The organism is Fontibacillus forbon, from assembly GCF_046559655.1.
In the GTDB taxonomy this organism is placed as follows: Bacteria; Bacillota; Bacilli; order Paenibacillales; family Paenibacillaceae; genus Fontibacillus.
Map to the genome: position 1 here is coordinate 171,656 of NZ_JBKGFV010000003.1, position 57,671 is coordinate 229,326.

Annotated in this window: 53 protein-coding genes, 3 pseudogenes and 1 riboswitch (2 of these 57 running past the window's edge); of the genes and pseudogenes, 35 read left to right on the top strand and 21 right to left on the bottom strand. The window is 48.2% G+C overall.

Annotated features, from left to right (window positions below):
* A protein-coding gene (locus tag ACLB09_RS12890; protein WP_410770243.1) for a peptide MFS transporter crosses the window boundary here: on the bottom strand, positions 1-1,108 show its 5' portion. 386 nt of this gene lie to the left of the window's left edge; the window shows 1,108 of its 1,494 coding nt (coding positions 1-1,108); the start codon lies at positions 1,106-1,108; its stop codon lies beyond the left edge, outside the window.
* Between the two features lie 261 nt (positions 1,109-1,369).
* On the opposite strand from ACLB09_RS12890, the gene ACLB09_RS12895 reads away from it, so the two are divergent.
* The gene (locus tag ACLB09_RS12895; RefSeq protein WP_410770244.1) at positions 1,370-2,758 is read left to right on the top strand and encodes an MATE family efflux transporter; all 1,389 of its coding nucleotides are present in this window, start codon (positions 1,370-1,372) and stop codon (positions 2,756-2,758) included.
* Between the two features lie 67 nt (positions 2,759-2,825).
* Here ACLB09_RS12895 and ACLB09_RS12900 read toward each other — a convergent pair whose 3' ends face one another.
* Positions 2,826-4,322: a DHA2 family efflux MFS transporter permease subunit gene (locus tag ACLB09_RS12900; protein ID WP_410770245.1), complete on the bottom strand. Its 1,497-nt coding sequence runs from the start codon at positions 4,320-4,322 to the stop codon at positions 2,826-2,828.
* 125 nt (positions 4,323-4,447) lie between these two features.
* On the opposite strand from ACLB09_RS12900, the gene ACLB09_RS12905 reads away from it, so the two are divergent.
* Positions 4,448-5,002 (top strand): TetR/AcrR family transcriptional regulator, encoded by a 555-nt coding sequence (locus ACLB09_RS12905; RefSeq protein ID WP_410770246.1) that lies wholly within the window; start codon positions 4,448-4,450, stop codon positions 5,000-5,002.
* Between the two features lie 100 nt (positions 5,003-5,102).
* Positions 5,103-6,185: a helix-turn-helix transcriptional regulator gene (locus tag ACLB09_RS12910; RefSeq protein WP_410770247.1), complete on the top strand. Its 1,083-nt coding sequence runs from the start codon at positions 5,103-5,105 to the stop codon at positions 6,183-6,185.
* A gap of 16 nt (positions 6,186-6,201) precedes the next feature.
* Here ACLB09_RS12910 and ACLB09_RS12915 read toward each other — a convergent pair.
* Positions 6,202-6,426: pseudogene (locus ACLB09_RS12915) on the bottom strand (winged helix-turn-helix transcriptional regulator); the annotation flags it as partial.
* A gap of 92 nt (positions 6,427-6,518) precedes the next feature.
* Between ACLB09_RS12915 and ACLB09_RS12920 the strand changes: the two are divergent.
* The 7 genes from ACLB09_RS12920 to ACLB09_RS12950 all read left to right on the top strand — a co-directional run bounded on the left by ACLB09_RS12920 (position 6,519) and on the right by ACLB09_RS12950 (position 11,708).
* Positions 6,519-6,953: a DMT family transporter gene (locus ACLB09_RS12920; protein WP_410770248.1), complete on the top strand. Its 435-nt coding sequence runs from the start codon at positions 6,519-6,521 to the stop codon at positions 6,951-6,953.
* A gap of 106 nt (positions 6,954-7,059) precedes the next feature.
* Positions 7,060-8,031 carry a helix-turn-helix transcriptional regulator gene (locus ACLB09_RS12925; protein ID WP_410770249.1) on the top strand — a complete coding sequence of 324 codons (972 nt, stop codon included), beginning with the start codon at positions 7,060-7,062 and terminating at the stop codon, positions 8,029-8,031.
* Between the two features lie 100 nt (positions 8,032-8,131).
* Positions 8,132-8,650, top strand: a complete 519-nt coding sequence (locus ACLB09_RS12930) for a DinB family protein (RefSeq protein ID WP_410770250.1) — start codon at positions 8,132-8,134, stop codon at positions 8,648-8,650.
* A 223-nt stretch (positions 8,651-8,873) separates the two neighbouring features.
* Positions 8,874-10,013, top strand: coding sequence for a 5-methyltetrahydropteroyltriglutamate--homocysteine S-methyltransferase (locus ACLB09_RS12935; RefSeq protein WP_410770251.1), 1,140 nt, complete (start codon positions 8,874-8,876; stop codon positions 10,011-10,013).
* A gap of 314 nt (positions 10,014-10,327) precedes the next feature.
* Positions 10,328-10,675, top strand: coding sequence for a MarR family winged helix-turn-helix transcriptional regulator (locus ACLB09_RS12940; protein ID WP_410770763.1), 348 nt, complete (start codon positions 10,328-10,330; stop codon positions 10,673-10,675).
* 5 nt (positions 10,676-10,680) lie between these two features.
* Entirely contained in the window at positions 10,681-11,121 is a 441-nt protein-coding gene (locus tag ACLB09_RS12945; protein ID WP_410770252.1) for a pyridoxamine 5'-phosphate oxidase family protein, read from the top strand.
* Positions 11,118-11,708, top strand: coding sequence for a YdeI/OmpD-associated family protein (locus tag ACLB09_RS12950; protein ID WP_410770253.1), 591 nt, complete (start codon positions 11,118-11,120; stop codon positions 11,706-11,708). The genes ACLB09_RS12945 and ACLB09_RS12950 overlap by 4 nt, the downstream gene beginning before the upstream one ends.
* An 83-nt stretch (positions 11,709-11,791) precedes the next feature.
* Here the strand turns inward: ACLB09_RS12950 and ACLB09_RS12955 are convergent, their stop codons facing one another.
* On the bottom strand, positions 11,792-12,271 hold the full coding sequence (locus tag ACLB09_RS12955) for a hypothetical protein (protein ID WP_410770254.1): 480 nt from the start codon (positions 12,269-12,271) through the stop codon (positions 11,792-11,794).
* Between the two features lie 306 nt (positions 12,272-12,577).
* Between ACLB09_RS12955 and ACLB09_RS12960 the strand changes: the two genes are divergently transcribed.
* Positions 12,578-14,623 carry a methyl-accepting chemotaxis protein gene (locus tag ACLB09_RS12960; protein ID WP_410770255.1) on the top strand — a complete coding sequence of 682 codons (2,046 nt, stop codon included), beginning with the start codon at positions 12,578-12,580 and terminating at the stop codon, positions 14,621-14,623.
* Positions 14,624-14,720: 97 nt separating this feature from the next.
* Here the strand turns inward: ACLB09_RS12960 and ACLB09_RS12965 are convergent, their stop codons facing one another.
* Entirely contained in the window at positions 14,721-15,638 is a 918-nt protein-coding gene (locus tag ACLB09_RS12965; RefSeq protein WP_410770256.1) for a phosphotransferase family protein, read from the bottom strand.
* Between the two features lie 189 nt (positions 15,639-15,827).
* Between ACLB09_RS12965 and ACLB09_RS12970 the strand changes: the two genes are divergently transcribed.
* Positions 15,828-16,217: a hypothetical protein gene (locus ACLB09_RS12970; protein ID WP_410770257.1), complete on the top strand. Its 390-nt coding sequence runs from the start codon at positions 15,828-15,830 to the stop codon at positions 16,215-16,217.
* A 38-nt stretch (positions 16,218-16,255) separates the two neighbouring features.
* Here ACLB09_RS12970 and ACLB09_RS12975 read toward each other — a convergent pair whose 3' ends face one another.
* Positions 16,256-17,329, bottom strand: a complete 1,074-nt coding sequence (locus ACLB09_RS12975) for a hypothetical protein (protein WP_410770258.1) — start codon at positions 17,327-17,329, stop codon at positions 16,256-16,258.
* A gap of 260 nt (positions 17,330-17,589) precedes the next feature.
* Positions 17,590-17,670, top strand: a riboswitch (glycine riboswitch).
* A gap of 143 nt (positions 17,671-17,813) precedes the next feature.
* Here ACLB09_RS12975 and ACLB09_RS12980 point away from each other — a divergent pair.
* From ACLB09_RS12980 to ACLB09_RS13000, 5 genes are all read left to right on the top strand, one after another.
* A complete protein-coding gene (locus ACLB09_RS12980) occupies positions 17,814-19,193 on the top strand; it encodes an amino acid permease (RefSeq protein WP_410770259.1) in 1,380 nt (459 codons plus the stop codon).
* Positions 19,194-19,384: 191 nt separating this feature from the next.
* Positions 19,385-20,617 (top strand): FprA family A-type flavoprotein, encoded by a 1,233-nt coding sequence (locus ACLB09_RS12985; RefSeq protein WP_410770260.1) that lies wholly within the window; start codon positions 19,385-19,387, stop codon positions 20,615-20,617.
* A 26-nt stretch (positions 20,618-20,643) separates the two neighbouring features.
* Positions 20,644-21,879 (top strand): NAD(P)/FAD-dependent oxidoreductase, encoded by a 1,236-nt coding sequence (locus ACLB09_RS12990; protein ID WP_410770261.1) that lies wholly within the window; start codon positions 20,644-20,646, stop codon positions 21,877-21,879.
* Between the two features lie 32 nt (positions 21,880-21,911).
* Positions 21,912-22,079, top strand: a complete 168-nt coding sequence (gene rd / locus ACLB09_RS12995; RefSeq protein WP_410770764.1) for a rubredoxin — start codon at positions 21,912-21,914, stop codon at positions 22,077-22,079.
* 200 nt (positions 22,080-22,279) lie between these two features.
* The gene (locus ACLB09_RS13000) at positions 22,280-22,999 is read left to right on the top strand and encodes a Crp/Fnr family transcriptional regulator (RefSeq protein WP_410770262.1); all 720 of its coding nucleotides are present in this window, start codon (positions 22,280-22,282) and stop codon (positions 22,997-22,999) included.
* Between the two features lie 66 nt (positions 23,000-23,065).
* Here the strand turns inward: ACLB09_RS13000 and ACLB09_RS13005 are convergent, their stop codons facing one another.
* The 7 genes from ACLB09_RS13005 to ACLB09_RS13035 are packed head-to-tail and all read right to left on the bottom strand — an operon-like array spanning position 23,066 to position 31,727.
* Positions 23,066-24,799 carry a family 10 glycosylhydrolase gene (locus tag ACLB09_RS13005; protein WP_410770263.1) on the bottom strand — a complete coding sequence of 578 codons (1,734 nt, stop codon included), beginning with the start codon at positions 24,797-24,799 and terminating at the stop codon, positions 23,066-23,068.
* Positions 24,800-24,843: 44 nt separating this feature from the next.
* Positions 24,844-26,490: an extracellular solute-binding protein gene (locus tag ACLB09_RS13010; protein ID WP_410770264.1), complete on the bottom strand. Its 1,647-nt coding sequence runs from the start codon at positions 26,488-26,490 to the stop codon at positions 24,844-24,846.
* 33 nt (positions 26,491-26,523) lie between these two features.
* The gene (locus tag ACLB09_RS13015) at positions 26,524-27,414 is read right to left on the bottom strand and encodes a carbohydrate ABC transporter permease (protein WP_410770265.1); all 891 of its coding nucleotides are present in this window, start codon (positions 27,412-27,414) and stop codon (positions 26,524-26,526) included.
* Between the two features lie 28 nt (positions 27,415-27,442).
* On the bottom strand, positions 27,443-28,369 hold the full coding sequence (locus ACLB09_RS13020; RefSeq protein WP_410770266.1) for an ABC transporter permease: 927 nt from the start codon (positions 28,367-28,369) through the stop codon (positions 27,443-27,445).
* A gap of 24 nt (positions 28,370-28,393) precedes the next feature.
* Positions 28,394-29,692, bottom strand: a complete 1,299-nt coding sequence (locus tag ACLB09_RS13025; protein WP_410770267.1) for a 6-phospho-beta-glucosidase — start codon at positions 29,690-29,692, stop codon at positions 28,394-28,396.
* A gap of 41 nt (positions 29,693-29,733) precedes the next feature.
* On the bottom strand, positions 29,734-30,717 hold the full coding sequence (locus tag ACLB09_RS13030) for an N-acetylglucosamine kinase (RefSeq protein WP_410770268.1): 984 nt from the start codon (positions 30,715-30,717) through the stop codon (positions 29,734-29,736).
* Between the two features lie 20 nt (positions 30,718-30,737).
* Positions 30,738-31,727 carry a LacI family DNA-binding transcriptional regulator gene (locus ACLB09_RS13035; protein WP_410770269.1) on the bottom strand — a complete coding sequence of 330 codons (990 nt, stop codon included), beginning with the start codon at positions 31,725-31,727 and terminating at the stop codon, positions 30,738-30,740.
* Between the two features lie 477 nt (positions 31,728-32,204).
* Between ACLB09_RS13035 and ACLB09_RS13040 the strand changes: the two genes are divergently transcribed.
* Positions 32,205-33,767 (top strand): malate:quinone oxidoreductase, encoded by a 1,563-nt coding sequence (locus tag ACLB09_RS13040; RefSeq protein WP_410770765.1) that lies wholly within the window; start codon positions 32,205-32,207, stop codon positions 33,765-33,767.
* Between the two features lie 78 nt (positions 33,768-33,845).
* On the opposite strand, the pseudogene ACLB09_RS13045 reads toward ACLB09_RS13040, so the two are convergent.
* Positions 33,846-34,061, bottom strand: a pseudogene (locus ACLB09_RS13045) (TetR-like C-terminal domain-containing protein); the annotation flags it as partial.
* Between ACLB09_RS13045 and ACLB09_RS13050 the strand changes: the two are divergent.
* The 3 genes and pseudogenes from ACLB09_RS13050 to hprK form a co-directional block, all read left to right on the top strand.
* Positions 34,055-34,144: pseudogene (locus ACLB09_RS13050) on the top strand (SDR family oxidoreductase); the annotation flags it as partial. The pseudogenes ACLB09_RS13045 and ACLB09_RS13050 sit on opposite strands and share 7 nt — an antisense overlap.
* Before the next feature lie 67 nt (positions 34,145-34,211).
* Complete coding sequence (locus ACLB09_RS13055; RefSeq protein ID WP_410770270.1) at positions 34,212-34,985, top strand: SDR family NAD(P)-dependent oxidoreductase; 774 nt, start codon at positions 34,212-34,214, stop codon at positions 34,983-34,985.
* A gap of 197 nt (positions 34,986-35,182) precedes the next feature.
* Positions 35,183-36,097 (top strand): HPr(Ser) kinase/phosphatase, encoded by a 915-nt coding sequence (gene hprK, locus ACLB09_RS13060; RefSeq protein ID WP_410770271.1) that lies wholly within the window; start codon positions 35,183-35,185, stop codon positions 36,095-36,097.
* A 60-nt stretch (positions 36,098-36,157) separates the two neighbouring features.
* On the opposite strand, the gene ACLB09_RS13065 is transcribed toward hprK, so the two are convergent.
* The gene (locus tag ACLB09_RS13065; RefSeq protein WP_410770272.1) at positions 36,158-37,102 is read right to left on the bottom strand and encodes a copper amine oxidase N-terminal domain-containing protein; all 945 of its coding nucleotides are present in this window, start codon (positions 37,100-37,102) and stop codon (positions 36,158-36,160) included.
* A gap of 134 nt (positions 37,103-37,236) precedes the next feature.
* Between ACLB09_RS13065 and ACLB09_RS13070 the strand changes: the two genes are divergently transcribed.
* From ACLB09_RS13070 to ACLB09_RS13100, 7 genes are all read left to right on the top strand, one after another.
* Positions 37,237-37,983 carry a spermidine synthase gene (locus tag ACLB09_RS13070; RefSeq protein ID WP_410770273.1) on the top strand — a complete coding sequence of 249 codons (747 nt, stop codon included), beginning with the start codon at positions 37,237-37,239 and terminating at the stop codon, positions 37,981-37,983.
* A gap of 80 nt (positions 37,984-38,063) precedes the next feature.
* A complete protein-coding gene (locus ACLB09_RS13075; protein WP_410770274.1) occupies positions 38,064-38,723 on the top strand; it encodes a deoxynucleoside kinase in 660 nt (219 codons plus the stop codon).
* Between the two features lie 202 nt (positions 38,724-38,925).
* Positions 38,926-39,603, top strand: coding sequence for a nicotinamide riboside transporter PnuC (gene pnuC, locus ACLB09_RS13080; RefSeq protein ID WP_410770275.1), 678 nt, complete (start codon positions 38,926-38,928; stop codon positions 39,601-39,603).
* Positions 39,600-40,619, top strand: a complete 1,020-nt coding sequence (locus ACLB09_RS13085) for an AAA family ATPase (protein ID WP_410770276.1) — start codon at positions 39,600-39,602, stop codon at positions 40,617-40,619. Before pnuC ends, ACLB09_RS13085 begins: the two co-directional genes overlap by 4 nt.
* Before the next feature lie 177 nt (positions 40,620-40,796).
* Positions 40,797-41,684: an NUDIX hydrolase gene (locus ACLB09_RS13090; protein WP_410770277.1), complete on the top strand. Its 888-nt coding sequence runs from the start codon at positions 40,797-40,799 to the stop codon at positions 41,682-41,684.
* 2 nt (positions 41,685-41,686) lie between these two features.
* Positions 41,687-42,238 carry an NADAR family protein gene (locus ACLB09_RS13095; RefSeq protein ID WP_410770278.1) on the top strand — a complete coding sequence of 184 codons (552 nt, stop codon included), beginning with the start codon at positions 41,687-41,689 and terminating at the stop codon, positions 42,236-42,238.
* 40 nt (positions 42,239-42,278) lie between these two features.
* Entirely contained in the window at positions 42,279-43,100 is an 822-nt protein-coding gene (locus ACLB09_RS13100; RefSeq protein ID WP_410770279.1) for a TIGR02452 family protein, read from the top strand.
* Here the strand turns inward: ACLB09_RS13100 and ACLB09_RS13105 are convergent.
* Positions 43,097-44,092, bottom strand: coding sequence for a phosphotransferase (locus tag ACLB09_RS13105; protein ID WP_410770280.1), 996 nt, complete (start codon positions 44,090-44,092; stop codon positions 43,097-43,099). The two genes, ACLB09_RS13100 and ACLB09_RS13105, sit on opposite strands and share 4 nt — an antisense overlap.
* A gap of 185 nt (positions 44,093-44,277) precedes the next feature.
* Here ACLB09_RS13105 and ACLB09_RS13110 point away from each other — a divergent pair, with 185 nt between their 5' ends.
* A complete protein-coding gene (locus ACLB09_RS13110; protein ID WP_410770281.1) occupies positions 44,278-45,153 on the top strand; it encodes a MerR family transcriptional regulator in 876 nt (291 codons plus the stop codon).
* A gap of 22 nt (positions 45,154-45,175) precedes the next feature.
* Positions 45,176-45,727, top strand: a complete 552-nt coding sequence (locus ACLB09_RS13115) for a GNAT family N-acetyltransferase (RefSeq protein WP_410770282.1) — start codon at positions 45,176-45,178, stop codon at positions 45,725-45,727.
* A gap of 87 nt (positions 45,728-45,814) precedes the next feature.
* Here the strand turns inward: ACLB09_RS13115 and ACLB09_RS13120 are convergent, their stop codons facing one another.
* Positions 45,815-46,672, bottom strand: coding sequence for a hypothetical protein (locus tag ACLB09_RS13120; protein WP_410770283.1), 858 nt, complete (start codon positions 46,670-46,672; stop codon positions 45,815-45,817).
* Positions 46,673-46,866: 194 nt separating this feature from the next.
* Here ACLB09_RS13120 and ACLB09_RS13125 point away from each other — a divergent pair, with 194 nt between their 5' ends.
* From ACLB09_RS13125 to ACLB09_RS13135, 3 genes are all read left to right on the top strand, one after another.
* On the top strand, positions 46,867-47,910 hold the full coding sequence (locus ACLB09_RS13125; protein ID WP_410770284.1) for a LytTR family transcriptional regulator DNA-binding domain-containing protein: 1,044 nt from the start codon (positions 46,867-46,869) through the stop codon (positions 47,908-47,910).
* Positions 47,911-48,049: 139 nt separating this feature from the next.
* Positions 48,050-48,895 carry an ABC transporter ATP-binding protein gene (locus ACLB09_RS13130; RefSeq protein ID WP_410770285.1) on the top strand — a complete coding sequence of 282 codons (846 nt, stop codon included), beginning with the start codon at positions 48,050-48,052 and terminating at the stop codon, positions 48,893-48,895.
* Positions 48,892-49,608 (top strand): ABC transporter permease, encoded by a 717-nt coding sequence (locus ACLB09_RS13135; RefSeq protein ID WP_410770286.1) that lies wholly within the window; start codon positions 48,892-48,894, stop codon positions 49,606-49,608. The genes ACLB09_RS13130 and ACLB09_RS13135 overlap by 4 nt, the downstream gene beginning before the upstream one ends.
* Before the next feature lie 294 nt (positions 49,609-49,902).
* Here ACLB09_RS13135 and ACLB09_RS13140 read toward each other — a convergent pair whose 3' ends face one another.
* On the bottom strand, positions 49,903-50,826 hold the full coding sequence (locus ACLB09_RS13140; RefSeq protein ID WP_410770287.1) for a DMT family transporter: 924 nt from the start codon (positions 50,824-50,826) through the stop codon (positions 49,903-49,905).
* A gap of 190 nt (positions 50,827-51,016) precedes the next feature.
* Here ACLB09_RS13140 and ACLB09_RS13145 point away from each other — a divergent pair, with 190 nt between their 5' ends.
* Positions 51,017-52,357, top strand: a complete 1,341-nt coding sequence (locus ACLB09_RS13145; RefSeq protein ID WP_410770288.1) for an aminotransferase-like domain-containing protein — start codon at positions 51,017-51,019, stop codon at positions 52,355-52,357.
* 160 nt (positions 52,358-52,517) lie between these two features.
* Positions 52,518-55,424, top strand: coding sequence for a glycoside hydrolase family 3 C-terminal domain-containing protein (locus ACLB09_RS13150; RefSeq protein WP_410770289.1), 2,907 nt, complete (start codon positions 52,518-52,520; stop codon positions 55,422-55,424).
* Positions 55,425-55,743: 319 nt separating this feature from the next.
* Here ACLB09_RS13150 and ACLB09_RS13155 read toward each other — a convergent pair whose 3' ends face one another.
* From ACLB09_RS13155 to nspC, 3 genes are all read right to left on the bottom strand, one after another.
* On the bottom strand, positions 55,744-56,181 hold the full coding sequence (locus tag ACLB09_RS13155; protein ID WP_410770290.1) for a hypothetical protein: 438 nt from the start codon (positions 56,179-56,181) through the stop codon (positions 55,744-55,746).
* Positions 56,182-56,315: 134 nt separating this feature from the next.
* On the bottom strand, positions 56,316-56,540 hold the full coding sequence (locus ACLB09_RS13160) for a hypothetical protein (RefSeq protein ID WP_410770291.1): 225 nt from the start codon (positions 56,538-56,540) through the stop codon (positions 56,316-56,318).
* Between the two features lie 226 nt (positions 56,541-56,766).
* On the bottom strand, positions 56,767-57,671 hold the 3' portion of the coding sequence (gene nspC / locus ACLB09_RS13165; RefSeq protein WP_410770292.1) for a carboxynorspermidine decarboxylase. Its footprint extends 223 nt past the window's final position; 905 of the gene's 1,128 nt are visible here — the last part of the coding sequence; the start codon falls outside the window, past its right edge — the gene reads right to left on this strand; the stop codon is at positions 56,767-56,769.

A 57,671-nucleotide genomic window follows, 5' to 3' on the forward strand; every position in this document is an offset into this window, starting at 1 on the left:
TCTTCGGAATCGTTGGCTGCCGCTTGCCAAGCTTCATCCATAACCAAGCGAATACGGGAGCTAAAGTGATAATAAATAAAGGATTTAGAGATTGAAACCAAGCCGGCGAAATATGAATTCCGGCAAAATCCAATTGCGTCCGTTTATCCGCATAATTGGCAAGGATGGTTGACCCTTGTTCCTGAATAGCCCAGAACATGATCGCTGCAACAAACAGCGGAATATAAGCGATGAGTCTAGAACGTTCAACGCTTGTGGTTCGCGGACTGCGGTACATGACAATGAAATAAAGGCATGGAATCAGAATTCCTAGAATGCCTACGATTACGACAAAGGAATCAAATGTTAACAGACCCAACGGAACGGTAATCGCAATGATCGCTGCGAGAAGTAAGACGCCAATTCCGACGACTAGAAATACTTTTTTTCGTTCCGCCGGCGATAACGGACTTGGTACGAAGGTGCCCGCAAGGCCGAGGTTTTTTTTCTTGGTATAGATAAACATGATCAATCCCAGAAACATACCGACGGCTGCGATGCCGAAGCCCAGGTGGAAATTGTAATCCAATCCGACCTTTCCTACAATGAGCGGAGCGATGAATCCCCCCAGGTTGATGCCCATGTAGAATATACTGAATCCTGCATCCCGGCGCTGGTCATGTTCGCTGTAAAGTTCTCCTACCACACTGGATACATTGGGCTTCAGTAAGCCCGTACCCAGCACGATCAGAACCATGGAAACAAAAAATAAGGCCATGCTTCCCGGAATGGCCAAGGCGATATGCCCCAGCATGATTAATATTCCGCCATAAAATACGGCTTTGGACGCTCCGAATATCCGATCCGCTAACCAACCGCCAATAATCCCGGACATATAAACGAGTGAACCATAGATGGACATTATGGCGAGAGCGGTGCTCTCCTCCATGCCGAGTCCGCCCTGGCTCAATTCGTAATACATATAATAAACCAGAATCGCTTTCATTCCATAGTAAGAAAAGCGCTCCCAAAACTCTGTGAAGAACAGAGTAAACAACCCTTTAGGATGTCCAAAAAATCCCCGTTGCGGAACACTCTCCACTATTTTTTGCTTGTTTAAATCAGCCATACTGCGACTTCCTCCCTTGGTGGTAACAAAACCTTCTGCTAAAAGTATCATCTCTTAGTAAGAATACCCATTATGGGTCGTTTTCAACTTTCCAAGCCCATATGGGCTTATAGCGGATGCAAAAAAAAAGTATAACACAATGGTGAAAGGTTGGGTGTGACAGAACTCTAAGATAAATAAATATTAAACATAGACGTTTTTTCTTGCCGGAGATACACTAGGGAAAGCAATAAGAATAGACATAGTAGGAGCTTGTAAAACGTGACTCTGACAGATCGTATTCCATCCTGGAAAAAACTTAGTCTTTTTGCCGTGACTTGGCCCATCTTCATTGATTCCGTACTTCGGATGATGCTGGGTACGGTGGACGTGTTTATGTTAAGCCGCATATCCGACAAGGCGACAGGTGCGGTAGGTTTAGCCAACGAAATTATTTATTTCTGTATTCTGATGTTCGGCTTTGTGGGAATTGGCACCAGCGTTGCGGTCTCCCAGTATATCGGTGCCGGGCGGGAGAAAGAGGCGGGCCGCATCTCGGCGCTGGCCATTACGATGAACCTGATTTTCGGGATTCTTGTCAGTATTGTCCTCGTTCTTTGCAGCGAGCCTCTCCTGCGGCTGTTGAACCTGGATCCCGAACAGATCGGCATCGCAAGCCATTACTTAAAGATCATCGGCGGCTTTATATGGATTGAGGCGCTCTCTTACGCGGTTTCGTCGGTAATCCGTGCAAGCGGACACACGAAAAGCGTCATGTTTGTGACTCTGGGCGTCAATATCATCCACGTGACGGGAAATTATTTGCTCATTTTCGGCAACATGGGCTTTCCGGAATGGGGCGTTACGGGAGCGGCGGTATCCACGGTCGTCAGCCGTTTGCTAGGCATCGTGGTTCTTTTCTTGATTTTATACCGTCGGGCTCCCTCACGGATTCGCGGAAGGGATTTCGTGACCTGGAACGGCTCTTATGCCAAACAGATTATGAGTGTGGGCTTGCCTGCGGCAGGCGAGCATCTCTCCTGGCAATCGCAGTACCTCATGATCATGAGTTTCGTCAATATGATTAGCATCACGGCGCTAAACACCCATGTATACGTCATGAATGTATCGAACTATTTTATGGCGCTTGCCATGGCGGTCGGGGCCGGTACGGAAATCATCGTCGGACAAATGGTCGGTGCGGGGGAAATGAAAGCGGCGTATCAAAGACTCATGAAGAGCGTGAGGATCAGCTTCGTGCTGACGTTAGCCATAGTCGGTACGGCCGTGATATTCCGGCATGAGTTGATCGGCATGTTCACGAAGGACCCCAATATTATTACACTCGGAGCGAGTATTTTCTTGCTTTCCATTGTGCTTGAGCCCGGCCGGACCTTCAATATCGTCATTATCAATTCGCTGCGCGCTGCCGGAGATGCACGCTTTCCCGTCATGATGGGCGTCATCTCGATGTGGGGAGTCTCGGTGCCGCTCGCTTATGTTCTTGGCGTTCATTTCGGAATCGGATTGTTTGGCATATGGATTGCTTTTACGGTAGATGAATGGCTGCGCGGGCTCATCATGCTGCTTCGCTGGAGAAGCCGGGCCTGGGAGAAGAAAGCGCTCGTGAAGCCGGCTGCCGCCCCGGAAAATAGTATGGGGGTTTCCTAAAGGCCCCCCGATCCGTGCTTGGCAGCTAACGTGTGCCTAGAAAATCCCTAAGAAAAAAAGCCACTCCTTAACGGGAATGGCTCTTTTTTTCGTCCGTGAGCTTGTTTTTCATGGGCATAAATAGGGTTATAACAAACGCGACAGCGGCTAGAATCATCATGAAATAATAGGCGTCGCTTGCCCCTAAAATGGATGTAAGGGATTTAAGGAGCTCATCCGAAGTGGAAGGATCGTTCTGCATCACTGTAGCTGCATGGCTCTTTGCCTGCACTGTATAAATCGTAATTACGACAGCAGTACCGATGGCCCCGGCAATTTGGCGAACGGTATTATTCACTGCCGTACCATGCGTACCGAGTTGTCTAGGAAGCGCATTTAGCCCGGCCGTATTGAGCGGCATGGTGATAAAGCTTAATCCGATCCGCAGGCAAATGGTACGAATCATTAGATACATATAGGTTGTTGATTGAGATAAATCGGTTACCGCCCACATGGATGGAATAATAAACAGCAAACCAATGAGGAACAGCGGCTTCGCGCCATAACGGTCGTATAATCTACCGGTGACAGGTGACATAAATGCATTTACAAGCGCACCCGGCAATAAGAGCAGCCCTGCATCAAACGCCGTAAAACCACGGCCATTCTGCAGATAAATAGGCAATAAGATCATATCTGCGTACATCATCATTGTGACTAATACGTTAATGAGAGACGTTAACGTAAAGATTTTATTTTTGAAGACAGACAGGTTTAACAGCGGATCATCGGACCGGACTTGCCGAATACAGAATAGGGCCGTTACAACGATCCCGATTCCTAAGCACAGGATGACCAATACATCGTCCCAGCCTTTGCTTCCGGCAATACTGAAGCCGTATAAAATCAAGCCGAACCCGACGGTGGATAAAAGAACGCTAACAACATCCAGCTTCGATTTAGACGTTTCGGAGACATTAACTAAATACTTGAATGCCAAAGCTATGACAATGACGACAAGCGGGATGAGACCGATAAATAACCAGCGCCAAGAGTGGTATTCGACGATAAACCCCGAGAGAGTCGGCCCGATGGCAGGAGCGAAAATCATGGCCAGTCCAAGCAAGCCCATAGCGCTGCCGCGTTTTTCTACGGGGAAGATGGCGAGCACGACACTCATCATGAGCGGCATTACAATTCCTGCACCGGCAGCCTGGATCATCCGTCCCAATAAGAGCACCATAAAGCTTGGCGCCGCCGCGCAAATGATCGAACCGATTAATAAAAACGACATGGCACTTATAAATAACTGACGCGTCGTAAAGCGTTTCATTAAATAGGCCGTAATCGGAATCAATATCCCGTTGATCAGCATAAATCCCGTTGAAATCCATTGTACGGTCGTTGCCGTAACCTCAAATACATCCATCAGATTACTCAAGGCGACATTCAATAGCGTCTGATTGAGTGTGGATAGGAAACAACCGAGGATTAAGATGGTTAGTAAAATCCCTTTATTGATTTTCTTTAAGTCTTCTTGCATTGCTGCTGTCCTCTCCTCGTTGCTTTTTCGACATGGTGTCAATAAAATATATCTTAACAGTATTTAAGAACGATTCCTATTTACAATTCCGCCGAAAATGTCGACTAATCGACAGAATGGACGGATCGGTTGATGAAGTGACGAATAAACGATAATCGAGGGATGAAATGTCTGAACATAAAAGAATTGATCCGCGAGCCCTTCGCTCCAAAAAAATGCTGAAAAATGCCGTTTTTTCATTACTTTCCGAAAATGTGGAGATTTCTCAATTAACCGTTCAAAAAATAGCCAACCGTGCAGAATTGAATCGTGCAACGTTTTACTTGCATTATGAGGATATTAACGATTTATTGCGGCAGATCGCGCATGAAATTTTTGACGACCTGTCCGTGAAAGTTGAACCGCTACTGGAAGCGAAGAGCAGCAACGAACAGGAGCAGCTGGTTACATTTTTAAATTATTTTTATGAATACCGGAAAATTTTTGCTGTATTGGTGGAGCATACGGGTTTCAAAAAGCAGTTATCCAACCTATTGAAAAATACTATAGAAAAACGAAGGGACGCGAGAAACATAAATTCCGCAAGGAGGGTTGCCTCAGCCGATATCGTGGCGTCGTCACTTCTGGGGATTATCATGTGGTGGATTAAGGATGGTATCGAATACAGCGCGGAGTACATCGCGGATCAAATTACCTTGCTGTATAAAAGAAGGTATTTGTAGAAGGACACCTGTCGGTTGCCCTTTAATGATTTTAATATCACAAGAAATATCAAAAGAAGAAATACCGTCCAACGTATAATTTTATTCAGGAGTGAAGCAAATGAATGAATATATACAACTTATGATTGATTGGATTGAAAAAAACTTGAAAAAGCAATTTTCGCTGGATGAATTGGCGAGTTACATGGGTTATTCCCCCTATTATTGCTCTTTTAAGTTTCATCAGGCCACAGGCATAAGTATCAGGCGCTATATCTTGCTTCGAAGATTGCATTTGTCCACGGAAGACTTGAAACGCAACCGGAAGGTAATCGACATTGCTTTTGAGTACGGTTATTCCTCGCAAGAAGCTTACGCAAGGGCCTTTAAGGCCGTATTTGGCATAAGCCCGCGAGTATTTCAGAAGAATGAAACGGCAGTTCAATCCTTTATTAAACTTACGATTAATCAAGGCGAGGACGTGAATAAAGTGGCATTATCGAGAGAAATTGAGGTTAAACAGCTACAAAAAGAGAAAAGGGAGTTGTTCGATAAAGATGTGTTGAACATCTTAAACGGGCAAATGATGTATGAAGAGTTCAAAACGAAAAAACTGATGGGCGACTCGGATTATGTCCCCTTTAATGAAGCGATGTGCGTAAATGAGACGACGAGGCAAATATTTGATGAAGAATTCATTGAAGTCAGGGCATCCGGCCATCATGATTCCGTTGAAATTTATACGAACAAGGTAATTCATCCATTAGAAAGTCTATTTAAGAATGATTATGCCTACATTGTTTTATGGTTTGGCGAAGACCTGTTTTGTCAGATGAATCTTCTAACCATCCTTGCCTATTTAGAACAAGCGCAATATAAAGGCAAAGTATTTTTAAATCATTTCCGGGAAGATGAATTTAAAGTGAATCAAATGGAATTGACATTGGGCAGCTACCGTGCCGTGTACGAAGAAGTGTTAATCAACCATAAAAAGCCGTCAAATGAATTGCTTCCCGTCATGTATCAGGCCATCGACCTGTATTTGGACATGCTGAACGAGAATAATGCGGTCGTAAAATACATTTCCAGAAACAAGTCCCTACCCACCCCTGAATTAGTGAAGCGGTTATTCGAAATTTTCCCGACATTGGGCTATGGCGATTCACAGTATATAGAACTTATTAATAAACAAAAAAGAAATTAGAGCAAGAAAACCGGATTCAATTATTTTGGTTTTGTGCTCCCCACTCGCATAGCCCTTCCAAAACGGGTAATAGTGTTTTCGCATTATCCGTGAAGTGTACTCGACTTCTGGCGGGATTTGAGGGTATTCTTTCCGGTTAACCATTCCGTCTGCTTCCAATTCTTTCAGTTGTGAACTCAAGGTTTTATAAGTAATGGGTTCCTATCTGTCTTTTCAGATCGTTAAAACGAACCGGCATATTAACAATTCTTTGTTTGATTGCTGCCCTGCTGGGTTCAATGATCATAGCTTGGGGAGACATCGGGGTCAAGAGAGGCTTTAATAGGAGATGGATTGTCTTTATTAGGAACTATTCTGGTGTCTGCTTATATGTTAGCGGGTCAGAAAGTAAGTCGCAAAGTCGACGCAAACTTATACAGCGTGATTGTCTTTTTTATTGGCGGGAGCGTCATGTTAACTTACAGTTTGTTAAATGATATCCCTTTAATAGAATATGACTCCTCGGACTGGACCTATTTCTTTTTGCTTGCGGTAATCCCGACTATTTTCGGACAATATATTTTTAATCTGTTGTTAAAATCAATTGGCGCAACTACTGTTTCCGTAGGTATTATCGGAGAGCCTGTTTTGGCAATCATTCTCGCCTATCTATGCTTGGGAGAAAAGATCTCGCTATTTCAATTTATAGGCGGATTGGTGACCTTACTGGGCATGGGGATGTATTTTTGGTTACAATCCTTAGAGAATTCAAATGAGGCGCATGCTTGAATGCCAACGTTGGTGATTTTTTGAAACTGGCTATGGGCAACAAGTAATCGGGGTAGCTCCGCGCCGTATAGCAGGTTTTCATTTTTCGAGGAAAGAAGGTGCCCCGATGGCAAAATGGGATAACATGCTGTCCATGCTTTGGATGCTGCGATCCGGAAGGAAGCTTACCGCCGCGCAGATCGCGGACAGTTTGGAGATCAGCGTCCGCACCGTGTACCGGTATATCGACGCGTTATGCGCAAGCGGCGTGCCGGTCGTCGCGGAATCGGGCCATGAGGGCGGTATTCGCATTATCGAAAACTTTCAGGAGACGCCTTTGTTCTTCAACTCCGTAGAGCTGAAGGCGCTTGTGGACGCGTTTAAATTTGCGCAAGGCGCCGGCTACCCGTATACAGAGGAACTGGAGAGCGCGTTGAAGAAGGTGGAGAACGGGCTGCATGAAGAGCAGCGTCACGATCTGTCCCGTCAGACGAACGGCCTGGATGTGATTTCTCCGTCGCGCCCGCCTTCCGTCGTTCCGTTGCTCAGGGAACTGGAGCAGGCGGAGAAGGACGGAAGAACGGTCCGCATCGCCTATCGCAAAGAGAATGCGGAGCAGGCCGACGAACGGGATATCGATCCGTACGGGTTGGCTTACGACCGCAACGAATGGTATGCCGTCGCGTTCTGCCATCGGTCGCAGGGAGTGCGGACGTTCCGCGTGGACCGTATCGCGCGCTTGGAGGCGACCGAAGCGCGGTTCGAAAAGCCGGACCATTTCTCCGCGTCCGCTTATTTTCGCGGTCGGTCCGAACGGGAACGGGAGGCGGAAGGACCGCTTACAGTCATCCGCATCGAGGGAGAACCCGAGACGCTGAACGCGGTTTGCGGCCACTGGCATCTGCGCCACTATTTGACCGAACGGACCGATCGGGAGGCTCGGTTTCTGCTCGACGTTCCGACGGCAAACAAGTACCTTCCTACTTATCTGCTGACGTTCGGCACGGCCATTCGCATTCGGGAACCGTTGGAGTTGAAGATTCGGATCCGGGAATTGGCATATGGAATCGCAAAACATTACGAAGACGATCCCGATTGAACTTCGCTGACAACGGTTGTCAGCGAACCCGGTATACGATAGAGACAAGGCTGCGGTAATGGCGGTCAAATGATAACGATAAAGGAAAGGTGAATTCATCATGCTACAACACTCGCATCCATTGTACGAATATCATGTTTGGGCAAACGACCGGCTTTTCGCCCACCTGAAGCAGCTTCCGAAGGATGCATTTCATGCGGAAGTGACGAGCGTATTCCCGTCCGTATCGCAAACGTTCGGACATATGTACTTGTTCGAACAGCTCTATATGTACGTGCTCGCGGAAGTTTCGAATGAGGATATTTTTCCGAAGATTCCGGGCTGGACCGAGGAAGCGCAGGGGAAAAATTTGGACGAGATGCGGCAGTTGTTCGCCGGCGTATCCGAACAGTTCCGCGTTTTGCTGCGGCGTACGCCCGATCCGGACAAGGCGATGACGATCGAGCATCCGAAGTATGGCCGTTTCGATACACATTTCTCCGACATCCTTCGGCATGTGGTCAACCACGGGACGTATCACCGGGGCAATGTGACCGCGATGCTGAGGCAGCAAGGGTATGCCGGGGTCCCGACCGATTATATGTTTTATTTGATGGAACGGCGGGAAGGTCAGCGGTAAACGAGGCGGACGAAGGATTCAGCAAGTGAGGGCACCCAACGGGGGTGCCTTTTGATTTGCGCAATAGCCGGTACGATTTAGCGAAAATTCTTGTGGGGCAGGGGGTAAACATCAGGTTTGGTATAGCTGATAGTTATAACCAGCTATAACTCTTTGGTAGAACGTTATAGTCAATCGGATATGCTATATTAATTTTAAAATTATCTTACGAGGAGATTGACCTATGAGCATTCAAACCGAACCTAAAAACCGGACCGTTACTCCATTTCGATATGATATCGTTGGCAGCTTCCTGCGCCCCCGCGAGTTGAAGGATGCCAGATTAAAATTCCAGAACGGCGAAATTACCGCGGATCAACTGAAGGAAGTGGAGAACGCCGAAATCGTTAAGCTCGTACAGAAACAAAAAGAGGTTGGTCTTCAAGCCGTAACCGACGGCGAATTCCGCCGTTCCTGGTGGCATCTGGACTTCTTCTGGGGATTTGACGGTGTAGAACGGACCATCATTGATCAAGGCTACCAATTTAACGGCGCTGAGTCCAGACCCGAAACAGCCCGCCTTACCGGCAAAATAAGTTACAGCAGCCATCCTTTTGTTTCGCATTATGCATTTTTAAAAGGAGTTGCAGGCGAGGACGTGGTTGCGCGTCAATCGATTCCCGCGGCCGCGCAGTTCCTGTTCGAGTTGGACCGGGCGGAAAATCAGGAAAGCACGAAGGCAGTATACCCGAATCGGGAAGAGCTTGTATCGGATATTGCCAAAGCGTACAGAGCGTCGATTCTTGATTTCTATGAAGCAGGCTGCCGCAGCATACAAATCGACGATTGTACTTGGGGAGCGCTTTGCGATGAACAGTTTATGGCATTCATGAAGCAAGCCGGCGTGAACGTAGCCGAATATGCGGAGGAATTCGCGAAATTGAACGAGGAAGTGGTATCCGGTCTGCCGGACGATCTCGTTGTAACGACGCACGTATGCCGCGGCAATTATGTTTCGACTTATGCCGGAGTAGGCGGAGGTTATGAGCCTATCGCGCAAACGCTCCTGAGCATCGACAACTATTCCGGATACTATCTGGAGTTCGATACCGAACGGGCAGGCGATTTCAAGCCGCTTCGCTTCTTGAAGGATAATCAGCAGGTCGTGCTTGGCCTGTTCTCTTCCAAAATTGGCGAGCTTGAAAGCAAGGAAGATATTCTGAACCGGATCGAGGAAGCGAAGCAATACGTCGATCTGAACCGGATTTGCTTGAGCCCGCAATGCGGTTTCGCTTCTACGGAAGAAGGCAACCATCTGACAGAGGAGCAGCAATGGAGAAAGCTTGCTTTCATTAAAGAAATTGCCGAAGAGATCTGGAAGTAATCGCAAAGACTAGGGTAGTTCTAAAATCCGAAATTACACTTTACGCCACGCCGTCTGTGCTGCATGCAGGCGGTTCTTTTTTTTGGAGTCTATTTTGCATCAAGGTAAATGCTGCAATGGTAAATCAGAGGATGGGAGATGGAATAATTTAGTTGCCAAATAGTACTATATAGTGATATTCTATATAAAGATAGTTTTACATAATAAGGAAGCAAGAAAGGAGCCGTACTATCGAAACAAGTGGGGGTTTTTTAATAACAAAAATCAAACAAATTCAAGGTAGGGTTTTTGAGCATATTCTTGCACAGCACGGCATTGACCAGTTTAACGGTGCACAAGGGCGGATCCTTCATATTCTTTGGAATAACGACAACATTCCTATATCGGAGCTTGCAAATAAAACCGGACTTGCAAAAACAACACTGACAAGTATGCTGGACAGGCTTGAAACGTCCGGTTATCTCAAGCGTGTTTATGATAAATATGACCGCCGGAGAATAAATATCAAGTTAACAGACACTGCAATAGCAATGAGGGATCAATACGATCTGGTGTCGGGACAAATGAATGATATCTTTTATGGGGGCTTCTCCGATAAGGAGATTGTTGAATTTGAAAAATATCTCCAAAGAATATTGACTAACCTAACAAAGAGGGAGTAAGAACAATGAATGAAAATGCAAAAGAATCAATAACGAATTTAAGGAAAAACAGCAGCACCGCTTATCTGGCTTCAATAAACGGAGAGGGTTATCCGGTTATGAGGGCCATGCTTGTTTTGGAACACGACAGCTTTAAAACACAATATTTTTCAACAAACACATCCTCCGGAAAAGTCAGCTATTATCAAAACAATCCCAAAGCATCGGTATATTACTGTGAACCCCAAAATTACAAAGGCGTGCTTTTCGTCGGTGAAATGCAGGTGTGCACGGATCAGGAAACAAAAGACTTTCTTTGGCGAGAGGGTTTTGAATGCTATTATCCACAGGGGGCGACAGATCCGGATTATTGTGTTCTAAAATTCACGGCAAGTTCCGGGAGTTTCTATAATGGACCTAATAGTGCAAAGTTTTCAATTGAAGAGTTAGAGGAGCAAGAATCATGAACCGGATATTATTTAGTAACCGTTCGGAGTTCAGGGAATGGCTCACAAATCATGCGCTTTCCGACGAGGGCGTTTGGCTTGTATTTGGCAAAAAGGATAAGCCGGTAACATTAAAAGCAAGTGAAGCGCTTGAAGAAGCGTTATGTTTTGGCTGGATTGACGGTCAAATGCAGAGCATGGATGAAACCACTTATCTCAAATACTTCAAACAGCGCGGTAAAACAAGCAATTGGTCGGATAAGAATAGAAACCTTGTTGAAAAGCTTGAATCCCAGGGGCTCATGACCGACTTAGGTAGAGAAAAGATTAAAATTGCAAAACAAAACGGGCGCTGGAATCCACCCAAATCCGAACCGCTTACCGAGGAGCAAATACAACAATTTGAAGATATGTTGAAACCCCATGAAAACGCCTATGCCAACTTCATAAAAATGTCGCTTTCGGCTCGTAAGGCATACACCGCCTCCTACTTTTTTGGTGCGAAAACCGAAGCTGGTAAACTAAAGAGATTCAACATCATTATCGAACGTTTGATTCTAAATTTAAATCCAATGGAAAGCATGAACAAGAAGCATGATAATGCATAAATTTTTATAAAATTCGCTGAATCAGGGGGGACTATTGATGCTCCTTTAAAGCATGGACTGCTTGATTTTACAAAAATTTATTATTATTTTTCTTTGTATTTCATTCCTCCACCGCTAAATATAGTCGTATTATCCGAATGCTTATTAAGGTTGTTGAATCGGTTCGTTTGGGCATCAAGAACAATTGCATTTAGTTTACCGATAAGCATAGCTACACCAATCAGGAAAGGTATAAACAGCAGCAGTGAAAATTCCTCTATGCTGAAAATTTTAAAGATTACATAAACAAGTAAGGGATATCCAAGCAATAAAGAAACTAACATAATAAAATATTTTGAAGTAAAGAATGATTCACTGCTTTTCTTTATTAATTTATTTATCTTCTTTGTGCCGCCCAGTTTTTCCAGGGTAATGGCAAGAGCGTCTGTATAGGATACCCCTTGTTTGGATAGCTCCTTAATCGAAGTCTGAATGTGACTCTCCAAATTCTTTTTTAATCGAAGGGTTTTGCTATTTAAATTTTCCGGAAAAAGCCCCTCAAGCAATCTTTCAAGTTCATTCATTATAGATCCCCCCCATTTTCAACAACTTAATCCAGTGCATTTCAGTTAAACGTTTACTGTAATTATAAATCCAATTCCCTTGATTTGGAAGCCATCGCTTATCTGCTTATAGGCGCCGGTGTCTTTATGTCGAAAAATGTGGAAAAATGTTGAAATTTTTCTGGTTTATATTGTATATTACTAGTGATAATGTGCAGCACCTGTTGCGTTTAATATTTCCAAATAATACTAATGTGGTTAGCGGGCCTTTCGAGGTTACACAGTCTAGTTTTTCTGGAAATATTACTAACAAAAGAGGTGCAATTAATGAAAGATTTTGGATTCCCGCAGAAGGCGAAAGAAGGACTTAACAGAATCACAGGTTTATTTAACGGCAAGTTACGAAATAAGATCATTATTTTGTTTCTAGTCGTGTCACTACTCCCGTTAGTTGCGATATCCGGTTACATTTTTAACCAGACTTCATCGGCGCTTATCAATAAACAAAGGGAGAGTTACGAAAAGCTGGTTACCAGCACAAGCAACACCGTGGATCAGTATATCGGCCAGCGGATGGCGGAAGTACAAATCCTGGCATCCACATCGGATATAAAGTCGACGGATTTGGCGGCAAAAACCCGATTTCTTAAAAGCTTTACGGAAAGCACCCAGGTTTTCGACGGCAATACGTTTACTTCCACGGACGGCGTTGTTTCCGCGGATACGTTTGAGAGCAATATCGGCGTGGATCTGAGTGAACGGGGCTATATTAAGGACGGTTTGCAAGGCAAGTCTTCCTACAGCGAAGTGGTGGTCGCCAAATCGACCGGAAGCCGTTCCATTATTGTAGCGACGCCGGTTACGGGAGAAGACGGTAAAGTCATGGGTGTCCTTACCGGATTGGTCAACTTCGAAGCATTCATGAATAAGTACACGGAAGAGCTGCATATCGATAACGGAGCCGGCTATCCTATCGTCGTAGATTCGAAGGGAGTAATTCAGCTCCACCCGAACAAAGAATTAATCGGGAAGGCCGTTAACGAATCCGGAGTTGCGCCTGGCTTGGCGGATATTTTGCAAACCAGACAGACAAGTTCCGGTTCCGTTACGTACCAAGAGGGGGGAAAGACATTTGTCGTTGTCTATGCCCCGATCGAGCAGTCCGGGTATGGACTGTATCTTCATCTCCCGCTGGCGGCCATTACGAAGCAGGTGGATTCCGTTAAAGCGGATGTTGTTATCGTGGTCATATTGGTCATGCTGGCAGTCAGTATTATTGCTTATGTCATGGGCAGACAAATATCCAAACCGATCACGGAAGTTGCCTCCATCGCCGAGCGCATATCCGCGGGGGATTTGACGGTGTCGCAGTTAAAAATACGCACTCGTGATGAGGCCGGTCAGTTATCCCGTTCCGTTAATGTGATGGTTGAGAATTTGCGCAGCTTCATTTCGAAGGTCCAGGTTACGGCGGATGAGGTGGCTACGTCTGCTGAAGAGCTTTCCACGAACGCCGAACAAACTAGCCAAGCAGCCCAGCAAATTGCCACGACTATCGAGCAAATGGCAGAGGGCACGGACAAACAGCTTCACGATGTCGAAGCGAGCGTCAATTCTATCACGGAAGTAGCTGAGGACGTACAGCAAGTTTCCGTTAATGCGCAGCAAGTGACGGATTCTGCAATACACACCTCACGCACTGCTGGAGAAGGAAATCAGGAAATTCAAACCGTGATTGCGCAGATGCACTCTATTAAAGAGACCGTCACCCGGATGGCAGATATCATATCCAATCTGGGGGCAAGATCAGCCGAAATCGATGAAATGACCAAAGTCATTTCCGATATGGCGAATCAAACCAATTTGCTGTCGCTCAACGCAGCCATTGAAGCCGCCCGCGCAGGGGAGCATGGACGGGGATTTGCCGTTGTAGCGAGCGAAATCCGTAAATTGGCGGAACATTCGGCTAACTCGGCCGGACAGATCGGGCTGCTCATCTCTACGATTCAAAACGAGACCCAGTATGCTGTCGAAGCGATGGGTAAAGGAACCAAGGAAGTGGATCTGGGTATGGAGGTTGTTCACAGAGCCGGTGAATCGTTTGAGATTATCCAGCAATCTATTAATCAAGTGGCGGCTCAGATCCAAGAGGTTACTGCGTATTCCCGGCAGATCCAATCCAGCACGGGACAAGCCGTCGAGATCGTCAGCCAGATTTCCGAAGTGGCACAACATTCTGCGGACGGGACGAAGGATATTTCGGCCGCAGTGCAAGAACAGTTGGCGTCGATTGAAGAAGTCAACATGTTCTCGGGCTCTCTGGCCAAAATGTCCGAAGACTTGCAGAACATCGTAAAAGAATTCAGACTATAGAAAAGCAGCCAGCCAGTCGTCGATGATGCATCTACGACTGGTTATTTAGCTTTGTTTGAATATGATTTTAGCTGTCTTAGATTTGCAATAGCCCCTTTCAGACATTAGCGTGGCAGGAAACGACTTCCTGATACAAATCTTCTACATCTTTTAGTAAATCAGGTATCCAATTCTCCGATCCGTGGATGATATCCGTCCCACCATAAGCAAGCCAGTGTAATGTCTTTATCAGCCAACATAGACCGCCAATTCGTACTTGCCAGTTCAGATGGTCAACTGGATAGTCAGTTCCCGCGGCGTATGCCGAAATCATCTCTTCCCTCGTTAGTTTGCTTCGGGCGCATCCTTCCTTAATCAAGCAATATAGGTCACCGAGATGAGGGCTTAAAAAAGCAGAGGACCAGTCAATCGGCATAATGCCGTTTTCTTGAATCACCAGATTCTTGGCGTGATAATCATGATGTACTATCGAGACCGGTACCGTCTGATAGAGTCTTTCCAAATGATGAGTCAACACGGTCTTCATTTTCAATATAACTCCTGTTTTCGCCGCTAATTGTTTCGAATTCAACAGGTCGTCCAGGAACTCCAGGAAGTTTTCCTGTGAAACGGTGTAATGATCGACGATCTTCTTAGGGATCCCGTCCAGGTTGGCTGCTGCTCTCGCCCTTAGTCTGGCTAATTCCCGCGCTGCCTCAAGAAATAGAGCAGGATGGGGGCGCTGTTCCAGATTTTTTTCACCCGCATCTTCCATGAGGATAACTCCGCTGTTCATCAATTGGGCATCTTCAAAAATCCGTGGGGCTTTGATTTGCAGCGGGTGTACTAAATTCCGGTAAATCTCCGCTTCTCCCGCCATTTCACTCCCGCCCCATTTAATGATGACTGTCTCGCCTGTCGCAAACTTTATTCTGTAGACTTCCGAAAGAGTCCATTTCCTTAACGGTGACCATTCGGTAACCTCCTTCAACGAGGGGATCGTTGAACAATAGTCAGAAAAGCATTCAGGAATCATTACGTCCCTTCCTCCCACACCATAGGCTTACGAACACATTTTTACATATATGGGGAAAAAGATATAGACTTATAATTCCTCTTTAAGTATGATGTTGAATAGGGTCTTGATAAATTTCAGGACTCTTTTTTTATTTTTATATGAGCCAAGTAAAAGCTATCTCAAAAAGGATCGACGGGAGGAATTCAAATGAGCTATGATTTGATGGCTTTCGAGCCGTCCAAGGCGCCGAAGGAAAGAAAGGCGTTTATGGATTGGTATGAACAACAAGTGGAATGGTCGGAAGACCATAACTATAATGATCCCGCGGTTTGCTCGGAGGCGCTGCAGCGATTTTACGGTGAGCTGTCGGAGCATTTTCCCAATATGAACGTTGATGAGGAGATATTTGAAGCTATGGAGGAGGCCGGAACCGATAACCGGTTGACCGACTACTCGCTAGGCTCCGCCGTCATCTATGCGGCCTTTGCTTATTCCGTGGCTGAGGAAGCCTATACGACCATGCGGGAATTGGCTTTAAAACACAAGGTCGGATTTTTTGATGTCAGCAGCAACGACGGAGAAATCATCTTTCCTTGAATCGCAACATATGCCTAACCGGAAGGCGGCCTCTTGAATTACAAATAGAATTCTCGGGCCTCCTTCCCAAAGAATCGGGTTACATTCTTGTGCTCGGCAAGATCCACATGGTTCTGTCTCATGATCTTCTGAATGAAAATAGCGTCCGTAAAGATTTTATTGATAATGACCTCGCACCATGATGGGGTGCCTTTAAAGTAATCCACCAAGTCGTGAATTTCATCAAAGTTAAAATAAAGAATATAGCAGACGTAATTCTGCAACAACGTGCTGAAACAATGATCCCGATAGGGGTTAGAGCGAGTGTCGGAGAGAAAGTCCTTCATGATGGCGAATAACACTGATTTATTTTCCGAGTAAGTCCGGATCAGATGATCAACGTTATTAATCAGTCTTAATATCTCGTCCAGCCCTTCTTCCGGAGGCATGGCCAGCTTGGCCGATTTACCCTCTATGGACCTTAGCAGCGCCAGGGTGAGGTTTTTGCAGGCCTGTATTTCCAGCGGACCTATGGATAGCGTATCCTTATACTGGTCGGAATTCTCGCTGTAATAATCGTGATAAGCGGAAAAATAATGCTCCATGACGATATTCGTTTTCGTATGCACCAGATCTTGCCCGCGATAGGAGAAGGCGTAGAGGGTTTCCTCATTGACCGGGTGAGCATAAAGGTAGAAAAAGAAGAAAAATTCTCTGAGTTGCTGCCTTTGTTCATCGTTCAGTCTGACGGTTTCCGCCGACTGGGTTAGCTGAAAAAAGCAATAGCTTTTCATAAAATCGTTCATGGCATTGTACGGGTGAATCTTGGCGATGGACGTCGTAGCGTTAATAGTAAACAACAGATAATACAAGGTCTGTTCGTCATATAGATCCAGATGTTCAAAATCAGCGGAGAGTACGGGCTCCCAATCCGGATTCGTGATGTAGTTGGGATCTCTCGGTTGCAATTCAGAGGCCCACTCCGTAAACGACTCCTCATTACGATCCGCAAAGAACAATTCCGCGCCATCGTCTTCAAGAAGGAAGTATTCAAAGCCGCCGATTTGAGCGGACGGTAACCCCCTGTTAAACTTTTTGTTTAGATATTCGTTATAGAATTGTTGAAGGTTCATCACTCATATCCTCGGTTCTATTAGGATTGCATTCGTATAACGCATAATCTAACTGTAAGGGAGTTACCCATGAATACGCAACAACGCAAGCTGGTTTTTTCCATAACCGTCATGTATAGAAGAGGTTTTTCGGCATAGCGACTTTTATCACTGATTAAATCATCACATCGCAAGTAATATGTTAAAATATCAGAACAGCAATACGGCATCATTAACTTCATAATTCGCAAGCTATGATTGCTATGGATCACACTATAGCAGGAGCAGCTTCTGGAGAGACTGCGGGATTTCCGCGGCGCCGAAGGGTTCACAATCTCAGGCAAAAGGACAGAAGAGTACTGAATATTTATTTGTCATGCTGATCGCTATCGCTATTGGCTGGACAGGTACTATTTAATATTCTTTATGAACCGGGAGATTGGATGACATCCAATCTCTTTTTTGTTTGCATCAAAGTAATGTATAAATTAAGGGGGAACTAGGTATGGCACAACCGGAATTAAAGAGAGAGCTGGCCAATCGTCATGTTCAGCTAATCGCCATCGGAGGCACCATTGGTACGGGATTATTTTTAGGTTCGGGCAAAGCGATCCAGCAGGCGGGTCCATCCATCATGATTACGTATCTGATCGTGGGAATCGCCGTGTTTTTTGTGATGAGAGCACTGGGAGAACTGCTGTTGTCCAAAGCGGGTTATCAGTCGTTTACGGACATTGCCGAAGACTATCTCGGGCCTCGGGCTGCATTCATCACCGGCTGGACGTATTGGTTTTGCTGGATCATGACGGCGATGGCTGACGTTATCGCGGTGGGCGTATACGTACAATATTGGTTCGATATCCCGCAGTGGGTACCGGCCATCATCTGCTTGATCATTTTGTTAGGGCTCAATTTATTAACCGTAAAGAATTTTGGAGAACTGGAATTTTGGTTTGCGTTAATTAAAGTCATCACGATTCTCGCCTTAATCGGCATTGGGGTCATTTTGCTGATCATGGGATTCAAGACCGATGCAGGATCGGTTACGGTAACTAACCTCTGGAAACACGGGGGATTATTTCCGAACGGCGTTACAGGTTTTTTATTTTCCTTTCAAATGGTGGTATTCGCTTATGTCGGCGTGGAATTGGTGGGCGTATCGGCAGCGGAAACCTCCAATCCGGAAAAAAACATCCCTTCGGCGATCAATAAAATACCGCTGCGGATTTTGTTTTTCTACGTTGGCGCTCTTTTCGTCCTGCTGTGCATCAACCCGTGGACTCAGCTCAATGCGTCGGAAAGTCCTTTTGTGAAAACCTTTAGTTTGGTAGGGATTCCGCTTGCCGCAGGCATTATTAACTTCGTCGTATTGACTTCAGCCGCGTCCGCTTGCAACAGCGGAATGTTCTCGACAAGCCGGATTCTTTATAATTTGAGCAAAAACCGGCAGGCGTCGCCCCGCTTCGGAAAATTGAATAAGAATCATGTACCGGGCAACTCGCTATTCATTTCTACGCTGGTCATCTCCGCGGGCGCTCTTTTAAGCAAACTCATTCCGGAGCAGGCTTTCGGTATCGTGACCACCATAAGCGCCATTTGTTTTATTTGGGTTTGGGGCGTCGTTCTTGTATGCCATATCAAATATAAGAAAACCCGGCCGGATTTGCAGGCTAAGTCGAAATTCAAAGCGCCTTTAACGCCGGCCGTGAATTATGCCGTCTTGACTTTGTTTGCCGGAATTCTCATCATCATGCTGATCGCTGCGGAAACACGTCCGGCTTTATTGTTTACGCCGCTATGGTTTATTCTATTGTTCATCTTGTATTCGATCGGAAGCAAGAAGAGAAAGATCAATCAGGATCAGAGCATGATCCATAAACAGTAAGGACGAGGATGATTAGAACAGGATACTCTTTTCCATTTGGAAAGGGGTATCCTGTTTTTTTTTGACAGTAAGATGAGTCTGTGACAAATTTCTCAAATTGTGATTCAAATCCTGATTGAATTTTTTAAAGTGGGATAGGATGGGGGCAGTTAGTTAAATACAAAGAGCCAATAGGAGGGCGAGTGATAGAGATGAATAAAATGGAGATAGCCAAGGACATATACTGGGTAGGAAAAATAGATGACCGTGAGGTGCCGTTCCACCGTTTGATTCTCGCTAAAGGGACAACGTACAATGCTTATTTGCTCAAAACAGCCAAACCAACCGTGATCGATACCGTAGATATGGAATTTGGCCGGGAGTTTGTTGAATATTTGAGTGAGTTTATTGACCCTAATGACATTCAATATATCGTTATTAATCATACGGAGCCTGACCATTCCGGCGGTCTAGCGGCACTTGCAGGCAGAGCGCCTAATGCAACGATTGTGTGCACGGAATTGGCTGTTAACGAGTTAAAAGAAATGTATAAGCTTCATTCGAGAACCTTCCTGGTTGTAAAAGATGGCGACACGCTGGATATCGGCGGCAAAACATTGAAATTCAAAGAAACGCCTTACTTGCATACCGAAGAAACGATGATTACGTATTGCATCGAGGATAAAATTTTGTTCCCTTGCGATATTTTCAGTACACATGTGGCCACAACAGGGTCCCTGTTCGCAGATGAAGCAGGCTATGATATTACGGATGATTTCATCGGCTACTATAATGCGATCATTCATCCGCACCGCAGATATGTGCGTACATTGATTCAAGCCCTAGAGGATCTGGATGTGCAAATGATTGCTCCTTCACATGGCTATATTTTGCGGACGGACATTCAGAAATATGTTGACCTCTATGCCACTTTAAGCGCAAATACCGTAGATAACAAACGAGTAACTATCGTGTATACAACCATTAAGAACAATACGAAAAAAGTAGCGGAGCAGCTGAAGCATTTCTTTGAAGAGAATCAAATTCAGACTACGGTATTTAATTCGGATAAGGCAGATAAAGCAGAGATTATCGCAAGTATTCAAGCCGCCGATGCCGTATGGATCGGAAGCTCAACCAAATATGCGGATATGATCGGGAACCTGGAAGAGTTGCTAATGGATTTGAAGGAATTGAATTTGGAAGGCAAGATTGCCGCAGCCTTTGGTTCTTATGGATGGAGCGGGGAAGCGATTGAAGTCATTCAGGACTATCTTTTGCAGACGAATATGAATGTACAAACCACCTCCCAAGTCATCAAATCAACGGGGATGACCCATGTCGAGTTTCCGGTTCGCGTCCGATTTGCCCCTAAAAACGAGCAGTCGAAAAAAATCGAGCATGCCGCGGCCTTTGTCGCCGATTTGTTGCAAAGCGCGATCTAAATGTTAAACCGAGGGAGGGTGAAATTATGACGAAGAACTATTGCATCATTGGAACGGGCGTCGCTGCAGTCAACGCGGCAAAAGCCATTCGGGATCAAGACCCGGAAGGGAATATCCTGATCTTCGGATCCGAAGATTCGCTACCTTATAACCGCATTAAATTGTCCAAGGATTTATACGGCGATTTGCGTAGTGAGAAAGTGCTGATCAAGAAAGAGGCGTGGTACCAGAAGCAACAAATCCGGACGTTTCCGAACACGGCCATCACGCAAATCGATGTAGAAGAACATGCGTTAGTTACTTCTGCAGGTGAGCGTATTTCCTACGATAAGTTGCTTATTTGCACTGGCGCGAAGAACCGGAAGCTACCGCTTCCCGGTTTCGACAAGCAAGGGGTATACACGATCCGTGAAATGCATGAGGCAGAGGCGTTCAAGACTTATATTGAAGATAAATCAAGCATTGTAAATATCGGCGGGGGCATTCAAGGTTTGGAGACTGCATGGTCGATCGTGAAAGCCGGCAAAAAAGTAACCATCCTGGAAGCTGCGCCCCGGCTGATGGCCAGACAATTGGATGAACAAGCAAGTTCCATTCTAAAACAGAAGATAGAGGCAGCGGGGGTAGATGTCCTATTGCAGGCGGCAGTTCAGCAGGTTGTAGGGGAAGAGGCCGTAGCAGGGATTCAAGTCAATGAATCCACGATACCTTGCGACAGTGTCATCTATTCCATCGGAGTCATTCCGAATGTAGACCTTGTTGCGAACACGCCTGTGACCACCAAGCGGGGAATTGTCGTCAATGACTATATGGAGACGAATGTTCCTGATGTTTATGCGGCAGGAGATGTTACCGAGTGGAATGGCGCGGTTGAAGGCTTATGGGACCGTGCGATGGATCAAGGAAAGGTAGCGGGCAAAAATATGGCATCCCAAGGAACAGAAGTCTATCGGAAGACGATCCCGTTGACGGTGTTTAACGCATTCGATCTTGCCTTATTCTCTATGGGGGTTGTCGATGAGTCGCAGTGTGATACCACCTTGGTTGAAGAAGACGCTGCTGCCGGTAAATACACGAGATTGTTCTTTGCGAATGGAACCCTCGTCGGCGTTATTTCATTTGAAAGTGTTATTGCGGCTGCGCCGTATAAAACAGCGATTGAGAGCCAAGTGTCCTTGGCCGGGCTGAATCTGAAGGCGTTGTCGATTCAAGAGATTATGGCCGTTGCCAAAGAGCGGCTTGCAACACCAATTACTGCGTAACGAATATAAAGGAGACGATAAACATGGAACCGATGAAAAAATACATCTGTATCCCTTGCGGATATATTTATGACCCTGCGGTAGGAGATCCGGATGAGGATGTTGAACCGGGAACCGCATTCGAGGATTTGCCAGAAGACTGGGTCTGCCCCGTATGTGGGGAAGACAAGGATAAGTTCGAAGAGGTTCCGGAGCAATAGGATCTATACGATGTAATGAATTTCTCTTAATAGATGCCTCCCTGAGATTTGTTGATAACAAATTTAGGGAGGCATTTTTGCGCGGTGTGTGCCTCTAAGCACATAGGCACTTAAATTTCGCTGGTATATTGTTCTCAGTGATACTCATTATCATCAGTTTAAAATATCAATTGATTTCTACGAATTAGGGGGATGCATGTATGAAAGAACATTCCTGTAACCATGATCCAAACCGGAGGAAGGCTCCTTGCCCAAAGAAGGTTCCGATTTTTCAAGCTTTGTCTGATCAGGAGATCCTGAAGATTGCGCAAATGACCAGACATATTCAATATAGTAAAGGGCAGATGCTGTTAAATGAAGGCGAGAAATCGGACAAATTGTTTATCGTCAACCACGGTCAAGTCAAGGTGTCCAAATTTACGATAGACGGCAAGGAACAAATTCTATATCTGCTGACCAGCGGGGAATTTTTTGGAGAGTTGCATTTATTCAACCCGGATGAAACCCACAATTTCAGTGTCTATGCGATTGAAGATACTGAAATATGCTTGTTGACGAAAGAATCGATGGACCGGATTATGGAGGATAACCCCGAAATTTCAATCAAGCTATTAACGGCGGTGACCCAAAGGCTGGCCCATACGGAGAATTTGGCGCAGAATCTGGCAACGAAGAATTCAGATGCACGGGTGGCACATATGATTCTGGAATTTGGCAAGAAATTCGGCAGAGATCGTAAAGAGGGGGTACTGATAGAATTGCCTATTTCCCGTGAGGAAATGGCCAGTTATGTCGGGGTCACCCGGGAGACGATTAGCCGAAAACTCAGCAAATTCGAGAAATTAGGGTTCATATCCTTATCCGGTAACAAACAACTTTTCGTCAAAAATCAGGAGGCTTTACGCGAATATATTCAGTGACATAGCCCGCAATCTGAGGCACCCTTTCGGGTGCCTTTTGATTTCGCCTATGGAGAATATGCTGAGTTATCGGGTTAATTTCACATTTCTGAACACGGCCTTGCTTCCCGAATCGTCTCCCGGATTGCTAAGCGCCATGCCGATATACACCTGGCGATTCATGGGGATATTGACCGTTCCGACCTTTGCCCAGTTACGACCGTTGGTTGAAATCCAGCCGGTAAAGGTATTCCCCTTCCTGCTCAACTTCAGCCAGCTTGGAGCGGACCCATCTGCGGTTTGGTCGGTCATTCCCCCCTGGGTCTCTTCGCGATATTGGAAGGTTGCGCCGTTCTCGGAGGTAAGCATCATGTCCGCGTGTTTCGAATCAGAATTCAACGCCTCCCGGATCATAATGCCGGCCTTGGCCCAACCATCCACACGGTCCATCGACCGCACCTGAAGAATCATCTCCATATCGCCCTTCACGGGTTGATATACAAAATTCAGTTGGTCCGCACTTCCCCAAATATCCGTGGAGTTGCTGCTCATTGTAAATTGCTTCTTGGAGGAATTATAGACAACATTTCCCGGCATCGAGCCGATGTTCCTTGCCTTCCAGCCTGTTGGCAGCTGGGCCGGATAATCCTGTTCGACCGGAGGCGTCCAGTCCGGCGTCGGCCAGGTTGTACGTTCATTGATTTTTGCCAGCTCGGATTCGGGCCAGGTCCCGTAAGCAAAGAACGAGAGGCGCTTCACGCCGGGATAATTATCGCGGATGCCCTTATAGATCTCTTGATATTCGTCATCGGTCCAATCATTATCCAGCGTTGCCACAATTTCCACTTGATGGCCGCTGATCCGGTCACTCGTATCCTTCAATATGCCGTATTCCGTGCTGTATACCCAATCGCTATTGAAATCCCAGTCATCGAAATACGCCATAGGCGCCACAAAATCGATATATTGCTTGAACTTGGATACGTCTTGCCCGACCTCTATAAATTCCGGCGGCAAAATATAAACGCCGAGCTGCACATCCGGTTTGGAGGACTGGGAGATATCCTGACGGATCTCGCCAACATACTGTCCGATTTGATCCGTTCTCCATTCGTTCCACTGCTCGCGCTGAGGCGAATCCGTATCGAAATCAATGCTAAGAGGCGAATACCCGAACTGCGTCTGATATTTATCGACCGTGTAATCGCTGACGTCCATGTTGTAATTGTCGAAGCGGATCCAATCCAGCACAACGCCGTCGACAGCATAGTTCTCAATCACTTCCTGAATGATGGAGCGCTCATACTGCTGCACTTCATGGTGAACCGGATTCACGAAATATTCGTTGCCGTTAGAGCCCGTAAACGGAGTTTGAACCCCATCAACCATCGATTGCATCTGCCAGTCCGAGTGCTTCAGGAAGGCCTCTTGATCATGAAACTGAGGAATCCAGGCATGAACCTTGATCCCTTCTGCATGAGCTGCCGTAATGACTTCCTGCAACGCATCGAAATTCTCGTATCCTTGCGCTACGGGCGCGATGTCGCTTTGGTAGAATACCCTTCCGGACGGAACCTCATCGTCTTCATCCTGCTTGACGTTCATGCTGATGACATCGACTCCGTAGGTTTTGGCCATATCGACAAAATTCAGTACATCCGCCGTGTTCTTAAACTGGTTCACTGTTCTTACAATGACTTCCGTTTCAAAGGGAGGATTACTCTCCTCCGCTGCCATAACCGAACCGGAAGTACCCGTCATCGAGAAAGCCAATACTAAACTCAACACCGCCATGAACCTCGCCCTCAGCGCAAATGTCATATTCTTGCCTCCATTAAAATAGTTTTTTCTATTTCAAACAAGAATTATTTAGTCGCATTGATCTTCTTGACGTTCTCCTGCCATCTTTCGGTTTTGAATTGGAGCAGCTTATCCAGCCCTGCTTTGGAAGTGTTCTTTTTGGCCGTTTCCAGGGCAGACAGCACATCGGCATCGGACTTCGCGTGGACCATCTGGGCAAAAGTAACGGTATAAACATCATGAACGTTTTGGGCAATGATGCCGATTTCCGTGTCCGGAACCGGGTCGGTATTCACGAATTCCGTAATGTCCAACGCGGTTTTCCAGGTTACCGTGGACTGTGCTATCGTTTCCCAGGATTTCTGATTCGCGGCAAGCGAAGCTTCAAGACTCATTTTGGCCGTATCGATAAAGGTCGTGTTTCCCGCCCAGTTAAAGTCCTCGAATTTTCTCATGGTTTCCGTACGCTCGTTGGCAGGAGTCGACTTGTATTTCTCGTTCGGGATCGGCGCTCCGTCCGCATCTTCTTCATCCCAATACAACCCTTTCGGACCGAAGAAAAGAACCTTCTGTCCTTCCGGACCCGTAATCCAGTCAAAGTAAGCGAAGATCGCCTCCGGATCCTTTGCTTTGGTAGTAATTATATTGACGTTCCAGCCCAACGTTTCAAAACCGCTAACGAACACCTTGTTCTTGTCTAGGCCGGCTTTGTGAATCGGCCAAATGATTTCATATCCGCTATCCGGATTATTGGCCGTCAGCGCGCGATGCCCTTCGGCACCGTAGGTAGTGATATTGGACTCGACCATAACCGCTACCCGGCCGGTATTTACCTTTTCTTTCACCGCATCCTGAGTTTGCTGCAGCGCATCCTGCGTGATCAGGCGTTCGCGGAACAGCTTATTGACATACAGCATCATTTCCTTGAAATCAGGATCGTCATAGATGGATACCAGCTTATCGCCTTCCGGGTATCCCATGAGCGAAATGAACTTACTGGTGGCGTTCTCCTTGAAGCCGCCGTAGATAATTTCTAGGCCAGCGCCCTTCTCGCCGACTTCCAGAGGGACTACGTCCGGGTACTTGTCTCGCACCTGGAGCAAGTATTGATACAAGTCATCGAAGGTTTCCAGCGCAGGTCTGCCGAGCTCGTTATAAATATCTTTGTTTACCATCCAACCGCCGTTGCCGAATTGTCCCGATGTATACCAGTTGGGGATTTGATAGATTTTTCCGTCTTCGGAGCGGAGCAGATTCAAAGTGGATTCCTTGACATATTTCTTGAAGTTCGGATATTTCTCATAGTAATCATCCAGCGCAACGAGCCTACCGGCCTTCGCTAACCGCTCTACCGTGGCTCCCCGGTCGGTAAAGATGACATCCGGCAGATCACCGCTTACGATCATCGTGTTGAGTTTTTCGGCGGCCGCCCCGCCGGATTGCACCGGTTCAACGGTAACCTTGCGGTTCTCCCGGATCCATTTCGTCGCTTCGTTCTCTGCCCAAGGCGCTGTCGTAAGCCAGTCATAGTGTCCATAGAAGCTGAAGGTTACAGGCTTAATTCCGCTGCCATCATCGGTGACTGTCCCTGTATCCTGGGTCTCCCCGCTATTCTCCTGCGAAGCATCAGGCTTATTGCCTCCGCCACAAGCGGTTAGAAGAATAAGTACGGAGATAAGCAGAAGCGTTACCCATTTCGTACGTTTACGCATGTTATCCCTTCTTTCTACAGAATAAGGAGACTGCTATTCTTTCAAAGAACCGATCAATACGCCCTTAACAAAATATTTTTGGAGAAAGGGGTACGTTAAAATAATCGGGATCGTAGCGATCATCATCGTGGCCATGGTCAACGACTTTGTTGTAATCGTCCGGTTCCGGTTCATATGATCCAGAGCGATGGCATTCGATGAGGCAATATCGGTCATAATGTTGGAGTTCATGATTTGCCGCAACAAGGTCTGAATGGGTAGCAAATGATCCTTGGTAATATAGATCGCTCCAGTAAACCAGTCGTTCCAGTGGCCCACAGCCGTAAATAACGCAATCGTAGCCAGCACCGGGCCGGAAACGGGGACGACGATTCTGAAGAAGATGCCGTAGTTGCTGCAGCCGTCGATTTTGGCCGATTCCTCCAGCCCTTCAGGCAGAGCCGAGAAAAAGGTGCGAATGACGATCATGTTATAGACGCTGATGATGCCTGGGATAATCAGCACCCAAAAGGTGTCGAGCATACCCAGTGCACGAATGAGCATATAGGACGGTATCAACCCGCCGCTAAAGAACATCGTTACAATGAAGAACACCATATATTGTTTTCGGAAAAGCAGTGTTTTCTTGGACATCCCATAAGCCATGAGCGCCGTGAAAAATACGGATAAGACCGTACCGCACAAAGTTCTAAGAATGGTGACCCCAAACGAGTTCAATAAGCGCTTATCCTGGAACACAATATAATAGTTCTCCAGCGTAAAGACTCTTGGCCACAGGGTTACGCCGCCAAGCGCCGTATCGCTTCCTTGATTGAAGGAAATTACAAGCGAGTTCCAAAACGGGTAAAGCATGATGGCAGCCAGTAACGTCAACAGAATATAGATACTCCGCTGCAGGATTTTGTCACCCAGACTTAGTCTCATTTTTCATCCCCCCTTTAGGTTGTAGCTCCTACCAGAGACTAACGTCTGCCTTGCGGGCGATTTTATTGGCTGTTACCAGCAGAATCACGCTGATCACCGCTTTGAATAGCCCTACCGCTGTCGCATAAGAGAATCGGGCATTCAAAATCCCGACGCGGTACACGTAGGTATCGATGACATCGGAGTATTCCCGCAGGATCGGATTGGTTCCCAGCAGCAAAATGTCCTCAAAGCCCGCACTGAGAAGATTACCGATGGCAAGAATCATAAAAATGATAATGATAGGCGCTATGCTGGGGAGCGTTATTAAGTAGATTTGCTTGAATCGGCTTGCGCCGTCGATGGAGGCTGCCTCATACATGGTGGGGTCAACGCCGGCGATCGCTGCCAGATAGACGATGCTCGCAAACCCGACTTCCTTCCACACGTTGACGCTTACTAGAATGGACCAGAAGTATTCCGGAACCGCAAGAAAGTTCACCGGCTCCTGGATAAGATCGAACCGCTCCAGCAAATAGTTCACCGTTCCGTTGTCCACGGACAGGAGGGAGAATACAAACCCGGATACAATGACCCAGGACAGGAAATAAGGCAGATAACTGACAGTCTGGATGAAACGCTTAAAGGCCATATTCCCGACTTCATTTAGCATCAGCGCAAGAAGAATCGGTGCCGGAAAGGAGATGATCAGTTTCAACAAGCTAATCACGAGCGTATTTCTCATTACATTCAAGAACTCCGGCGCCTGGAAGAACATTTTGAAATTCATAAATTCAACCCAGGGACTCTTCACGATACCGGCGAAAATATCGTACTGCTGGAACGCCATAACTACGCCATACATTGGGATGTAGCTAAAAATAAAGACAAAGATGATCCCTGGCCAGACCATGGACTGTAAATCCCATTGTTTGGTCAGTTGCTTCCATTTACTTGGTTTCGCAGCCGCCTTCATCGGTTTCTCCTCCTCCGGGACCGTCTAATGAAACATCGGCAAGTACTTTTTATTCGTCTCAAGCATTTCATCCAACAGCTTTTCGGCTACCGAAACCGAAGGGACCAGCGGATGATGGACCATGGCCTGAAGGGCGATGTCCCGGTCTCCATGCACGGCCGCTTCGATGGTCAGGCTCTCGTATTGCTTAACAGCCGCCAGCAGTCCCTTCACGGCTTCCGGAATTTTTTGCAGCGGAATCGGCAGCGGGCCTTGCTTGGTCACGACACAGTTGACTTCAATGGAAGCGTCCGCCGGCAAAAAGTCGATGATTCCGCCGTTTCGTACGTTCAGGGTCTGGATATCGCGGGAATCGTTATAGATGGAACGCATCAGCAGCACCGCTGCCTCGGAGTAATAGGCACCACCGCGCTGCTCCAGCTGTTTCGGCTTTTCCTTAAGCTCAACGTTCCGGTACAGCTCGAACAGTTCCTCTTCCACCTTTTTCACCACTTCAGCACGCGAGCCGGTGGTTGCAGCGGCTTCCTTTTGTTCCTCCAGCATAGCGTCCGTCATGTAGTAATAGCTGAGATAATAAGATGGTATCGCTTTCAATGAATTCAGGAACCGGTGATCCCAGGAATCGAACGGCACATTGTTTGCCTTATAGCTCTGGGGGTAATCAATGAGTTCTTGCAGCTTGCTGACTCCGTCAATCACGATATCGGATACCCAGTGCAGATGATTGATGCCCACAAACTCCGAATAAATCTTTTCCGTGGGAAGTCCGAAGAATCCGGAGAGCCACTTTTGAAACCCGATAGGCGAGTTGCACAAGCCTACGCTCTTTACCGAAGAATATTTGTGGACCGCCTCGGTCACCATGCCGGCCGGATTTGTAAAATTCAACAACCAGGCGTCCGGGGCAAGCTCCTCGATGTCTTTGCAAATATCCAGAATTACAGGTATCGTCCGCAGGCCTTTCATCATTCCTCCGGGACCGGTCGTCTCCTGACCGATGACATTGTGCCGGATCGGAATCAATTCGTCCCATTTTCGCGCCTCCAGCATGCCTACCCGGATTTGCGTGCAGACAAAGTCCGCACCGGCGATAGCTTCCCTGCGATCAAGCGTCTCGCAGACGGTAATCGGAAGCCCGGACTCAGCAATCATGCGCTTGCTCAGTTCGGCAATCGTACGCAGCTTTTCCTTCCCTTCTTCAATATCCACCAGCCATACTTCGCTTACGGGAAGCTCTTTGTGATGCAGGATAATGCCTTCGATAAGCTCCGGAGTATATGAAGACCCCGCTCCGACGACAACCAGCTTCAGTGTTTCCTTCATGATGGACCCTTCCTTCGCCTTTTCATTTTGATTGTTGCCGACTAGCATTTTATTGTTTTTGGTACTTCCGCCAGCGATAGGCGGTCAAGAATCTCCTGATTTACGCATATACCGCTGCTTTCCATGGCCAGAACGACCGAACCGACAACCGGCTCCCGGGATAAAATCCTTAATTTGCCATTAGGCGCGGTTTGCTTCAATCTCTGTTCAATGGCCCTTCGGATGATACCGGTGCGGTCTCCCTTGGTTAACAGGCTGCCCGCAAGCACGACGTCAAAGGTGTCGCCCTCCATTCCCAGTTGACGAATTGTCGCTGCCGCCGCCAGACCCAGCTCATTTCCTTGCTTGATTAGCAGCCCTGCGGCAACCTGGTCCCCTTCCTCCGCCGCTTGAAACAGCAGTTCGGCAATATGGGGAGGCAAGTCTCGGAAGTGATCCAGATAATCCTCTCTGAGCTCCGAAACGCTGGAATAGCCCAGCAAACCGGTTAAGCGTTCCGATAATACCGTCGCTTTCTCTCTTCCTTCCTCCGCCCGGACCACGCTGCGGAATACCTCAATACTCAAATCATAGCCACCGCCAAAATCACCGAACCGGTAGCCGAATCCGCCGCATTGGTAAGTTTCCCCCTTTGGATTTTTACCGGCACAGTTTACGCCCGATCCACAAATCAGCACTACCCCGTAGTTCTTTTCGGTGCCCGCCCGCAATGCGATCCAGGTATCGCAAGAAATTTCGGTTCGAGGAAGTCCGAGCCGGCTGACGATGGGCCGCAAAATACGAAAATCGTTCTCTCTGTCGGCTCCCGCGAGTCCGAACCAGGAATACTCCAACTGATCTTTTGTCAGTCCCGACGCCTTCAACGCTTCCAACACAGCCTGCTGCAAACTGATCTCCGCCTGCTCACGATTTTTTTGATGGTTCCCGATCCCTCCTCTGCCTACACCGATGACCTTGCCCTGTTCATTTGCGATCATTGCGTAGGTTTTGCTTCCTCCTGCATCGACTCCCAGAAAATACTTCACGGATCGTTTCACTCCTATGTTTATGTTTTCCTTACAGATGCGGTGGATTCGCGCACGAGAAGCTGAGGAGCGAGCTTCGTAACAGCAGCCGGCATCACCTCCCCATGGATCAGTTTCATCAGCAAATCAACGCCGATGCTGCCCATTTGCGCCTCCGGTTGTCTGACCGTCGTCAATCGGGGGTAGAATTCGCCTACGAACTGCTGATCATCAAAGCCAACGACCGAAATATCATGGGGCACCATAATCCCTTCTTCCCGAAGGGCCTGAACAACCCCGAGAGCGATAAAGTCATCCCCGGAGAAAATGGCTGTCGGCAGTCTATCTTCACGAATCCATCTCTTGGCTACCTCATATCCGCCGCTTACGGTAAAACCGCAATTTTCCGTACCGAAAGGAGTTAACCCCGCTTCCTCCAGCGCCTGGTCATAGCCCCGCTTGCGCTCCGCTACGCTCAGAAACACCGAAGGGCCCCCGATATAGGCAATTTGGGTATGTCCAAGACGGATCAGATGCTTGGTAGCCTCATATCCGCCTTGGTAGTTATCGACGACGACACTGGGAACATCCTCATGATGGATTTGATTGTCCAGCAAAACAAACGGAATGTTCTTTCTCTTCAACTCCGCGACGTATTCTTCTTCTTTAAGCGGCGACAGCAGGATAATGCCGTCTACGCGATCCTTTTGAAACAGGAAATTATCGCCTTCGACCTCGTTTTCCGCTATGGACAGGGCCAGAAAATAGCCTTGATCCGCGAGCTTACGGTTCACCACTCGAATAACGCGATCATAGAATGAATCGTTGAAGTTGGTGATCGACATGCCGATGATTCCTGTTTTACCGCGAACCAGACTCCGAGCCGCTGAATTGGGATGATAGTTGAGTTCCTCCATAGCCTTGAGGACTTTCTGTCTGTTTACTTCCCTCACCGATGGCGAGTTGTTAATGACTCTTGATACCGTTACTATAGATAGACCCGATTTCTTGGCTACATCATGGATATTCATATAAAAAGTAACTCCTCCTCTAAAGTTTAAACGTTTTAACTTTCAGGGAAAATAAAAAAGGCTTTTCTTACTTGCTAAAGTAATACCCTGCCGAAAAAAGAGAATAAAATGCAGAACAATTCTGAGATTTATTGTATAGGTTCACGCGTAGAGGAAATCTGGGAAGGCAACGCAAGTGCTGTGATTTCAGCGAAATCGACAGCTTTCAAAAATAGCGGATACCATAGGCCTACTTGGAGAGGATGTGTACGTAGGGGGCCTTTTTTGGACAAACAAGATTTTCAAACATCCAAGGAAAGTTTAAAGGTTTTAATTTTGATTAGATATTAGCACTATTCAAAAAATCCGTCAATAACTAAAAAGGGATTTGAGTTCAAAGGAAGCTACTCTATCCAATGCCTTCCAATTGTCCGAAGGAAAGTTTTTTCTTTTGTATTTACGGCTTTTTAATAACATATATCTATCATATAATAGTAGATATCTAAAAATGTTAATAATTATTTTTTAAAATATTTATGCATAAGGACGGTAAAAATGAACAACAGACAAACCGAAACAGATGTTGTCTTAATTGGTGCTGGCATCATGAGTGCAACTTTGGGTTCGCTTCTGAAAGAATTAGTACCGGACTGGAAGATTACAGTGATCGAGAAACTGGCGAAGGCAGGAGAAGAAAGCTCCAACGAGTGGAATAATGCGGGAACGGGGCATTCCGCACTCTGCGAGCTTAATTACACCGTCGAGAAACCGGATGGATCCATAGATATTAGCAAAGCGATAAAAGTGAATGAAGAGTTTCAGGTTTCAAGGCAATTTTGGTCTTACCTCGTAAATAGCAATCTGATCCGTAACCCGAAGGATTTTATCGTGCCTGTACCTCATATGAGCTTTGTCCAAGGGGAAAAGGACGTCACTTTTTTAAGAAAACGTTATGAAGCGCTATCCAGCAACCCGCTGTTCCAAGGGATGGAGTACTCCGAGGATCCGGCCAAACTGGCGGAATGGATTCCGCTCATGATGAAAGACCGGATATCGAATCAGCCTATAGCGGCTACAAGAAGCGAAGCGGGTACGGATGTCAACTTTGGCGCATTGACCCGCATTTTGCTTACCCACTTAAAGCGTAAAGACGTCGATATTCATTACAATCATCATGTGGATGATATTAAGCGTACTGGCCAGGGCCCATGGGAATTGAAAGTGCGGAATGTCGATAACGGCCGCGTTGAACGTATTGCTTCAAAATTTGTTTTTATCGGCGGTGGGGGAGGAAGCCTGCATTTGCTGCAAAAATCCGGTATTCCCGAAGGTAAGGGGATCGGAGGATTTCCGGTAAGCGGAATATTCATGGTGTGCCGGAAGCCGGAGATTGTTGCGCATCATCATGCCAAAGTATACGGTCAAGCGCCGGTCGGGGCTCCTCCCATGTCGGTTCCGCATCTGGACACAAGATATATCGACAATAAAGAGTCGTTGTTATTCGGACCGTTCGCCGGCTTCTCGCCAAAGTTTTTGCGGACCGGATCCATGTTGGATTTAATTACTTCCGTGAAACCTCATAACCTGACCACGATGCTGGCAGCCGGCGTAAAAAATGCTTCCTTGACGACTTACCTGATCAAGCAAGTTATGCTATCGAAGGAAAAGCGTATGGAGGCTTTACGGGAATTTGTCCCGAACGCGAAAAGCGAGGATTGGGATTTGCTTGTAGCCGGACAACGCGTGCAAATTATTAAAGATACGGCTGCCGGCAAAGGAACGCTTCAATTCGGCACGGAAGTCATTAGTGCCGCCGATGGCTCCATAGCGGCATTGCTCGGCGCTTCTCCGGGGGCTTCTACGGCTGTTTCCGTCATGCTGGAGGTCATCCAAAGATGCTTCCCGCAACATATCAAAGCGTGGGCGCCGAAAATAAAAGAAATGATTCCTTCGTATGGCGTGTCCCTATTGGAAAACCCCGCACTAATTCATGAAATTCATACATCAACATCGCTGACGCTTGGTCTGCTCCATGAGTTAGACCTGCAATCCGTCATGTAGACAGTACAATAGTATAATGAAATTCAACGGCCATTGTCCTGATTTCCGCGGGCAGTGGCCGTTAGTCTTGTCTGAAAATTATTGTCCTACATACTTAAACGAATACATATGAGTTTTCGTTAACTCAATGACTTCCTGAATAAATTCCTCTTGAGATTCTTTAAATCCCCCCTTGATCCAGCTGAGAATAAGTCCGTAAAAGCCGTAGGCCGTATAGCGTTTGAAATAATCCATGTTGACGGGAAGGTTATTGATCGTTTCGAATATAAATTGTTCTTCATAAATGGGCAAAAGCCGTACTGTTCATGGCCAGCGACGATTCTTCATTTATGACGGGTAACAGTTTGACCGTGGACGGCGGATATACGGCCCAATAATTGATCAATCTAAGGTATCCGGGACATTTTATATCATCATGATTCAAAATTTCGGGAGGTTAAAATCATGAGCAAATTTGACGGAAAAGTTATCGTAATTACGGGAGCAGCCGGCGGGATCGGGAAAGCCACCGCGAAAAAGCTGGCCGAACAAGGTGCAAAACTTGCATTGGTGGATTTGAATTTAGAGGCCGTTCAACAAGCGGTCTCGGAATTGGGTTTGGATGATTCAAGAGCGATCGCCCTTCAAGCCAATGTTGCGAAAGAAGAAGAAGTCAAAGGTTATGTGGATGCAACCGTTGAAAAATTCGGTAAAATCGATGGTTTCTTCAACAATGCCGGTATCGAAGGAACTACCGCAAACGTAGAAGATTTCCCGACGGAAATCTTTGAAATGGTTCTGAATGTCAACGTTAAGGGAGCGTTCTTTGGGCTGAAATACGTCGTGCCCGTTATGAAGGAGCAAGGATACGGCAGTATTGTGAATACCGCCTCCGGCGCAGGCTTGATCGGTTCGCCTGGATTTGTCGGCTATAACAGCTCCAAGCATGCCGTGATCGGCATGACCAAAGTCGTTGCGTTGGAAGCCGCTCCATTCGGAGTTAGAGTAAATGCCGTAGCGCCTGGGGTAATCAATACTCGCATGATGCGCCAAATCGAAAAGAATACGGTGCCTCAGGATGCCGAAGGAGCAAGAAAAGCGTTCGGTGCCGCCGTTCCTTTGGGAAGATACGGAGAAGCGGAAGAAGTAGCCAACGTCGCTATTTTCCTGCTGTCCGATGACGCGTCCTACGTATCGCAATCCATTTATACGGTAGATGGCGGTCAAATTAACCAGTAATTTTCCCGGTCAATCTATCCGACAACCATGGTCGACCTCACCGTCGTCGATGGTTGTTTTTTTATGAACGGGTTTTATCGAAGTCATGCCTCTCCTACAAAGAGGGCTTAAATAACGGTATAATATCTATATCCAAAAACGAAGTAGAGAATATCAGGCGTATTCCGGGTACGCCCTAGCCGCAGGAGGAGAACCACATGAAGTCGATCACCGTTCAAAGCCTTACGGATACGTTCAAATTGGAAGTGCTTGCGGGAACCAGCCGCATGGATCGCGTGATTACCCGTCCGCGGACGCACAGACCGGGGCTGGAGTTTGTAGGGTATTTTGATTTTTTTCCTATGGAGCGGGTACAAGTGCTCGGCCGCAAGGAAATTAACTATTTATTGACGCTAAGCGTGGAGGAACGCAAGCTGCATATCGGGAACATCGTGAAGTATCATCCGCCATGCTTTATTGTAACGTCGGGACAGCAGGAGATTCCTTATCTGAAGCTATTCTGCGATCAGGAGGGCATTCCGCTGCTGCGGACGACGGAGACGACGACGGAATTTATCGCTAAGCTGGACAGATACCTGGTGAAGGCCATGGCTCCGGAAATTTCGATTCATGGGGTGTGCGTAAACGTATCGGGCATCGGCATTCTGCTCAGGGGCAAATCCGGGATCGGCAAAAGCGAGACGGCCCATACTCTCATCCGAAGAGGTCACCGATTCGTCGCCGATGATATCGTAGTGCTCAAAAAGTTGGGCCCGGCGACGCTGCTGGGTACGCATAACGAGACCACGCGCGAGTTTCTCGCGCTGCGCAGCATCGGCCTGATCAATGTCGTACGCCAATACGGGCGCAGGGCCTTTCAGGACGAGACGAGAATCGTGCTCGACATTGAGCTTGCCCCTTGGCAGGAGAATTCGTTGAACAATGAGCTGGAGGTAGTTCCCCAGTTCACGGAATATTTAGGCGTCCAAATCCCGCATATCGAAGTCCAGCTTCAGCCTGGACGGGACGTAGCCGGTTTGATCGAGGCGGCCGCCAATAACTGGTATCTCAAGCAGCTCGGGTACAGCGCGGCCGAAGAATTCATGCAGCGGATCGAGAACGAGATGCAGTAACAAATAAAGAAGGAGCCGGCGAGAGCGCCGGCTCCTTCTTTATTATCCTTACGGATCGGTCTATTCAATTGCATCCAATGCGGCCTCGATTTTGGTTTCTACGGATGTATCCACATATTTCATGCTCAGGGCGTAACCGGTGTCGGTGGGTTTTAATAAAATGATGATCTTAGTGCCTCCCACTTTCCACTCGCTTGATAAGAAGCCTTCGTTGGCAAGAAGCGTAAGATATTGGTCCAATTTTTCCCCATCGATATCCTTGTCGATAACAAAGGAGCCTTCAACCGGTTTGCCGTAATCCAGAAGTGTACTATGGAACATGCCGGAGTAAACGCCGAATATATAGGCTTCATTCTGGCCGGAAATGTCGGGGAAGAATGCCAATGCAGCCAGTTTGTTTTTGTAAAAGATATATAATTCTTCAAAGTCCTCGGGCGATGTTTGGTACAAAAGGAGGTTAATATCGCCGGTTCCTCCTTCATCGAGAAACGAATTCTCATCAAGAACCGACTTCATCTGGTCCGTGGTCGCTCCCCATGTCGGAACAGGACCGGTTGCTGTTGGCTTTTCCCCGATCCAGGCGATGGCCTTGGAGGCATCCGCTCCGACGGCTTTACCGGTTAATGGCTTGACGGCGGATAGAGGGATGTACGTGGTTCCGTTCATCGCCTTGGCCGGCGCGGCCAGAAGGGTTGCAGTTCCGTTGATTTTGGCTTTCTTGCTGCCTGTCTGTACGGTGATATACGAACCGGCCGAATTTTTTGCCGTGATCGACTTACTTTTGCTATCGACGGTCGTGGTATAATTTAGTTCGGTTAGAACCGCCTTCATCGGAATGAGCGTGGTGCCGTTTTCCACGACGGTTGGCAGTTTTGCCGATGAAGCTTTGCCGTCTATGTAGAGAGTGTAAGCGGGAGCCGCGGCGGAAGTAGAGGGAGCGTAAGAGAAAAGACCGGCGAAGATGGTCAGGCACCCTATAAGCGTTAAACAGACTATTTTCTTCATAATGTCTCCTTTGGTTTCGATATAATAGGACTATTTTCTTGAATATAACATAGATGGCTTTCATAGTTGATCCAAAATTTACCTAATGAAAAAATTATTTTGCTTTTTTCGGAACACGAAAGGGAGTAAGACGGATGACAGTGTTGTACGAGGATGAGACCGGGGATGGGGGCAAGCTGGTTGTTTACGAAACGTCGCATTTTGACGGGGAACCCGGAAAATATCGCGTTCTGGCGTTTTCGGACGGAGCCGCTCAAGGGGTTTTGGACGTAGACTCTCCCGCGCGTATCGTATTCGAATATCCCCGGGCCATTCTTCATCTTATGGAAACACATCTTCCGGACTACAATGAAGTGTATGTCATCGGTCTCGGCATCGGGACAATTCCGGCCAGGCTTCAGAATAAACGGGTGAAGGTGGCGGAGATCGATCACCGGATCAAGGAGGTGAGCCGCCGTTACTTCGGATACTCCCCGACTAACGTGGAGATTGGCGACGGACGAAGTTTGCTGGAAAGGGAGCCGAATCTTGACTATGATTTCGTCGTTCTCGATGCTTTTACGGAAAAGGATACGCCGCTTCATCTGCTTTCCGGGCCTTTCTTCACGCTCTGCAAGGACAAGCTGAACGAGCGGGGCGGCCTCATTATGAACATGTTCGGCCGCGGGGCATCCGATAACCTGATTTGTGCTGTGCACACCACGCTACGGTCCGTATTTTCTTATACCTGCTGCTTCGAATTGCCCCAGACGGGAGCGGCCGATAAAAGAAACATCCTCCTCATGGGAGCAATGCAGCCGATCCGGTTCCGCGAAAAGGAGATGGCCGGGTTCGTCGCGTTCACACCCGAGGAAGGATACATCATCCGGGACCGGAAATAAAAATACCGATTGTCATATGCGGGCATGAACGGTATAATTCATCACTTATGAAGGGTACGAGATAAAGGAGCTAAATTATCATGAATAACTACGGAATACCGGACAATGCGCTCATTACCGTCGCGGGTACGGTCGGGGTGGGTAAATCGACGTTGACGACTTCGCTCGCCAGGCGGCTGGGGTTCAAGACTTCGCTGGAGAAGGTGGATCATAACCCCTATCTGGAGAAGTTTTATGCGGATTTTGAGCGCTGGAGCTTTCATTTGCAAATCTATTTTTTGGCCGAACGTTTTAAGGAACAAAAGGGGATTTTTGCAGCGGGCGGAGGGTTTATCCAGGATCGCTCCATTTACGAAGATACCGGGATCTTTGCCAAAATGCATGCCGATCAAGGAACGATGTCGGCAACGGACTATCAAACGTATACCAGTCTGTTCGAAGCGATGGTGATGACGCCTTATTTCCCGCACCCCGATGTGCTGATTTACTTGGAAGGCAGCCTGCCTGCCATCTTGTCCCGCATTCAGGAACGCGGCCGCGAAATGGAAATCCGAACGGAACGCTCGTACTGGGAACATATGCATGCCCGTTATGCCGCGTGGATCGACGGTTTTACCGCTTGCCCGGTACTGCGGCTGAACATCGAGGAATACGACGTGAACGACCCGGCATCGCTGGATGATATTGTTCGCCGAATCGGTGATACGATTCAACGAACGAAGCTTGCATATCCGGTGTAACTTCATGGGATGTGCGGGACGGAACTCCCCAGGTATTTCATATAAATAAATGCCCAGCCTGCGATATGGAGGAAAAATTTACTTGCCATTCGCAGGCTCTTCTGTTATTTTTGATAGTAATAAAGTGTTATTAACAAATTAATACTAAGTATCTTTGAGCTTTTCGCTCGATGAATGAGTGTAGAAAACGGAGGGATGCAATGTGAAGAAGGTTGCGGGTGGGTGGAACCTGTTCGAAATAGCATGGTTGGTGTTGTTTACCTCGATCGCTGTCGGGTTTACGGTGATCTCCAAGGATTCATTATTCGGGTTTACGGTTTTTATCACCGGGGTGCTATGCGTGGTGCTTGCTGCGAAGGGCAACCTGATGAGCTATGTTTTCGGCATGTACAATACCGTCGGTTACGCTTATTTAGCCTATATTAACGGTTTGTTTGGAGAGGTTATGCTGAATCTGCTATTCTTTGTTCCAATGAACGTCATCGGCTTCTATATGTGGAAAAATAACCGCCAGGACGGCAAGCTGACCATGCGCCAGATGAAGCTTAAAGGTCTGCTCCTCGTCGGCGCGGTCTGTGTATTAGGCTGCCTGCTGTTGGGATTCGGGCTTTCGTTTATCCCGGGACAGAACTCGCCTTATATCGATGCCATTACGACGGTGCTGTCCGTCGTGGCGACCTTTTTAATGGTCCGAAGATTCAAGGAACAATGGCTGGTCTATATCGTGTTGAATCTGTTCACGGTTCTGTTGTGGGCGATTCGGATGCTGGAGGGCAGCGGCGAAGGCTTGCTGATGATCGTGATGTGGAGCGCGTATCTGGTTAACGCGATTTACGGCTACTATATCTGGAACAAAGGGGCCAAGGAGGCGCTGGCATGAAGAAGCTGGGATTAACGCTTGGGAAGTTTGCCCCGCTGCATAAAGGGCATCAGTTCATGATCGAAACGGCACTGCAAGAGGTCGACGAATTGATCGTGGTTATTTACGAGACGACGGTTTCCCCGATTCCGCTCCATATCCGGGCAAACTGGATTCGCAAACTTTACCCGGCTGTCCGGGTGATCGAAGCTTGGGACGGCCCGGACGGGTATTCGGACGACAGGGAGCATGAGATTCGGGAAGAACAGTATATATTGGGTTTGCTGAATGGCGAGCAAGTAACACATTTTTACTCCAGTGAGTTTTACGGCGAACATATGAGTCTGGCTTTGGGCGCGGTAGACCGGCGGGTCGATGAAGCCCGCGAACAGGTTCCGATTTCGGCGACGATGGTCCGTTCCGATCCTTATAAGTACAGGGAGTTCGTAAGTGAACTCGTATACCGGGATTTGATCACGAAGGTGGTATTCGTGGGAGCGATGTCAACGGGCAAGTCGACCCTTACCGAAGCGCTGGCGCGGCGGTATCGCACGACCTTTGCGAGCGAATACGGGCGCGATTATTGGACCGAGCATCAGGTGGACCGCAGAATCGGTCTGGAAGCGTTCGATGAAATCGCGGTGGGTCATCTTGAGCGCGAAGAGCAGGCTTTGCTGGAGGCGAACCGGGTTCTGTTCGTCGATACCAATGCGATTACGACGTATATGTTTGCCCTGGATTACCACGGCCGGGCGCCCGAGCTCTTAACCCGGATCGCCCTGGAGAACGCGCAGCGGTACGATCTGTTCTTCCTGTGCGACGACGATATTCCTTACGACGATACGTGGGATCGCAGCGGAGACCAGAAGCGGCATATTTTTCATAAGCAAATCATCGCGGACTTGAAGGAACGGCGAATTCCCTACATTACGCTGCGGGGCAGTCTGGAGGAACGCATGAGCAAGGTAGACGAGGTGCTGGCGAAGTTTGAGCCCTATACGAATTACTTTGGTGAGCTGCTGAGTGGCCTAGAATAAGATGCGGACAGGGAGTAAAATGATTCCGAAGAAATGGTAGTGTTCGCCTTTGTGATCGGGTTTCTACCTCATTAGATTTTATATAATCATGATATCCGGGAACAACAGCGATCGCAGGAACATTTTACGTACTGGCCGCTAGAGCTTATAGAATCAAGAAATAAGGAGGCGAAGCCGTTGGATTTGCTGGATCGCGACGGATTAACAGAAGGTGAATTTTTGGAGCGCTACCGGGCAGGAGATTACGAGCGGCCTTCGGTGGCGGCCGACATGGTCATCTTCACCGTGACGGATGAGGAGGCGGACAGTTATCGCAAACTGCCGGAAAAAGAACTGCGCATCCTGCTCATTCGCCGGGGAGGGCATCCCTTCCTGGGCAAATGGGCGCTGCCTGGCGGCTTCGTCCGTCCGAGCGAGACGACGGAACAGGCCGCAGCAAGGGAACTGCGTGAGGAAACCGGCGTGGATGACGTTTATTTGGAGCAGTTGTATACGTTTAGCGATATAGGCCGGGACCCCCGGACCTGGGTGATGAGCTGCAGCTATATGGCTCTGATCAACAGCGACAAGTTGGAGCTTAAGGCGGGAGACGACGCGACCGAAGCGGCCTGGTTCAAGTTATCCTACCGGCTGTTGCGGGAACGGAAGGAACTGGTCGAGGACGGCTACGTCAAAACGCTGGAATACGAGCTTAAGCTAAGCAGCGAAGGAGAAGAGCTGACGGCTGTCGTGGCGAGGACGGTGACCGCGAGGTCCACATCGACCGGCACGGATTATGCAATCGTATCGAATGACGGATTGGCCTTTGATCATGCGAAAATCATAGCGTGTGCTATCGAGCGACTGCGGGGAAAAGTGAATTATACCGACATTGCGCTGCACTTGATGCCGAAACTCTTTACCTTGACAGAATTGCAGCAGGTTTACGAGGTTATTCTCGACAAAGAGCTGCTGAAGGCGGCCTTCCGGCGCAAAGTGGCCGATCTCGTGGCGGAGACCGATCATTACACCGAAAATGCGGGGCACCGGCCTTCCCGCTTGTATCGGAGAAATTTGGAGGATTAACGATGATTTACAATCTCGATGAGTTAAGAAAAGCATATAACGCGGGAAAGACGTTCAAGTATGTTTTCTTTTGGGGCCATACACCTCCGAAAGACGGGAGCGTCGATAAAAGCTGCTTCAGCCAGTGGTGGATGTGCCCGTTCACGGTAGAGGGGACGGAGTATTCCTGTGCCGAGCAGTTTATGATGGCCGAGAAGGCAAGGCTGTTCGGCGATGAAGAAATGCTGGAATCGATCCTTAAAGCCAAGCACCCCAAGGAGATGAAGGCCTACGGACGTGCGGTCCGTAACTTCGATAAAGAGATTTGGGACAAGGAATGCTACGGCATTGTCAAAAGGGCCAGCTTGGCCAAGTTTTCGCAGAATCCGAAGCTTGGCGAATATCTCATGTCGACGAAAAACCGCATCCTCGTCGAAGCCAGCCCGCGGGACCGCATTTGGGGGATCGGCATGGGCCAGTCCAATCCGGACGCGGAGAATCCCGTGAAATGGCGGGGCAGAAACCTGCTGGGCTTCGCGCTGACCGAAGCGCGGGACGAGTTGCTGCGGAGTTAATTTTTAGCAGGATAACTTATAGATGAAAGAAGGGAAAGAAATGAACCGAAAAGAAATTGCAGGGGAAACTTTGGCGATCCAGCGGCAGGGCTTCTATGAAGTCGAGGGACATAGGGTAGACTTTGCCGACTTGCAGAAGCACTCGGAGGAGCACAGCGAGCTGTTCACTCCCGAACAGGGGGCGGCGCTGGTACGGGAAAGCGCCGGGCTGCACCGGCTGTCGCAAGCTGCCGCCTATTCCGTCGCCAACGAGGCTACGGTAAAGGCGATTTTGGATTTTGCGGAGGCGGGGAAAGAACAAGTCGGCGTCTTGAACTTTGCCAGCGCCAAAAATCCCGGAGGCGGATTTTTGAACGGGGCGATGGCCCAGGAAGAAAGCCTGGCGGCCTCGAGCGGGCTTTATGAAACGCAGCTGCGCAATGATGGCTACTATCAAGCGAATCGGGCCTGCAAATCGATGATGTACACCGATCATGCGATCTATTCGCCGGACGTGGTATTTTTTCGCGACCCGCGGTTTGGACTTCTGGAACAGCCGGCGACCGCTTCGGTATTGACGCTGCCTGCCGTGAACTATGGGCAAGTTCTGCTAAAGGGAGAGGATCCGCTTGAGGCGGAACGCGTCATGAAAGACCGGATGCGCCTGGCCCTGGCGATTTTCGCCCACAAAGGCGACAAGAATCTTATCCTGGGAGCCTACGGCTGCGGCGTATTCCGGAACGATCCGGTGAAGGTGGCCAGGTGGTGGCGGGAGCTTTTGGAGGAGGAAGGCTTCGGATCGCTGTTCTCGGAAATCCGGTATGCGGTATTGGATGCTTCGAAAGACGGCAAGTGCATTAAGGCTTTTGAAGAGCTGGTTTAGAACCCGGCAATTAATTGGTCTTCCAGCTTGGATATATTTTCTTCAAACCATAAACACTGCTTCATAGATAGTAGCGCATCCTCCAGCAAGCTCTCTTTATTTTGATGATCCGAGGTATAGTATTGCTTGAAGTAATCAGATACAAGATTTTGATAGTAATACACATAAGGCATAATCTTAAGGTCATACGCATTTAGATTGCCGTTCTCCAGAAAGCTGGAGATAAACCTTTTGAAATGATCTATATTCAGTTTTCCATCGGCACAAGCAGGATCAGCTGAGAGATAGGCTCTTATGACTTCCCAGCAGATTGGATGTACACACGCTGATGTAAAGTCAATCACGGCATTGATTTTATTTTCGCCGCAAATAATTTGTTGAATCTTATAATCGCCATGCGTGTTGATGCAGGTCATCTTGCTGACATGGAATGAAAAGCCGGTAAATGCTTTAAGCATTCTTAGCTTAGCTTGAATGGCCTCAACAACCTCGTTGTCCCCTTTACTTAGAGCCAGTTCCAGGGTTCCTTCATAACCGCTAGCCGCTCTCTCAGGAGTCATATAATCAAAGAAACCCTGGCTCATGCCTGTTGGTAAGGGTACAAGCATCTTCATTGCAGCATGTATTTGTCCCAGCATTTTGGCTGAATTATCGAGCAACCACTGTGGAGCGGCATTTCGGCTATATACGGTCCCTTCAACATACTTTTGCAAATGGTACATCTTGCTATCGTCCTCCAACACATAGCTTCCTTGCTTGGTCGGACATATTTCTGAAACAGGAATATTCGCATCCCTAAGCGTATCCAATATCCGTGCTTCGTTCTCAGGATGGTTCATTCCGTTAAGCTCATGATCTTTAAGAATAAACTCCCCTGTACTTGATCGGATGTAATAGCTAATGGAACCTATTCCGCTAGCGACTCTTGATACGGTGCATATGTCACCGATATTGTAGTTCGATGAGACTAATTGAATGACAGCTTCATGCATATGGATTAACACTCCTTTAAGTTCTCCTCGGCATATAACCAATATAGCGATATTCCAATAAATTACAAATGACAAAAATAACTATAATAAGATGAACCGGAACGATTCGGCGATTTCCTCAACTTAAATAAACACCTTGACTGCGCCCTTAGGTAACGCATTATCATTTAGCCAGAGGTGAGAACATGGGTTACACGATCGGACAGTTTGCGGGCCTTCATCAAGTATCTAAAAAAACGTTAAGGTACTACAAGGACATTGGTATTCTAGAACCGGCCGGCATGGATCCCGTCAACGGATACGCCATTTATGAAGACGACCAGCGCGAACGCATGCAGCGAATCAAGTATCTTCGCAGACTTCGCTTCTCCCTTGAGGAAATCCGTACTTTACTACGGAGTGAACCCGAGTCGTGGGTAGGCCCGGTACAAGCGCAACTGGCGGTAATTCAATCGGAGGGACGCCTCCTGCAAGCCATCGAGCATGAACTTCTTACTCTTCAAGGACGAATCTGCGAAGGGAAGGATCTTTTCAAATCTATGGCGGTCACAACGGAATACAAGGTGGATACCTTCGAGCTAAACGAGCCCATCCATGTCGTTGGGAGAGCCACACGCGTGCCTTACGGCAAGCACGAGGAGAAGCAAACTTTGATCAACCATTTGATCGGCACATTCTATGGCAATGACGAGCCCGAATCGATTCCGAAGCGTGCGATGCCCGCCGCAGGTTTTGGACTTGTGTGCGAATGCGAAAAGGACATGAGCATGGGGACTTACATGATGGGTGTACAAGTTACAGCCCTGGACGGAGTACCCGAAGGCATGCGCAGCTTCACTCTACCCGCCGGACTTTACGCGCGTGTCACTTTCCAAGCACAGGACAGGGAGGCGCTCACTGACATCGCACTGGAAGGTGCATATGATCATTTGTATAAATGGATGACAGAATCCGGTTATACTATGGCCGATATGCTGGCGGCGGAGGTCTATATTGAGGACCGCATGGAAGTGCCGGTAAATCCCGAAATGGAGCTTTGGCAATTGGTAAAACACGGATAGGGTATGAAGGGGGAGTTTAGTTTTGCTCAGAAATGAATATTTTAAGAGCGAGCGGCTGTTTTACCGACCTTTCCAGATAGAAGATTTGCAAACCTATGTAGAGATGTGTAATGAGAATTCTCGTAGAAGATGGTTTTATTTTCAAGAACCGGATTGTCTAACTACTGCATTTTGGGCTAAAGAAATTGAAAATAACATAGCAACATGGTCAAAAAAGGTTGATTTACTTGAGAATAGATTTGGCTGCGGTCTGGCTATTTCACTGAAAGAAACCGGCGATCTGATAGGCTTTGTTGGTCTTACGAAATTTCACGGGCCTGATGATGAGCTTAAAGATATTGAAATAGGATATCATATCGGAGAAGCCTATCAAGGTAGAGGGTACGGAACTGAAGCAACCAAGGCGGCAGTCGAATGGGGGTTAGCTGAATTAAGTAAACTTGGTTCGGAGCCCAAGATCATAGGTAAAGCAGAACACGCAAATTGGCCTTCTCGCCGAGTGCTCGAAAAAGCGGGGTTCCGTTTTGTTCATGCCGAGCGGTATGTAAGTGTATATGAGATAGTGGCCCAATAGCAACAACGTTTGAAATACATGATATCGCCGATAATTGGAAAAACCTGGCCGGGTTAACTTCAACCACGACTAGGTTTCTTTTTATGACTACTTCGCTTCCAATCTTTGAAGAAAAGCCCCCAAGCTGTCTTCCAGGAACCCCGTATTTTCAAGTCCTTCATTAGCTATGATGTCCATGATTTCTTTGGCAAAATCATTCAAGCCGGCCGTAGAAGCATTGCCGAATCTGCTATCGCCGATGCTTTGCTTCATCTCCTCAATCACTTTGGCCGATCCCTCTCTGTACTCCTTCACCCAATCCTGACGAGTCGACACTTTCTTGGCGAAAGACTGGAGGATAGGATTCCAATCTTCTTTTCCGTTCGCAATCGCTTCCTGTAGCTTGTTCAACGTTTCCGGTTCGAACTTCCGCATCATATCGGTTAAATCTATGTAGTCTTCGGGTGCACCAAGCGGTCTTTGCGGTGGGGTTACGTAATGAACTTCATTCGTTTCAGGATCAACGGTTCTCGTTTTGGAAATGGCCCCGATCAGAGTCATCGTATCCATAAACTCCGCCGCTTCGTCCTCTTTCATGTAGTTTTTCGCTATATACTCCGCTTGAGTGAGCCCCAGTTCCAATAATGCTTTTCTTGCCTCCTCGCCGGTTACGTCGTTGATGAAATTGGACTGAATGATACCGTATACGGCATCTCTTACCCCGGAAGATTGATCTTGGAGCACGCGATTCAGAGAATCATTGATTTGAACGGTTCCAAAATATTTTAACGGATGATCCACGATATCCGATGCCGCTAACTGTCTGGCTGCGGGGCTGATTTCCAAGGTATCTACGTCATGGGACAGCCCCTGAATATTGCCCTCGACCAAGGTCGGTTTATCGGCACGTTGTTTCGAATATTCATATAAATTTAAACCGTATTGCGTCGAACCGTTAATTTTCATGGGATCCTGCACCTTTCTATTTTTAGTGATTCGGATTGCTTCTTCTATCCAATGTATCGGAATATTATTCCATATCTTTAATATTTAAGGGTGAACAAGCAACAGAACTGCTTAAAGTATTCAATAGCTTCTATTTATTGCTAAAATAGAGTTGCCGTTACATCCAATAATAGGAATTCGGAGGCATGTCATACATGGAGAGAATACAGGCACTTGGCGATTTGTACGAGGAAGGCAGCACGGACGTAATTGTACTTGCCTCCGGTCAATGCGCAGTTGTGCAGTGCAACCATAATATTGGACGTTCGTTTATCCGGTCGCTGCTGGGGGAAGGAACAACCTCCGGTTACGGGGTTACCTATAGAGGCGAGTTGCTGTCGCTATCCAACCCTGAAACCGCCAAGCGGGTTGGTTTTTGCGCTTTGGGCGAGGGCATATATGAACGCCTGAAGGTGAGAGATTATTTGTTGTTTTGGGCTGAGATTTATGAGGTTGGGCCTGCGATAGAGGAACTGTTAAGCGGAATCGGATTGGAGGGAAAAGCCCATGAACGGATTTCCAGACTCAGCTATTCCGAAAAGCGGCTGCTTGGCTTTGCGAGAAGCACCCTCCATGATCCGGAGCTCGTTATTTGGGAAGAACCCGAGCAGAATCTGGACCTTGAGAGCTGCATGATTGCAAGAAGGATGATATCCGGGCTAATCCGCAGAGATAAGGCCGTGTTGATCACATGCTCGGCGCTCGAGCAAGCGCTGTCGATTTCGAATGTCATTTACCGGCTGAACGGCATCAGGTTTGAGCCGATAGCATTACAGGAACCGGCCGAATTGCTCGAGTCCGAGTTCGGCGGTAGTGAAGAAGTGCCTACGGAGGCTGGCATAGAACTGCCGGAGTCTAAGGCAGGGTTGTCCAGGCTTATGGTGAAAACGGAGGACAAATACGTGTTCATTGATCCGCAGAATATCAATTACATAGAAAGCAACGAAGGCGTCACGACCTTGTTTACGAAAGAAGGCCGCTTCGCCTGCGCTTGGACGCTGGTGGAATTGGAGGACAAGTTGAAGCCGTTCCGGTTCTACCGCTGTCACCGTTCCTATATCGTCAATCTCGATCAAATCGCCGAGTTGATCGTGTGGAGCCGCAACAGCTATAGTCTGGTTCTGAGCGACGGTCAAAATTCCAGGATCCCGTTGTCCAAGGGGAAATTCGAGGAACTCAAGACGATCGTCGCTCTGTAAGTCCGCTCCGTTTATCCCTGAAACGGCTGCTTTCAGCCTGCAAATGACTCCTTCCGCGGTGAATATGCTGCTATTCGGCGATGAATGTTTAATCTGGAATAGAGCTAACCGGCTACTCATTCAAGGGAAGGTGAAGTCATTGCAATCCATCATTGAGGTCGAGAACCTCGAAAAGCTGTACAAAAAGAAACAAGCTTTGAAGAAGATCAGCTTTCAAGTTCATCAAGGCGAAATATTCGGATTTCTTGGTCCAAGCGGGTCGGGGAAAACGACGACGGTGAAAATTCTGACCTCGCAGCTGATTCATACTTCAGGTAAGGTAAAGGTCCTCGGGGGTGATCCGAGCCGCAACCGGCACCCCGGGTTTCTGGGCAGAATCGGAGTGCTTACGGATAACAGCGGAATGTACGAGCGGCTTAGCGTGCACGATAACCTCGCGCTGTTCTGCCGATTGTACGGCGTGCCGGAGCGAAGAATAGAAGCCGTTCTTGAAACGGTCAACCTGATCGATGACAAGCATACGCTGGTCGGAAAGCTTTCCAAAGGGATGAAGCAGCGGATTACGCTGGCCCGGACGATTCTGCATGAACCGGATATTCTTTTTCTCGATGAGCCGACGTCCGCTCTGGATCCGGTGAACGGCGGCCGTATCCGGGAGGCGCTCCGCGAGATGAACAGCCGGGGAACCACGATCTTTTTGACAACGCATAATATGCAGGAGGCTGAGGAGCTTTGCGATCGCGTAGCTTTTCTGAATAATGGGGAAATCTCTGCCCTGGATACTCCGCAGGCCTTGCGTTTGCGGCATGGCGACCGGACCATTACGGTTACTACGCGGCGGGGAAAACGGGTGGTGGATCAGAATGAAGCGGGGGCGGACGAGGTGCGGGATTTAATAAGAAGCGGAAATTTGCTGGCCATTCATTCCAACGAGCCTACGCTTGGCGATATTTTCGTGAAGCTGACGGGGAGGGGACTGGAATGACGTTCTCGATGCGCCGTTTTAGGGCCATGGTGACAAAAGAGTGGAAGGACGCGATCCGCAATCCGCACATTTTACTGAATGCGGGGATGCCGATTCTGATTGCCGTGCTGTTTAACCAAAAGGAAATGGATCCGGGGGACCTTACGTTTCTGGCCATTCCTATACTTGTAGCCATATCCATTACGGGGGCTTTCGTTCAGGCGACCATGATTGCCGAAGAGAAGGAGAAGAATACGCTGCGTGCGCTCATGCTGTCGCCGGCTTCCAGACTGGAGGTCCTTGCCGGGAAAAGCGCGACGACCACCCTGTTTGCAATGATCGTGATAGCGGTATGTATCGTAATATCGGGTGTCCCTGATGTAAATATAGCTTATTTAACGATCCTGTCGGTCTTGCTGCTTCTTATTTTTATGGCTCTCGGAACGGTGATCGGGCTCATCGCCCGGACCGCCTCGGAATCCTCCATTGTAGGTCTTCCTATTTTGCTGTTTTTTATTTTCGGACCCATTTTTGTTCCCGATCTGGATGTACCTGCTCTGATGAATATCATCAATTGGCTGCCGTCGCACCAATTCGTGGTGGCTGTTACGGATCTTCTTCAAGATGGAGGGCTTAAGCAGATTCAGGGGAGTCTGTTCAATCTGATTATATGGACGCTTATGTCGGGAGCGCTGTGCTTCCTGATTTACGGCAAACAACGTTTTGATAAGTAGGGAGGCGAGTCTATACAAAATAGGAGGGCTATGCGTGAATAACAAATTTCTAAAGAACCTTGTTTTTGGAGTCGTCCTGCTTATCGCGGTGTTGATCGTGAAAAAGCTGTGGTTGCCTGATGGGATCCTGGGGATCTTCAAATAGCGGAGCGCAATAAATCAAATCATGCTTTTGAGGAGCTGCTTCGTGGCTTAGCGGAAGCGATGAACTCGATAGATTGGAGTTGAGAAACATAATAAGCGCCCGTTGGGCGCTTATTTTTAATGGTTTTCATGCTCCTGCCCGGTGTGCATTCAACCATCTCCATGCTGCTTTTTTCGAGCCGGACGATTTGTTCCAATAACCCCTGAAATAATCATTACCGAGCCGATTAAATGATATACCGTAACTTCTTCTCCAAGAAATATCGCTCCAGCCGCCATGGAGACGAGGGTAGAAAGATTGGAAAATACGCTCATTTTCGCAGCTTCCATTTTAGACAGGATGTAGTTCGACAACAGCGCGGTGACCAGCGAGGATACCACGCCCAAGAAAAGTATGGATACGATAAAAGTACCGCCGGAGAGCGGTGTCAACAAGCGGTGGAACGTCCCGGCGGCCGCATGATTGATAAACGAAATGGCCAGAAAAACGATGAATCCGATACCCATCATCAGATAAGTGATTTCAGCCGGGCTGAACTGCTTCGAAAGCGAGCGGGCCATAACGGTATATCCGGCAAAAGCGACGCATGTCAATAATAACAACGAGATCCCCATCAGGTTCGACAAATCAATCCGGCTGCCTTTCATAACGAAGATGAACACAACGCCGAACACCGACAGAAAGATCGACAGCTTCTGTAAGATGGTGGTCTTTTCTTTTAAAAATAAAGAGGCGACGATCATGGTTACGACCGGGGTGAACGCGTACAAAATGCCTCCCTCCGCTGAGGTGGCATGTTGCAGCCCGAACGCTTGAAGCGAGAAGAACCCCAGCGGATACATGGTTGCCAGGAGCAACACTTTATACAGCGGCTTGCCGCGGTAATCAAGCTTGACCCATCCCAACGCCACCGGGACGGAAATGACCAAAAACGAAGAGGCAAAACGGAACGCCAGGGTGTCGAGTGGACCGGCGTAGTCGAGCGCTATTTTCGCAAACAAAAATGACAATCCGATAATTACCGCGTTAATCACGGCGAAGAAATAAGGAAGCGTATTTTTTTTAGAATGCATGGTTGGTCACATCATCCTCTCCAATAAACGGTAGCGTGTTCGCGAACATCCGATCGTTGATTTGAAGATATGACAAAATGGCGAACCGAACAACGTCATTTTGCCTGAACTGTATCGATACAGTGGTCGGGGAGTAGTATAATTAAGCAGAAATAATCCAGAGATCTTGAATACGGACAAGGGGAACAACGTGAAAAAGTACATTTTGATTCTTTCCGATATGGAGAATAAGATTCGGGAGGGACGATACCTTCCGGGTCAAAAGCTGCCTTCCGTTCGCATGGCTGCGGAAGCCTACGATTGCAGCATCAGTACAGTCACGCGGGCATATGCGGAATTGGAGAAGCGCCACGTCATTTATTCGGTCCCGCAAAGCGGCTTTTACGTGGTTGTGAAGCCGGGAGATTGGCGCGACAACAGGGATAGCGGAATGATCAACTTCGCTACGGTGTTGCCGGATTTGGACGCATTTCCGTATTTGGATTTTCAACATTGTTTAAATAAAGCGATTGATATCTACAAGTACGACTTGTTTACCTATGGCGATCCGCAAGGACTGGAGTCCTTACGCCACACGCTTGTTTCCCATTTGGCGAATGATCAAGTGTTTTCCAAGGCGGAGCGGATTATCGTTACCTCAGGAGCGCAGCAGGCGTTAGAAATTTTAGCGAAAATGCCGTTTCCAAACGGTAAATCGGCGGTTTTGGTTGAACAGCCGAGTTACGATCGATATTTACGATATCTGGAGACGGAGAACATACCGGTTTACGGCATCGCTCGTACAGCGGCAGGCATTGACCTGCGGGAATTGGAGCAGAGGTTTAGAAGCGGAGAAATCAAATTTTTCTACACGATGTCAAGATACCATAATCCGCTTGGTACCAGCTATAGCGTGGAAGAGAAGAGAGCTATAGCCAGGTTGGCCGGTAAATACGACGTATACGTCCTGGAGGACGATTACATGGCAGACTTGGTCGAAGAGCGGAAATTCGATCCTATTTACGCTTACGATGGGGGTTCGCACGTCATTTATTTGAAGAGTTTCTCCAAAATCATCTTTCCGGGCCTAAGGTTGGGCGCCATTGTTTTGCCGGAACGGTTGCTAAAGACGTTCCACGCTTACAAAATATATCCCGACACTTCGCTTTTGTCCCAAGCGGCGCTCGAAGTGTATATCAGGAATGGCATGTACGAGCGGCACAAGCACAGGATAAGCAATTTGTACGCTTCGCGAATGCAGGCTTTGAAAGAGTCGGTGGAACTGTACAATGAACCGGGGTTGTTGGAAGTGCCCGACATCAGTTCAGGCATTTATACGCATTTCAAGCTGAAGTCGACCGTTAATATAGAACGTCTTTTAAAGCGTCTTGCCGAGAGGAATATAAGCGCCGTCCCCGGAAAAGGGTTCTATTTATCGAGTTATCTGGAGCGGGAGAAGTTTCTGCGAATCAGCGTTTCCCAGACACAACCTGGGCGAATCGCTGAAGGGGTTAAGGTCATCATTGATGAAGTAAGACGGGAAATCCGATGATTCACAAACATGTCTCTTATACGATTCAATCAGAAGGTTGTTAATTACCAATATATGTATCCCTAAATGTCTATGAAAACGCCTCTAATTTGTCGGGTAGCCGGAGGAGCCGATCTTAGGTAGAATGACGCGTAAGGGACTGACACTAAGGAGGTTCAATATGTCTATAACTAACAACTATCCATTCCAGGACACTTCCCTTCCGTTGGAAGAACGGGTGAACGACCTGGTTTCCCGCTTCACGCTGGAGGAAAAAGTAGGACTCATGATTCAATATCAGACGGCCGTCGAACGGCTTGGCGTGAAAGCGTATAAACACGGCACGGAAGCGGCGCATGGCATGGCTTGGCTCGGCGAAGCCACGGGCTATCCGCAGCCGATCGGCCTGGGATGCACCTGGGATACCGAGCTGATGCAGCGCATCGGCAGCGCTATCGGCGACGAGGCGCGAGGATTTTATAAACGGAATCCCGAGATTAACGGGCTGACGCTTTGGGCACCGACCGTCGATATGGAACGCGATCCGCGCTGGGGCCGGACCGAGGAAGCCTACGGCGAAGATCCGGTGTTGGCCGGCAAGCTGGCAGCGGCGCTCGTTAAGGGGATCCAGGGAGATCATCCGAAGTATTTGAAAGCGGTTGCTACATTGAAGCATTTTATTGGCAACAACAACGAGGTAGGCCGCGGCGACCAATCGGTCAGCATCGACCCGCGCAATATGCGCGAATACTATTTGAAGGCTTTCGAAATTCCGTTCAAGGAAGGCGGCGCCCAGTCCATGATGACGGCGTACAATGCCGTCAATGGCGTACCTGCCAACCTGTTGCCGGAAGTGGGCGAAATTGTAAAAAAGGAATGGGGCATGGACGGCTTCGTCGTCAGCGATGCCTTTGACGTATCGGGAACGGTGCGGGACCACGGTTACCTGGAGACGCATAAGGAATCGGTGGCCCGTTCCGTGAAGGAAGGCGGCATCGACAGCATTACCGACGACGGCGAGCTGATCAAGCAGGCGCTGCGCGAAGCGCTGGAAGAAGGACTGCTCGCGGAGAGCGACCTGGATATCGCGCTGCGCAACACGTTCCGCGTGCGCTTCCGCCTCGGCGAGTTCGATCCGGAGGAAGACAATCCGTATGCGGCGATTGACGAGTCGGCGATCATGCGGCCGGAGCATGCGAAGCTGTCTCGCGAAGCGGCGGGCAAAGCGGTCGTGCTCTTGAAGAACGAAGGCGGCATGCTGCCGCTGCAAGCGGACAAGTTGAAGAAAGTCGCCGTGATCGGACCGCTTGGCGGCACCGTGTACCGCGACTGGTATAGCGGTTCTATGCCTTATACCGTCACGCCGTTGCAAGGCATTCAGGAAAAGCTGGAGACCCATGGCGGCAAAACGGCATTCTCCGGCGGGACGGACCGCGTCAAGCTGAAGTCGAAGCGTAACGGGCGTTACGTACGGGTGCAGGACGGAGAGCAGGCAGCGCTGGCCGCAACAGGCGAAGCGTCAGAACAGGCAGCCGTATTTGAAATGACCGATTGGGGCTGGGGCAGCCACACGATCATCGCGGAACCTAACGGACGTTATCTGACGACGGACGACCGGCTCGTGAAGGCCTCGGCCGATCAAATCTGGGAGTGGTTCACGAAGGAAGTATTCCTTATTCGTCCTTCGGAAGGAGGGGCCGGTCAGGTAACCTTCTCGACATGGAACGATACGCCGGTTACGGTGAAGAGCGACGGCGGCGAGCTGCTCGTCGGAAGCGGCAGCGCGGAAGAAACCGCCAACGAGATCAACGTGGCGGGCGCGGCGTCCGTGGCAGGCGGGGAAGAGGAGCGGATTACCGCCGATATCTTCGAGCTGGAGACGGTAACGGACAAATTCCGGGACGCGAAGGATGTTGCCGCAGATGCGGATCTGGCCGTGGTATTCGTCGGCAACCACCCGCTGATCAACGGCAAAGAGACCATCGACCGTCCGGACATCACGCTGCCGGAATCGCAGGAGCAGTTGATCAAGGAGGTTCTGTCCGTGAACCCGAACACGATTGTGGTCGTGGTGGGCAGCTATCCGTATGCGCTCAATTGGGAGGATGAAAACGTGCCGGCCATCGTATATACCACGCATGCCGGCCAGGAGCTCGGCCATGCCGTAGCCGACGTGCTCTTTGGCGACGTGAACCCGGCAGGACGCTTGAACATGACTTGGTACAAATCGGTCGATCAGTTGCCGGAGTTTATGGATTACGACGTCATTAAGGGCGGCAGAACCTATCGCTATTTCGAGGGTGAGGCGCTTTATCCTTTCGGACACGGGCTGTCCTACAGCACGTTCCGTTATGACGGGCTTAACCTCGACCGGAAGCAAGTTTCCGCGGACAAAGACCGCGAAATCGGTCTGACGGTGCGAGTGACCAATATCGGAGACCGTCCGGGCGAAGAAGTGATGCAGATATACGGGCATGCGGAGCAGTCGCGCGTGAAACGTCCGCTGAAGCAGCTGCTCGCCTTCCGCCGGGTGCTGTTGCAGCCGGGAGAAACGGCTGACGTGAGCTTCACGCTGCCGCTGTCCGAGCTGGCCATGTGGGACGTTACCCGCGAGCGCTTCTGCATCGAGAACGGCACGTACACCTTTATGGCCGGTGCCTCTTCGGCGAATCTGCCGCTGAGCGCAGCGCTTCAGGTGCAAGGCGAGACCATCCCGCCGCGCGACCTGAAGAAGTCCGTGAAGGCGATCAATTATGACGCCTACGAAGGCGTACTGATCGGCGAATGCCATGAAGGCGGCAGTGCCGCCGAGGTGTCGGGGCAATCCGGCTGGATTGCCTTCGAAGACGCCGAGTTCGGCGAAGGCGCGAGCACGGTGAAGCTTCGCGCAGCCAGCCGCACGGCGGCTTCGGCCGAGATCCGGCTGCAGAGCCCGGACGGTCCGTTGGCGGGCCGGATCGAACTGGAGGCAGGCGGAGCGCAGGAATGGCGCGATTACGCGGCCGAGCTGAGCGGCGTAAGCGGACGTCAGGACGTGTACGTCGTCCTGAACGGCAAAGCATCGCTGAGTACGGTTCAATTTTTTTAACATAGGCAGTCTGCCTTTCATCAGTGCTCCAAGGTATAAAGGATCATGAAGGAATAAGTATGACCGGGCTCCCCGTTTCGGGAGGCCCGGTCTCTTTTTGAGTGTTCGTGAAGCAACGAAAAATCGATGGGTATGCTAATGGGGAAAGAAGGGGTAAAGAACCAGCCGAGAGAATGGGGTAAACACCAACAAATCGCTCCAGAATGACTGCTATGGATCTTCCTCCCATACGATAAGCATACGTGGACACCTTCCCTGATCATCAAAAAGAAGCATTGGTGGTCTTCTCGAAAAGGATAAACATGTTACTACCGTGTATTTAAGGTGAAAGCACGATTCTCTCTTCAAATTTCTTGTTCCACTTAATCGTAATGACTATATCCTCACCTTTTTGGGGCAGGAAGTTAGTATCTATTGACGGAGAAATAACCTTGTCACTAATTGAACTATTATTATCTGAAGTTATAGTTCCACTGAGTTGTGAAACGTTTCCTGGACTAGCTACATCATATGCAACATCAAATATTGTTTCTTGATTTCGCGGTTCAATAATACATTGCAGCATATACTTCGATGCTTTTGAACTTGAGCTAGACTCTTTGATAACATAATTAACTTTCCAATGTTCACTTTGTCCTTGAATGGAAATTAGTTCTTTACTCATTTCTTCGGTAGTTCCCTGCTTAAGATCATTATTACTACATCCAACAAATACTAGTGCAAAAATTAATAAGAGTAGGCTTAATTTGACTCTCATAAGTACCTCCTAAGTTATATTGTAATCATAACTTAAAAAGGGGGAATATTACAGGATTGGAAGCCCTAACCCTCAAAATTCGAGAGTTAAGGCTTACTTAGGGATCAAGGTGTACGGTAAGTACATCTTTATTTTTATTTAGTTAGACCTGAATTGCGGGATATTTTGCTATATCGCGATAAGGAATAAGCGGCAGCCGCGATTGAAATAGCGAAGATGAGAATCGCTTCAAATAACATATCCGTGTAGGCGTCAAACAACGATTTCATAATTAGATTGCCAAGAGCAAAGGCTCCTGAGAGAAAAGCCGTAAGAATGAAAAGGATCCCGGCGATAAGGAACAATAAAGGTTTCTTCACAGTCATCCTCCTGACCCGATGGTTTGATCTAAATATGAATTTATTTATCGGGTTTGTCAATAGATGGAAGCTTGCGAACAGGAGAGTACCCCATACAATATTGGATTGGCCGGAGCAGCAGCAACTTGTATTTCACTCTCTAATTCAAAAAACTCCCGCTATGTTGGTTCCATAACGGGAGTTTTTTCTCTGCAGATATTCAATGGCTATCGCGGTATCCACGGCATTACGCCAGTCTCGTCTTAAAATCCTGATAGCCGAATTCGCGAACGACGCGGCAATTGCCGTCTTTCTCCTGCACGGCGATAGCCGGCAGCGGCATGCCGTTGAAGGTGTTGGTTTTGACCATGGAGTAGATCGCCATGTCCCCGAACACCAATCGGTCGCCGGTCTTCAGGGGCTGATCGAAGGAATAGTCTCCGATCACGTCGCCCGTAAGGCAGGTCGGGCCGCCAAGCCGATAGGTGTATGGTTTCTCGCCGGCTTCGCCCGAGCCGAACAGCGGCGGACGATACGGCATTTCCAGAACATCCGGCATATGGCATGTAGCCGAAGTGTCCACGATGGCAATCTCGATGCCGTTTTTGTGGATATCCAGTACGGAGGTGACCATATAGCCCGCATTGAGCGCGATGGCTTCGCCGGGTTCAAGGTAGACTTCCAGACCGTATTTATCCTGCATCCGCTTGATGCAAGCTTCCAGTCTCGGAATATCATAGTCTTCTCTTGTGATATGGTGACCGCCGCCGAAATTGATCCATTCCATCTGCGGCAGCCAGGCCCCAAACTTTTCCTCCACCGCATTCAGCGTGGTTTCCAAATCGTCCGAGTTTTGCTGGCAAAGCGTATGGAAGTGCAGCCCCGAGACGCCTTCAAGCAGTTCCGGCCGGAAATCGTCCCGCTTTACGCCGAATCTCGACCCTGGCGAACAGGGATCATAGATTTCATGTCCCACTTGCGTGGAGCATTCCGGGTTGATGCGCAGGCCCACTTTTCTCCCGGCAGACAGAGCTTTGGATTTATACTTCTCCAACTGGGAGAAGGAGTTGAAGATGATATGATCGCAAATGGAAACAATTTCGTCGATTTCGTCTTCACGATAGGCAGGGGCAAAGACGTGGTTTTCTTTGC

Coding starts and splice junctions, on each gene's coding strand:
- ACLB09_RS13015 (WP_410770265.1), bottom strand. CDS start 27,414: ATGAGACTAAGTCTGGGTGACAAAATCCTGCAGCGGAGTATCTATATT.
- ACLB09_RS13110 (WP_410770281.1), top strand. CDS start 44,278: ATGGGTTACACGATCGGACAGTTTGCGGGCCTTCATCAAGTATCTAAA.
- ACLB09_RS12930 (WP_410770250.1), top strand. CDS start 8,132: ATGCTACAACACTCGCATCCATTGTACGAATATCATGTTTGGGCAAAC.
- ACLB09_RS12965 (WP_410770256.1), bottom strand. CDS start 15,638: ATGATTCCTGAATGCTTTTCTGACTATTGTTCAACGATCCCCTCGTTG.
- ACLB09_RS12910 (WP_410770247.1), top strand. CDS start 5,103: ATGAATGAATATATACAACTTATGATTGATTGGATTGAAAAAAACTTG.
- ACLB09_RS12960 (WP_410770255.1), top strand. CDS start 12,578: ATGAAAGATTTTGGATTCCCGCAGAAGGCGAAAGAAGGACTTAACAGA.
- ACLB09_RS13100 (WP_410770279.1), top strand. CDS start 42,279: ATGAACCGAAAAGAAATTGCAGGGGAAACTTTGGCGATCCAGCGGCAG.
- ACLB09_RS13055 (WP_410770270.1), top strand. CDS start 34,212: ATGAGCAAATTTGACGGAAAAGTTATCGTAATTACGGGAGCAGCCGGC.
- ACLB09_RS13125 (WP_410770284.1), top strand. CDS start 46,867: ATGGAGAGAATACAGGCACTTGGCGATTTGTACGAGGAAGGCAGCACG.
- ACLB09_RS12950 (WP_410770253.1), top strand. CDS start 11,118: ATGAACCGGATATTATTTAGTAACCGTTCGGAGTTCAGGGAATGGCTC.
- ACLB09_RS13085 (WP_410770276.1), top strand. CDS start 39,600: ATGAAGAAGCTGGGATTAACGCTTGGGAAGTTTGCCCCGCTGCATAAA.
- ACLB09_RS13150 (WP_410770289.1), top strand. CDS start 52,518: ATGTCTATAACTAACAACTATCCATTCCAGGACACTTCCCTTCCGTTG.
- ACLB09_RS12925 (WP_410770249.1), top strand. CDS start 7,060: ATGGCAAAATGGGATAACATGCTGTCCATGCTTTGGATGCTGCGATCC.
- ACLB09_RS12970 (WP_410770257.1), top strand. CDS start 15,828: ATGAGCTATGATTTGATGGCTTTCGAGCCGTCCAAGGCGCCGAAGGAA.
- ACLB09_RS13120 (WP_410770283.1), bottom strand. CDS start 46,672: ATGAAAATTAACGGTTCGACGCAATACGGTTTAAATTTATATGAATAT.
- ACLB09_RS13025 (WP_410770267.1), bottom strand. CDS start 29,692: ATGAAGGAAACACTGAAGCTGGTTGTCGTCGGAGCGGGGTCTTCATAT.
- ACLB09_RS12935 (WP_410770251.1), top strand. CDS start 8,874: ATGAGCATTCAAACCGAACCTAAAAACCGGACCGTTACTCCATTTCGA.
- hprK (WP_410770271.1), top strand. CDS start 35,183: ATGAAGTCGATCACCGTTCAAAGCCTTACGGATACGTTCAAATTGGAA.
- ACLB09_RS13105 (WP_410770280.1), bottom strand. CDS start 44,092: ATGCATGAAGCTGTCATTCAATTAGTCTCATCGAACTACAATATCGGT.
- ACLB09_RS13000 (WP_410770262.1), top strand. CDS start 22,280: ATGAAAGAACATTCCTGTAACCATGATCCAAACCGGAGGAAGGCTCCT.
- ACLB09_RS12945 (WP_410770252.1), top strand. CDS start 10,681: ATGAATGAAAATGCAAAAGAATCAATAACGAATTTAAGGAAAAACAGC.
- ACLB09_RS13075 (WP_410770274.1), top strand. CDS start 38,064: ATGAATAACTACGGAATACCGGACAATGCGCTCATTACCGTCGCGGGT.
- ACLB09_RS13140 (WP_410770287.1), bottom strand. CDS start 50,826: ATGCATTCTAAAAAAAATACGCTTCCTTATTTCTTCGCCGTGATTAAC.
- ACLB09_RS12905 (WP_410770246.1), top strand. CDS start 4,448: ATGTCTGAACATAAAAGAATTGATCCGCGAGCCCTTCGCTCCAAAAAA.
- ACLB09_RS13095 (WP_410770278.1), top strand. CDS start 41,687: ATGATTTACAATCTCGATGAGTTAAGAAAAGCATATAACGCGGGAAAG.
- ACLB09_RS13035 (WP_410770269.1), bottom strand. CDS start 31,727: ATGAATATCCATGATGTAGCCAAGAAATCGGGTCTATCTATAGTAACG.
- ACLB09_RS13005 (WP_410770263.1), bottom strand. CDS start 24,799: ATGACATTTGCGCTGAGGGCGAGGTTCATGGCGGTGTTGAGTTTAGTA.
- ACLB09_RS12985 (WP_410770260.1), top strand. CDS start 19,385: ATGAATAAAATGGAGATAGCCAAGGACATATACTGGGTAGGAAAAATA.
- rd (WP_410770764.1), top strand. CDS start 21,912: ATGAAAAAATACATCTGTATCCCTTGCGGATATATTTATGACCCTGCG.
- ACLB09_RS12980 (WP_410770259.1), top strand. CDS start 17,814: ATGGCACAACCGGAATTAAAGAGAGAGCTGGCCAATCGTCATGTTCAG.
- ACLB09_RS13155 (WP_410770290.1), bottom strand. CDS start 56,181: ATGAGAGTCAAATTAAGCCTACTCTTATTAATTTTTGCACTAGTATTT.
- ACLB09_RS13070 (WP_410770273.1), top strand. CDS start 37,237: ATGACAGTGTTGTACGAGGATGAGACCGGGGATGGGGGCAAGCTGGTT.
- ACLB09_RS13065 (WP_410770272.1), bottom strand. CDS start 37,102: ATGAAGAAAATAGTCTGTTTAACGCTTATAGGGTGCCTGACCATCTTC.
- ACLB09_RS13020 (WP_410770266.1), bottom strand. CDS start 28,369: ATGAAGGCGGCTGCGAAACCAAGTAAATGGAAGCAACTGACCAAACAA.
- ACLB09_RS12990 (WP_410770261.1), top strand. CDS start 20,644: ATGACGAAGAACTATTGCATCATTGGAACGGGCGTCGCTGCAGTCAAC.
- ACLB09_RS12955 (WP_410770254.1), bottom strand. CDS start 12,271: ATGAATGAACTTGAAAGATTGCTTGAGGGGCTTTTTCCGGAAAATTTA.
- ACLB09_RS12975 (WP_410770258.1), bottom strand. CDS start 17,329: ATGAACCTTCAACAATTCTATAACGAATATCTAAACAAAAAGTTTAAC.
- ACLB09_RS13135 (WP_410770286.1), top strand. CDS start 48,892: ATGACGTTCTCGATGCGCCGTTTTAGGGCCATGGTGACAAAAGAGTGG.
- ACLB09_RS13010 (WP_410770264.1), bottom strand. CDS start 26,490: ATGCGTAAACGTACGAAATGGGTAACGCTTCTGCTTATCTCCGTACTT.